Here is a 54,601-nt window from a genome sequence, read left to right as displayed (position 1 = left end):
CGCCGAGCCGGCCGCGCGGTCCTGCAGCCACGCTGATGACGAAGGGCCCGACCGCACCGGCCGGGCCCTTCGTCGTCACTCCTCAGGTCACGGGACCGGCCACTCCAGCACCGTGCTCGGGCCGGCGAAGGTCGGCGTCACCGGGTCGCCCGTGTCGTTGACGACGTGGTCGATGGTGCCCGCCGCGTTCAGCGAGACCGTCAGCACGTTGTGCAGCTTCACGCCCGGCGTGACCGGCACCTCGTACGCCCGGGTGGCGTGCAGGGTCGGGTTCACGTTGGTGTAGATGTACGCGCCCATGCCCCAGGCCTCGTGCACCTTGACCTTGTCGTTCACCTTGTACGCGGCCCAGCCGTTGACGCCGTCGTGCTGCCAGGACGCCTGGTCGGGCGCGTCGTACGGCAGCTCGTTCTGGAACATGATCGTGCGGCCGCGCTCGCCGTTCCAGATGACGTTGTACTTCTGGTAGTGCTCGGAGAACAGGCCCGTCGCGGTGACGTCGTTGCCGTTGACCAGCACGCCGGTCTCCGCCGTGTTCACGTCCCAGCCGACGCCGGTGCCGTGGTCGGCCCGCCACGCCCAGGTGTGGTCGATGATCGTCTGGTTCGTGTTGACCACGAGGCTCTGGGTGGCCTTGCCGACGGCCTCGCCGCCGATCCGGAAGAACACGTCCTGCACGGCCGTCGGGTTGTTCGCGCTGCTCAGCAGCGGCTTCTTCAGCTTGGCGTCGAGCGACGAGAGCTTGGTGCCCAGCTGGAGCAGCGCCGGGGAGTTGACCGTGCCGGCGTCGAACATGATCCCGGCGATGTCGATGCCGGGGACGTCGAGCGTCTGCATGGCCACGACCCCGTTGTCCGGGATGATCGTCGCCAGGCCGAGACCCAGCACCACCTGGTTGGGCCACAGCACGTTGAGCGTCCTGTTCACGTGGTAGACGCCCGGGGTGAGCAGCACGTGCTTGCCCAGGGCCAGCGCGGAGTTGATCTTCGCAGCGCTGTCACCGGGCTTGGCGACAAAGAACTTGCTCAGCGGGATCGCCTTGCCGGGCGTGCTGCCCGCGGCCCACGTGGCTCCCGCGGAGTCCTTCTGCGCCGACGGGACGAACACGTTGTACTTCCCCGCGTCGTCGAGGTAGAGGTACGGCTTCTCCTTGGAGACCGGCGTCGTGTCGAGGGTGGTGTACTTGGGCTCGCCGACCACGGGACTGAAGTCGGTGGCCGGAGCGCCCTGGACGCCCGCGAACACCTGGTTCCAGACGCTGTTGCTCCATCCGGCCACCGAGCCGTTGCGGACCAGGAACTGCTGCTGGCTGCCGCTGACCACGTAGGGCAGCGTCGAGTCGGCGATGAAGCCGCCGGACGCGTACTGCGGGCCCGCGGTGCAGTAGTCCATGAGGCTGACGTTGGCGCCCGTGACGTTCACGCGGCGCATGGGGGCGGCCTGCGAGACGGCCCAGAAGTTGGCGGAGCTGCGGCAGCCGTCGGCGTCGCCGGCCGCGTACTGGATGGTCAGGTTGGACAGCGAGCGCCAGAAGTTGACCAGCGCGAGGCAGTTCGCCGGCGCACCCTCGGGCACGGGCAGGCACTGGTTGTAGACCTCGATCGCGCCGTTGATGATCACGTCGCCCGGGTCCTGGCCCAGACCGGCGACCTCGGTGAAGTAGCCGACCTCGAACCGCAGCGGCTGCTCGGGCGTGCCGTACGTGCCGGGCTTGAACAGCAGCGCGTACCGGCCCTCCCCGAAGTGCGCGGGGACCTGCTGCGTGGCGATCGCGTCGACCGTGGCCTGGATCTCCTCGATCGGCTGGCTGGGGTCGAACACGATCGTGTTCGGGCCGAGGTCGACGGGCGCCGCCGCCTGCGCGGCGGGGGCCGCGACGAGGGGGACCAGCGCGACGGCGAGCGCGGTGGCCAGCACCGTCGCCGTCCGCCTGCGTCGGGGACGTGGGGGGCTCTGCCTACCAAGGTTCATGGGGGGACCTCTCTGCGCACAGGGCACGTCGCAAGACGGGTCCCCGCACGCGAGGAGGCACCGCCGTTGGCGCCGCGCACCGGACATTTGTTGCCGGCCAGGACAAAAGGTACCGGCTTGGTGTCACGTGTCAATAGTGACAACCCAGTAAGTGTTTTCCGGCTGCGCTCAGCCCTGCACGGGTCTCGTCAGGACGTCGACGCGGTCAGGCGCCCGACGAGCTCGTCGCCGCCAGCCGGGCGATCCACGCGGGCGTCGCACGCCCTCGGCCACGGTCCGCCACCACGCGCAGCTTCGCCGCGGACACCTCCGACCGGGTGACGGCCACCACCGGGCGCGCGTCCGACGGTCGGACGAACGCCTCGTCGTCGACCGGCACGAAGACCACGTCGTCGACGGCGCCGCGTTCCTGCACGTCCCGCAGCACCTCGAACGACAGCCCCGCGAGGAACGAGGCGTCCTCCGGACCTGCCAGCGGCGACGACGCCAGCAGCGCGAGGGCGTCGAAGCCGACCGACCGCTTGCTCTCCTCGGCCTCGAACGCCAGCCCGGTCGCCCACTGCACACGTGCCCACCACTGCGCCTGCGAGTCGGCAACGGTGCGCTGCCGCACGGTCTGGATCCCGACGATCAGCGCACCGATCGCCGCGAGCGCCGTGATCAGCGGCCCGAGGGTCGCGACGATCACGAGCCACCGTTCGTCGGACACGGTCACATCCAGCACGGTGGCGATCACGGTCAAGGCAGTCCTCCGGTCGGGGTTCCGTCGACGACGCTGGCGAGCGTATCGGGAGGAACCGACCGTGCCGGTGCCGACGGCGCACTGGTCCGTCGTGCCACCGCCCGCGACCCGGGTCGATACTGGCGGGACATCCGCTCGAGGGAGGCTCCGATGGCCGGCACCGGGACGAAGGACGACCCCTGGCAGCTCACGACGGCTCCGGGCTCGTCCGCGTACACGATGTACCGCGACGAGTCCGCGGACCCACCCGCCCTCGTGTGCCAGGTGGGATCGACGACGCTCACGTACCACCTGAGCGCGGTCGACGACCTGCACGCCTGGCTGCTGGCCCAGGGCGACTGGGTGCCGCTCGGCGCCGCGGACGAGCTGAAGCCCGCCGCCGTGGGGTCGGTGGAGGCGTGGGGTCGCGACGAGGCCAACCCCGTCAGCGGCTGGTACGGCCTGCGCAAGGGCTACCGCGGCCGGTTCGGGATGTACCTGCCGCCGCTGCTCGAGGCCCTCGGTCTGGTCGAGCTCACCCACGACGCCCGCAACAACCGGGTCCGGGCGCTGAGGACGGGCTGAGAGACCAGGGCGCGTTCCGCCCGTCGCGTCCTAGCGTGAAGGTCTCGACGACGGCAGGGGGAGCCATGGGCAGGGCATCCAGCTGGGGCGTGACGACGGCCGAGCAGGACCGCGCCTACCCGTGCGACGCGCTGATGCCCGGTCCGGCGGACCGGCTGCTGCGCGGCGTGGACGTCGCCGCTCCCGCCGACGTCGTCTACCGGTGGGTCTGCCAGTTCCGCGTCGCGCCGTACAGCTACGACTGGATCGACAACCGGGGCCGGCGCAGCCCTCGTCGGCCGTTGCCGTGGTGCTGGGACCTGGAGGTCGGCCAGACGTTCTCGAGGATCTTCACGCTCGAGTCGTTCGTCGTCGGGGAGCACCTGACGGTCCGCATGGCGCCGGGCACCGGCGCACGGGCATTCGGTGACCTCGCACTCACCTACGCGGTGGTCCCTGTCGGTCCCGAGCGGAGCAGGCTGCTGGCGGTGATCCGCGGGCCGAAGCCGACCAACCGCCTGGTCGCGCTGCGCAGCTGGCTGCTGGGCTGGGGTGACCTGCTCATGATGCGCAAGCAGCTGCTGACGTTCGCGGCGCTCGCCGCGAGGGAGCACGCCGAGCGGTCGCGCGCTCAGTCCAGCGTGTAGTCGAACCGCATCCGGTGCGTGCCGTCGGCGTCGACCACCAGGGCGCCGCTGCCCACGATCCCGGCGAGCGCCCCGGTGCCGCTCGACGGCACGATCAGGAAGTGCTCGTCGGACCGGCCGGTGCCGCTCGTCGAGGCGGCGTGCACGAAGTTGAACGTGCCGGTGCGCCCGTCGAGGCTGCCCTCGAACGACTCCATCGCGACGTAGGTGCCGACGCCGCGCTCGGGGTCGAACGCCGACGTGAACAGCGTGGTCGAGCGGCCCTCGACGCCGCCCACGTACGCCTTCTCCATCGTGGCGACGCCGACGCCCAGCGCGGTGGGGACCGGCCGCTCCTCCGCGATCGGGACGCCGGTGAACCCGCTGACGGTGAACGTTCCCTCGGTGATCATGCGCGGCACGCTAGCGACCACCACCGACATACCGGGCCACGAGCTCCGCGCCCAGCACCCCGAGCTCGTCCTGGACCGCCGCGGGCTCCAGCACCTCGACCGCCGCCCCGAACCCGGCGAGCTTCTCGGCCACCGAGCGCGCGGAGTGCGACGCGACCTCCAGGCGCACGCGGCCGTCGACCTCCGGACCGAGGACGGTGACGTGCCGCCCGAACTGGTCCCGGACCACGCGCACGAGGAACGGCGTGGTCAGGACCGTCGCCGTCACGCGCCCGCGGCGCTGCTCGACCTCGTCGACCACCGACTCCCAGATGCCGGCGACGTCGAGGTCGTCGGGCCGGGGCGCCGGGGTGTCGAGCACCGACAGGCCGACGATCCGGTCGAGGCGGAACGTGCGGCGTCCCGCAGGCGTGCCCGCGACGAGGTACCAGTGGTCGCCCTTGTCGACGAGCGCCCACGGGTCGACCGTCCGCTCGGTCTCGCCGTGTCGCCCGGAGTACACGAGAGTCACCTGCCGCCGACGGACGACCGCGCCCTGCAGCTCCTCGACCCACGGCTGCCGGGACCGGGCGGCGGACCCCCACCCGACCGGGTCCACCACCACCGCGCGACCGGCCGCCTCGGCCTCCGCGCGGAACGTCGCCGGCAGCGCGCGGACCAGCTTGCGCAGGGCGGAGGTCGCGTCGGCGGACCGGTCGGACGACGACCCCACCAGCAGGAACAGCGCCTGCGCCTCGGAGGACGTCAGGCCGGTGAGGTCGGTGCGGGCGCCGCCGACGAGCGACCAGCCGCCGCCCCGCCCAGGCTGCGGATAGACCGGGATGCCCGCCGTGGACAGCGCCTCGAGGTCCCGGCGGGCAGTCGCCACGGACACCTCGAGCTCGTCGGCCACCTCGGCGGCGGTCACCCGCCCGCGCGCCTGCATGAGCAGGAGGGTGGCCACCAATCGGTCCGCACGCATACCTGAAGAGTCGCAGACAAAGTGCTCAGAAGGTGATCACTTAACCGTGGAGAGTGGAGTCATGACAACAACGACGAGCACCTTCCGTGGCCTGGCCAACGTCTCCTTCTTCGCCGACGACCTCGACGCCGCCCGCACCTGGTACACCGAGCTGTTCGGCTTCGAGCCGTACTTCGTGCGCGACGGGTACATCGAGTTCCGGATCGGCGACCACCTCGACGAGCTCGGGATCATCGACCGTCGCTACGTCCCGGCCGGTGGCGGTGCCAGCGGCGCCGTCGTGTCCTGGCACGTCGACGACCTCGCCGGCACGTTCGAGCGCCTGCTCGCCCTGGGTGCCACGGAGCACGACGGCATCCGCGAGCGCGGCGAGGGCTTCACCACCGCCTCGGTGGTGGACCCGTTCGGCAACCTCCTGGGCATCATGACCAACCCGCACTGGCTGGAGATCACGACCGCGTGACGGATCCTGTCCTCTTCTTGAGACCCATGTAGTGGGCCCGGACGTCAGGTGCCAGCCGCTCCAGCGAGTACCGCAGCGCCGTCCGCGGCATCGTCACCGCGTGCTCGTCGAGGTACGCGAGAAGCCGGGCCTCGTCCTGCTTGCCGGCCTCGCGCAGCATCCAGCCGACCGCCTTGTGCATGAGGTCGTGCGGGTCGCCCTCCAGCAGCGCGGCCAGGGCGAACGTGTCGTCCAGGGACCCGGCACGGATTAGCCGGTAGGTCGCGACGATCGCGATCCGCCGCTCCCACAGCACGCCCGAGCCGGCCAGGCGGTAGAGCACCTCGTTCGGCAGGCCGGCGAGCACCGCACGCCCGAGGACGTCCGGCGCGCTCAGGTCCACCAGGTCCCAGTTGTTCACGCGGTCGGTCCGCCGCAGGTAGAGGTCGAGCAGCTCGCGACGACGCTCCGGCGAGGTCCGCGCGGCCGCGCACTGGAGCGCCATGATCTTCAGCGCGAGCAGCCGCACCTCGTGCCGCTCGTCGTCGAGCAGCTCCTCCAGCTCCCCGACGGACGACAGGAGGTGCTGCTTCGCAGCCGCCGTCACCTGCGGCACCGTCAGCCCGAGGAAGACGTCGCCCTCGCCGTACTGCCCGGGCCCCGTCTTGAAGAACGCCGCCATCCCCTCGGCCCGCTCCGGGTCGGCGAGGGCGACGAGCCGGTCGACGGGCTCACTCATGGGACCGCGTCCCGACGACGACCGTGGCTCCCGCGTCCTCGTCCACGACGACCCGCGCCGCGAGCCCCGCCGCGGTGAACGCGTCGACCGCCGCGGCCGCCTGCGCCTCGCTCGTCTCCACCAGCAGGTGCCCACCGGGCGCCAGCCACCGCGGCGCCACGGCCGCGACCCGGCGCAGCACGTCGAGCCCGTCGGCACCGCCGTCCAGCGTCACGCGCGGCTCGTGCTCGCGGGCCTCGGGTGGCATGAGGCCGATGTCGTCGGTCGGCACGTACGGCACGTTGGCGACGAGCAGGTCGACCCGACCCCGGAGCGACGCGGGCAGCGGCTCGTCGAGATCCCCCTCGAACACCTGACCACCTACGGCCGCGACGTTACGGCGCGCGCAGCGGACCGCGGCCGGCTCGACGTCCGCGGCGTAGAGCTCGACCTCCAGCACGTGCGCGAGTGCGACGCCGAGCGCCCCGGAGCCGCAGCACAGGTCCAGCACCACCGCGGGCCCGTCGGCCAGCCGAGCGGCCTCCCGCACCAGCACCTCGGTCCGCCGCCGCGGCACGAACACCCCCGGGTCGATCTCGATCCGCAGGCCGCAGAACTCCGCCCACCCGACGATCACCTCGAGCGGCTCCCCGGCGACCCGCCGCCCGACCAGCCTCGCCAGGTCGTCGCCCGCGGCCGCGTCGAGGAGCAGCGACGCCTCGTCCTCCGCGAACACGCAGCCGGCCGCACGCAGCGTCGCGGTGATCTCCGGGTGGGTCAGCGTCACGACGGGCACGCTACGCCGTCAGCCCGGCGTGATCCGCAGGATGACCCGGTTGTCGTCGCCCTTGCGGCCCAGCTTCTCGATCCCCATCATCACGCGGAACTCCAGGCCGTACTTCTCCTGCATGATCTCGTTGCACCGCTCCCGGGCGGCGTCGTCGTCGAGGACCTCCCCGACACCCGCCACGACCACCGCGTCGTCGTCGACGTTCCCCAGCCGGCTGCTCGGCGAGAGCTCGACCCGGGGATCCCGTCGGAGCCGCTTGACCTTGCCGCTGCCCCGCGGCGTCGTCACCAGCAGGGCGTCGCCGTCACGGCCCACCCACACGGTCGTCGGGACACCGACGCCGGACTTGCGGAACGTCGTGAGGGAGATGAACCCCTCGTCGGCCAAGGTCTCGATCGTCGTCATCGGGCGATGGTCACCCACGCACGAGACGGCCGCACCCCGTGGGGGTACGGCCGTCTCGGGAAGTGCTGGGTCAGGCGGTGGCGTAGCCGCCGAGCGGCTCGCCGCCGGTGGCGCCCTGGTAGGGCTTCGAGTCGTAGCCGAGGATGTACAGGAAGATGATGCTGAGGAAGATCAGGCCGACGGTGAAGCCGGCGCCGTGACCGAACGACGTCGACAGGCTGTGGTAGACGAGGACGATGATCACGATGTTCACGATCGGGATCAGGAGCAGGATGATCCACCAGATCGGCCGACCCGAGATCTTGATGAGGACGATGGTGTTCCAGATCGGGACGAAGGCCTGCCAGACGGGCTCGTCGGCCTTCTTGAAGACGCCCACCAGGGCGAACGCGACGAGCAGGTAGCCGATGAGGCCACCGACGACGGCGCCGGCGCCGCCGCCAGCAGCAGCGGTCGTGTTGGCCACCTCGGTGGCGAGAGTTGTGATCATGCGCGGACAGTAGCGACAAACATCGTCCACCGTGACGGTTTTGGCGTCCCGTCTCACGGGTGATTCCTGTGCGCCGCCTGTGCGACCGACCGGACGTCGCGATTGCGGCGAGTGGTCCAGATTGCCGCTCCCTCGCGCGCCTCTTACGGTGGCTGACGACACACGCCCTCCAGAGAGGCCCGCCCATGACGGTCCCGCAGGCGTCCCTGAGGGCACAGCTGTGGCGCAAGAAGCCGATCACCGCCATGACGGCGAAGTCGAGCGAGGGCCTCGAACGGTCCCTCGGCACGTTCACGCTGATGATGTTCGGCGTCGGCTCGACCGTCGGGACCGGGGTCTTCTTCGTCATGCACGAGGCGGTGCCCGACGCCGGCCCGGCGGTGATCATCTCGTTCGTGCTGGCCGGTCTCGCGGCAGGCCTGTCCGCGCTGTCCTACGCCGAGATGGCCTCCACGGTGCCCGTCTCCGGGTCGACGTACTCGTACGCCTACGCGACGCTCGGCGAGGTGGTCGCGATGGGTGTCGCGGCGTGCCTGCTGCTGGAGTACGGCGTCTCGACGGCGGCGGTGTCGGTCGGGTGGAGCGGCTACCTCAACCAGCTGCTGCACAACCTGTTCGGCTGGCAGATCCCGAACGCGCTGTCCGCTGCCCCCTGGGACACCGACCCGGGCTTCATCAACCTGCCGGCACTGATCCTTGTCGCGATGTGCGCGCTCCTGCTCATCCGCGGTGCGTCCGAGTCCGCCAAGGTCAACGCGACCATGGTCGTCATCAAGCTCGCGGTCCTGCTGATGTTCGTGGCCGTGGCGTTCACCGGCTTCCACGCGGACAACTTCGCGGACTTCGCCCCCAAGGGCATCGCCGGCATCACAGCCGCCGCCGGGACGATCTTCTTCACGTTCATCGGCCTCGACGCCATCTCGACCGCCGGCGACGAGGTGCGCAACCCGCAGAAGACGATGCCGCGCGCCATCCTCGGCGCCCTGGCGATCGTCACCACGATCTACGTCCTGGTCGCCGTCTCCGCCCTGGGCACGCAGCCGTGGGAGGAGTTCGGCGACGCCGCGCAGGGCGAGGCCGGTCTGGCCAAGATCCTGCAGGACGTGGTCGGGGCATCCTGGCCGGGCACGATCCTGTCCGCCGGCGCGGTCATCTCGATCTTCTCCGTGACGCTGGTGACGATGTACGGGCAGACCCGCATCCTGTTCGCCATCGGCCGCGACGGGCTCCTCCCGCGGGCGTTCGCGCGCGTCAACCCGCGCACCCGCACGCCCGTCAACAACACCGTCATCGTCGCGATCGTCGTCGGCCTGCTCGCCGCCTTCATCCCGCTCGACTACCTGTGGGACCTGGTGTCCATCGGCACGCTGATCGCGTTCATCGTCGTCTCGGTCGGCGTCGTCATCCTGCGCCGTACCCGGCCCGACCTCCCCCGCGGGTTCAAGGTCCCCGGCTACCCCGTCACCCCGGTGCTCGCCGTGCTGGCCTGCCTCTACATCCTGTCCGGCCTGCACTGGTACACCTACGCGTGGTTCCTGCTCTGGCTCAGCGTGGTGCTCGCGTTCTACTTCCTGTGGGGACGCAAGCACTCCCTGCTGCAACGCGCGATCGAGGCCGACCTGGTCCGCGACGGGGACCTGCGATGACGATCGTCGTCGGGGCCAACCCGTTCGGCGGCCTCCACGGCGCGGTCGACCTGGGCGTCACCCTCGCCCGCACGCTCCCCGAGGACACCGGCGCGTTCGTCCTGGTCGTCGCCACGGTCATCCCGCACGGGTGGACGGTGCCGTCGATGGCCCGGGTCGACGGCGAGATGCAGGAGTGGATCAAGGCCCGCGCCGACGAGGCCCAGGCCGCCGTGCGCGAGCTCCTCGCCGGTCACGCCGACGACCTGACCGTCGAGTTCGTCCGGCTGACGGACCGGTCGACGCCCCGCGCGCTGGCAGCCCTCGCGGAGCAGCGGGACGCCACCGCACTGGTGCTCGGCTCGTCGCCGGACGGACCCGAGGGCCGCGTCGTCGTCGGCTCCACCGCCGACTACCTGCTGCACTCCTCACCCGTCCCGCTGGCCATCGCACCGCGCGCGTACCGTGCGGCGAGCACCACCGACGCGACCGCCCGGCGGCTGACCTGCTCGTTCGGCGGGTCCGGCGTCGCCGTGTCGACCGTGCGCTGGGCTGCGCGGCTCACCCGCGAGATCGACGTGCAGCTGCGGGTCGCGTCCTTCGGGGTCCGCTCCGCGACGATGTACCCGCCCGAGGTCGGCACCGACATCGAGTCCGAGGTCACCGCCCAGTGGCGCGAGCAGATGGCTGAGGCGCAGGCGGCGCTCCGCCCCGGGCTGGACGAGGACACCGAGTTCGTCGTCGCGTCCGGGACCAGCTGGACCGAGGCGCTGAGCTCCGTCGACTGGATGCCCGACGAGCTGCTCATCCTCGGTTCCTCCAGCGCCGGTACGCTCCAGCGCGTGTTCCTCGGCACCAGCGCGACCAAGATCATCCGGCACTCCCCCGTGCCGGTCCTCGTCGTGCCGCGCGACGAGCTGTGACGGACCCGTGGGGCGTCGACCGCCTCGACCTCGACGCCTACCTGGCCAGGATCGGCGCCGGCCCGGGTGACCCGCTCGCCGCGATCCACCGGGCCCACCTCGCCGCGATCCCGTTCGAGAACCTCGACGTGCAGCTCGGGGTCGGGGTCAGCGTCGACCTGCCCGACGTCCAGGCCAAGCTCGTCGACGCCCGCCGCGGGGGCTACTGCTACGAGCACGGCATCCTGCTCGCCGCCGCGCTCGAACGGCTCGGCCACACCGTCGAGCGGCGACTGGCCCGCATCGGCGACCCCGCGGTGGTCGCCCGGCCGCGCTCGCACCTCGTCGTGGTGGTGGACGGTCGCTGGCTCGCCGACACCGGGTTCGGCTCGGGGCTCCTCGAACCCGTCCCGCTCGTCGACGGGTCCGTCTCGCACCAGGGCGCCTGGACGTTCCGGACCGTCCGCCTCGACGACGGCTCCTGGCAGCTGCACGAGCTCCACGACGGTGCCTGGCAGACCCACTACACGATCCCGCCCGAGACCACCTACCTGGCCGACGTCGAGGTCGCCAACTTCGCGACGTCGCACCGACCGACGTCCCGGTTCGTGCTGAACCTCGTGGTGATCCGCAAGGAGGAGGCGCGGGTGCGCAGCCTGATCGGGCGTCGGCTCACCGTCGAGACGCCCACCGGCAAGGTCGAGGACCGCGCGGTCGGCGACGCCGAGCTGGGCGACGTGCTCCGCGACCTCGGCCTGCCTCTGAGCGCCGACCAGGTGGCTGGGCTCGTCGACCGTTAGTCCTCCTCGGTGGAGCCCTCGGTCAGGTCCTCGGACGTGTCCGGCTGGTAGACGCAGACCCAGAGGGCGTCCGGGCGGACCGTGATGTCGAGGGTCGTCGACTCGTCGATGACGTCGCCGTCCAGCTGGCGCGGCTGCGGCCGGTCGCTGGTCACCGTGATCCGCGACCCCCGCAGCACCTCCATGTTCGGCACCTTGTGGCGCCCGGGCCGCAGCACGCCGAAGGCCGTCTGGATCCAGTGCCCGAGGTTGCGCGGGGCGAGGACCGCGACGTCCATCTGGCCGTTGTCGGGCTCCGCGTCGGGCAGCAGGTTGACCCCGCCCTGGAGGCGTCCGACGTTGCCGACGATCACCGTCCGGGCGCGGCGGCGCAGGACCGGGTAGTCGTCGACCTGCACCTCGACCTTCATCTCCGCGTCGTTGAGGTGCTTGAGCGCCGAGAACACGTAGGCGACCGGGCCCAGCACCGCCTTGAGCTTGGTGGGGGCGTCGTCGACCATCGCCGCATCGAGCCCCATGCCCGCCATGACGGCGAACGTCTTGCCCTCGACCTCGCCCAGGTCCACCACGCGCCGCCCGCGGTCCAGGGCCAGCTGCACGCCCTCGATCGTGTCGGTGGGGACGCCCAGGTTGGTCGCCAGCAGGTTGCCGGTGCCGCCCGGCAGGATCGCGAGCGCCGTCTGGGTGCCCGCCAGCCCGTCGATGCACGCGCGCACGGTCCCGTCGCCGCCCGCCACGAACACGACTGCAGCGCCGTCCTCGACCGCCTGCTCCGCCTGCCCGGTGCCCGGGTCCTCGGCCGTCGTCTCCAGCCACGCCGGCTCGGGCCAGCCCGCCTCGGCCAGCTGGTCCGTGATGCCGGCGCGGAGCTCGTCGAGGCCCTCCACGCGGTTCGGGTTGACGATCACCGCGGTCCGCAGAGGACCGCGGCCGTCACGCTGCTCGGCAGCCGGCTGGGTGGTCGCGTCCTGGGGGATCGTCACGGTGGCGAGTATGTCCCGGGGGCCGGGGACCGGCCACTCAGGGGCGTGTGATCCGGTACAGGACCGAGCGCCGCATCGGGTGCCCCTCGGGGATCGTCGGGTAGTCGAAGTCGCCGGCGAGGTCCCGGGTCATGCCGATCCGACGCATCACCGCCTGGGAGCGCTCGTTGGGCACCGCGGTGAACGAGACGATCTCCGCCAGACCCACATCGTCGAAGCCGACGGCCAGGGCCTCGCGCGCTGCCTCCGTCGCGTACCCGTGACCCCAGGCCCAGCGCGGCAGCCGCCAGCCCACCTCGACCATCGACCGGTCCCACGACGGCCGCGCCAGACCGGTGAACCCGGCGAACCGGCCGTCCACCTCGAGCGCCCACAGCCCCCAGCCGTCCTCCCGGAGCCGCGCCTGCGCACGGGCGGCGAGCGCGTCGCTGGCTGCCCGGGTCAGGATGCCCGGGAAGAACTCCATCACCTCGGGGTCGGCGTTCATCTCCGCGAACGGCTCGAGGTCCGCCTCCCGCCATGCGCGCATCACCAGGCGTTCGGTCCGGCGTTCGAGCGTCATCACGGCACCGTACGCTTCCGCGGTGATCTCCGACGTGCTCGACGAGTGGACGCCGCACGACCCCGCGCAGGCTGCTCTGCTGGAGGAGTACCGCGCGTTCGTCGCCGCCTCCGGAGCGGCTGCGGTCGACCGCTCGCTCGCCCCTGCGCACCTGACGGCCAGCTGCTTCGTCCTCACCCCGGACCTGTCACGCGTGCTGCTCTGCTTCCACCGCAAGGGTCAGTTCTGGGTGCAGCTGGGCGGGCACCTGGAGCCCGGCGACGTCTCGCTGGCCGATGCCGCGTACCGCGAGGCGCGGGAGGAGGGCGGGATCGCCTCGCTGGCCGCCGGAGGACGGCTCCCCGTCGACGTGCACCGCCACGAGCTGTCGTCCGCCTTCGGCCGCTGCCGCGTGCACTGGGACGTCGGGTTCGTGGCGTACGCGTCGCCCGACGCGGTGCCCGTCGTCAGCGACGAGAGCGAGCAGGTGGCGTGGTTCGACGTCGACGACCTACCCGCCGGGGCGCCCGACGACTTCGCCGTGCGGCTGCGGACGGTGCTCGACGAGGTCCTGGCCACCGGGTAGTCGGCGGGGCAGACTGCTGGCCATGTCCGTGGCCTTCCTGCTGACCACCCTGGTCATCGTCGCGACGCCCGGCACCGGCGTGATCTACACGCTGAGCGCCGGCCTCTCGCGCGGCACGCGCGCCAGCCTGGTCGCGGCCTTCGGCTGCACGCTCGGCATCGTGCCGCACGTCGTCGCCGCGATGACCGGGCTCGCCGCGGTGCTCAACGCCAGCGCGGTCGCGTTCCAGACGCTGAAGCTCCTGGGCGTCGCGTACCTGCTGTACATGGCGGTGCGGATGTGGCGGGACCGGTCGGAGATCGTCGTCAGCGGGCAGACCGAACCGCTCTCGGCCGGACGCGTCATCTGGTCCGCCGTGCTGCTCAACGTGCTCAACCCCAAGCTGACGATCTTCTTCTTCGCGTTCCTGCCACAGTTCGTGCACCCCGACGAGCCCGGCGCGCTCCTGCACATGACGGCCCTCAGCGGGGTGTTCATGTCGATGACGTTCGTCGTGTTCGCCGTCTACGGCGCGTTCGCGGCCGCCGTGCGGTCTCAGGTGGTCTCCCGCCCGCGCGTGGTCCTGTGGATGCGGCGGACGTTCGCGGGAGCGTTCGTCGCCCTCGGCGCCAAGCTCGCCCTGACCGACCGGTGACCGGCTAGGCGCCGATGCCGCTGCGTCTGGAGACCGAGCGGCGGTCCTCACGCCCGAGGTCGAGTCCGACGCTCCCTGGTTCGCGGAGCTGCTGACCACGCGCGGGATCGGGACCTTCACGGTCGACGACGCGCGCGAGCGGATCGCCGCCATGGCGATGGTCGTGGACACGCTCGGGATCGGCGCCCTGGTGCTGCGGCGTCGCGACGACGACGAGGCCCTCGGGTACTGCGCGATCATCGTGGGCCGCGGGACGGTCGACGAGGCGGGCGAGATCGTGTGGCTGCTCTCTAGCCGCTGACCGTGCCGTCCTCGACGACCCCGCCGGTCTGGCCCACCTCGATCGTCCCGCCCGTCATCGAGGCGGACAGGCAGTCGACGACGCGGCGGACGTCCGCCTCGGTCGCGCCCGGAGCCGACGGCGCCACGACCCGGGACACCGGGAGGTCCGACGACATCAGCGCCTCGGCCATCGCCGGGTCGTCGAGGCAGCTGCTCCAGTCGCCCTCGGGGTAGGAGAGCGCGATCGCCCACGGTCCCTCGTCGGGGATCCCGGTCGGCCGCGTGCCGAGCCCCGCGAGCGCCGACAGCGCCAGCGCCACCGCGAGCACGAGGGCCGCGACGACGCCGACCTTGCCTCTGATCGCTCGCACCCCCTGATCCTACGTTCCGTCATTGCACCAATCGGTTCAGTGTCGTATGGTGAACCACATGGTTCAGCATGACACCCTCGACCGGATCTACTCGGCCCTGGCCGACTCGACCCGGCGCGACATCCTCACCCGGCTCGGAGAGGGCCCCGCCAGCATCGGGGAGCTCGCCGAGCCGCACGGGATGACCCTCACCGGCATGACCAAGCACGTACGGGTCCTCGAGGACGCCGGCCTCGTCCGCACCGAGAAGGTCGGACGGTCCCGGCAGTGCCGCCTCGGCGAAGAACGGCTGGACGACGCCATGGCCTGGATCTCCTTCTACCAGCGGCTCTGGGAGCGTCGGCTCGACGGTCTCGAGGCCTACTTCACCCTGCAGAAAGGCACGGACCAATGACCACCGACACCACCCTCGAGCTGCGCACCCAGCGCGTCCTGCCCGCCACCCCGGAGCAGGTGTTCGACGCCTACACCGACGCCGAGAAGCAGAAGATCTGGTTCTCGATCCTCGACGAGGAGCCCGGCGTCGTCGAGATCGAGGTCGATCTGCGCGTCGGCGGCCAGCAGACCGCCGTCTGGGGGCCGAACCGCGACCAGCTCTTCCGGGAGACGCAGACGTTCCTGGTCATCGACCGCCCGCACCGCCTCGTCACCGAGTCCTCCGGCAGCAGCCCCGACGGCATGACGATGACCACGCACGTCGAGGTCACGTTCGAGGCGCAGGGCGACGCCACGCTCATGTCCGTCGTGCAGACCGGGTTCCCGTCGGTCGAGATGCGCGACTTCTTCGCCGAGCACGCCTGGAACGGCGCGTTCGACCGCATCGCGGCGTACCTGGTCCGGGCGTGACAGCCACCGCCACCGAGACGGCCGTCCGCACCCGGCCGGCGTGGGTCGTGGTCGGCGGCGCCGTGATCCTCGCGGTCGTCGTCAATCTCGCGACCTACGCGGTCGGGCGGGCCGCCGGCGCCACGTTCGACTTCACCGCGAGCACCGGCCCGGCGACCGTCTCCGCGATCACCGTGGCCGGGTTCACAGCGGTGCCGCTGCTCGTCGGGCTGACGCTCGTGGCACTCCTGCGCCGACGCATGAGCTGGGTGCTGCCCACCGCACTGGTCATCGCCCCGGTGCTCGCCGTCGCGACGATCTTCCTCATGACGATCCCGGCCGACCTCGACACCGCCAGCACGATCACGCTCGCCTGCTGCCACCTGGCCCTGGTCCCCGTCGTGGTGCTCGCGCTGCGCGCGCTGAGGGATTGACGTTGCCCGCCGCGGGGACGGCGCGCGAGGCTGACCCGATGGTCGACCTCGTGCACGTCCCCGCGGACCCGGACCACCCCGACGCCTGGACCGTGGAGGGGACGGTCCTCGTCGGCGACGCCGTCGACGTCGCGATCCACGGCTCGACCGACTTCTCGCTCGACGTCCCCACCACGCGCGCGACGCTCACCGAGCCCCACCGCACGGTGCACCGGCTCGTCGCCGTCCCTGCCGGGTCGCCACGCGTCCCCGGGTCCGTGGTCGGCCGGGCCATGGTCGGCCTGCCGCTGGTGGGCAACGCGCACCTGGCTGTCGTCTACGTCGGCGTGCACCCCGACTGGCGACGACGCGGCATCGGGTCGGCGCTCTGGGACGCCGGCATCGACCTCGCCCGGGCGGCCGGACGCCGCACCGTCATCTCCGACTCCTCCTACCGGACCGAGCCACCCCCCGGACCGGACGCCCTCGAGTCCCCCACCGGCAGCGGCCGGATCCCCGCGCACGACGACGCCACCCGGTTCGCGCTCTCCCGCGGGTTCACGCTCGAGCAGGTGGTCCGGCACTCGGTGCTCGACCTGCCGGTCACCGTCGACCACCTCCGGTCCGATCCCGGCAGCGACTACCGCGTCCACCTGATGAAGGACGAGTTCGCCACGCAGTGGCTCGACGGCCTCGCCGTCCTCAGGACGCGGATGAGCACCGACGCCCCGTCCGCCGGGCTCGAGCTCACCGAGGACCCCTGGGACGCCGAGCGTGTCCTCGCCGACGGCGCCGACATCCACCGCCGCGGGCACGGGTTCCTGGTGGCCGTCGTCGAGCACGTGCCCACCGGCACGTTGGCCGGCTTCTCGGAGGTCAGGTACCCGCTGGACAGGCCGGCCGTCGTGTACCAGGGCGACACCCTGGTGCTGCGTGAGCACCGTGGCCACGGGCTCGGGATGCTCGCGAAGATCGCGGTCCTCGACGAGCTCGCGACTGTTCGCCCGGACGCCGAGCGCATCCACACGTGGAACGCGCAGGAGAACGCGCACATGCTGGCCATCAACGTGGCGCTCGGCTTCCGGCAGGCCAGCGTCGACGCGGAGTGGCAGCGGCCTCTGTGAGGCTGTCCGAGGTGCGTGCGAGCATGCGCACGTGACCCGCACCGAGCAGACCACCTGGCGCCCGGGGACGGTCCGCGAGGCCGCCGGTGGGCTGGTCGCCCTCACGCTGGCGACGTTCGTCGCAATCACCACCGAGCTGGTCCCCGTCGGGCTGCTGCCGCAGATCAGCACCGACCTGGAGGTCACCGAGTCCGTCGCCGGGCTGCTGGTCACCGTGTACGCGTTCATGGTGGCGGCGCTCGCGATCCCCCTGACCCTGGGCACCCGGCGGCTGCCCCGCAAGGGACTGCTCCTGGTGACCCTGGTCGCCTACACGGTCAGCAATGCGCTTGTCGGGATCGCGCCGTCGTTCGGCCTCGTCGCCGCCGGGCGCGCCGTCGGTGGCATCGCGCACGCGCTCTTCTTCTCCCTGAGCATCGGCTACGCGTCCCGGCTGGTGCTCCCGCAGGTCACCGGCCGCGCGCTCGCCCTGGTCACCGCCGGGGCGTCCGCCGGGCTCGTGCTCGGCGTGCCGCTGTCCACTGCGCTGGGCATCGCCGTCGGCTGGCGCAACGGGTTCCTGGTGCTCGCCGCCGGGTGCGCGCTGGCCACGATCCTCGTCGCCACCCTGCTCCCACCGGTCTCCGGCGACGACGCGCCCCACGCCGACCACACCCGCACCGACCGTCGCCGACGGCTCGGCATCGTGTCGAGCGCCAACACGCTCACCTACCTGGCGCAGTACACGGTCTACACGTACGTGTCGGTCATCCTGCTCGCGACCGGCCTCGCCGAGACCGCCGTCGGTCCCGTCCTCCTCGGCCTCGGCGCCGTCGGCCTCGTCGGCACCGCGTACGCCGCCCTCTCGCTCGACCGCAACCCGCGTCGCGGCACCCTCGTCGTGCACGCCGTCATGGCCCTCGGCCTGCTGGCGCTCGGCGTCGCCTTCCCGTCGCGGGTCGGCGTCCTCGTCGCCGCCGCCGTGTGGTCCGGGGCGTTCGGCGCGATGGCGTCCGTGTTCCAGACCGCCGCCATCCGCACCCGCGGCGCCTCGCCCGACATCATCGGCGCGCTGGTCAACTCGACCGCGAACATCGGGATCGGCGGCGGCGCGGCGCTCGGCGGACTCGTGCTCGTCGGCCCCGGCCTCGGCGCCCTGCCGTACGTCGGCGCCGGGCTCCTGGCGGTGAGCCTGGTGGTCATCGTCGTGGCACGACGGTCGTTCCCGACCCTCGCTGACCCGGCCGAGGGGAATGACGCATGACCGTCCAGCAGGCCGTCCTCGGGTTCGCCGTCGTCGCCGGGCTGCTGACGATCATCCCGGGCATCGACACCGCGCTCGTCCTGCGGTCGGCGATCAGCCGAGGGCGCGGGTACGCCTTCGCCGCCGCGGCGGGCATCAATGCCGGCTGCTTCGTCTGGGGCATCGCGGCGGCGATCGGCGCCTCCGCCCTGCTCGCCGCGTCCGAGCTGGCCTACCGGATCCTGACGCTGGCCGGCGCCGCGTACATGGTGTGGCTCGGCATCCACCTGCTGCGGGCGAGCATGCGGCCGCGCGAGGCTGCACCGGCCGGGTCCGTCGACCCGCCCCGCGCCTCCGCCTGGCACGGGTTCGCGACCGGGCTCTGGACCAACCTGCTCAACCCGAAGATCGGTGTGTTCTACCTGGCGACGATCCCGCAGTTCGTCCCCGCGGACACCTCGCCCCTGCTCATGGGCGTCCTGCTCGCGGCCGTGCACAACGTCCTGGGCATGGCCTGGTTCACCGTGATCATCCTGGCCACCGGCTTCGCGGCCCGCTGGCTCGCCCGCGACTCCGTCGCGAAGATCACCGACCGGATCACCGGCACGGTCCTGGTCGCCTTCGGCGCCAAGCTGGCGCTCGACAGCCGCTAGGACGCCGACGGCCTCTCGACGGCGGCAGGCTCGGGATCGGGATCCGGCGAGGGGGCCGGCTTCGGCAGGTCCTCGCCCGACAGCCACGAGTACCAGGCGGTCTCCGGGCCGCCCTGCAGCAGCACCGCGCGGGTCAGCAGCGTCAGCGGCACCGCGAGGATCGCGCCGAGCGGTCCGATGACGAAGGTCCAGAAGATGACGGACACGAAGCTGAGCGTGAGCGTGATGTTCACGGCGTCGGCGACGAACTTCGGCTGCACCAGCACCTGCAGCACCACGTTCACGGCGCTGTAGACGGCGATCACCGCGAGCGCCAGAGGCCAGCCCCCGACGACGAGCGCCATGATCGTGGGCGGGATGACGCCGATGACGAACCCGATGTTCGGGATGAAGTTGGTGACGAAGGCGAGGATCGCCCACACCGCGGGGGCGGGAACGCCGAGTGCCCAGAGCGCGAGCCCGTCGATGACGGCGACCACGGCGCCGAACGACGCGCTGACCACGAAGTAGCGACGGACGCCGATGTTGAACGTGGTGGCCCGGCGCAGGACGCCGCCCTGCGTGGCGCCGAACTCCACGTGCGCCCCGTCGTACCGGGCGGCGTCCACCGACATGAAGATGACGTAGGTGACGACGACGAACAGCGTGCTGGCGACACCGACGACCGCCCCGCTGATGCTCGTCGCGACCCCGAGGAGCTGCGACGGCTGGAGCGCGTCCGTCGCGGAGCTCACGGCGTCCTGGTCGAGCCCGAGGGATGCGAGCCACGAGGTGGCGCCGCCGACCGCGTCCTGCAGGTCCTGCAGGTACTCCTGCACCAGCCCGGCGAACTGGACCCCGGCGAACACCAGCATGGCGATGAGGACCAGCAGGATCAGGTAGACGACGGCGATGACCACGGTCGTCGCGGCGGCCCGGTGCCAGCCTCGGGCCTCCAGCGGGTGCCTGATGGGGTGCACGATGATGACGAGCACCGCGGCGAGGAACAGCGGGGCGAGCACCTCCCGCGTGGCGTGGACGCCGGCGAGCACGATCACGGCCGCCGAGAGGAACAGCAGCGTCCGGGTGGAGGGCGCGAGGCCTTGGGGCGATGCCATGGGGCGCGCGTGCTCCTTCGACGATGTCCGCGGGTCGGGTGCACGCAAGATAGCGCGGCGCGTCAGACCGGGGCGGCACGCCACTCGCGCGGGGTCATGCCGTACTCGCGACGGAACACGCGGCCGAAGTGCGAGGCATCGACGAACCCCCAGCGGGCGCCGACGCCGGACACGGTCAGGTGCGCGAAGGCAGGGTCGCGCAGCGCCCGTCGGCACTCCTGCAGCCGCAAGGTCCGGATGGTGTCCTGGAGCCCGACGCCGGCGCGCTCGAGCTCCGCGTACAGGTGCCGGACGGACACGTGGTGCGCCGCGGCGATGGTGGTCGCGGACAGGTCCCGGTCCGACAGGTGCTTGCGCACGTGCTCCCGGACGCGGAGCACCAGCGAGCCCTGCAACGGCGCTGCGGCGGCCGGCTCGTCGGCCAGGTGCGTGGTGATGAGCGCCCGGAGCAGGTCGATGCTGGGTCCGGCGACGAGCGCACCGGCCGTCGGGTGGTCGAGGACGTCGGTGCTGCCGAGCGTGTCGAAGTACGGCGCGACGACGGCCGCGAGCGCGTTGTTGTCCGGTCCGATGCGCAGCCCGGCGATCGCGTCCATGGTCCCGTCCGGCAGGGCGAGCGCGCCGCGGGGCACCTGGAAGTAGTGCAGCTCGGTGCGGTTCGTGTTGAGCACGGTGTACGGGCGCGTGCTGTCGTAGACCGCCATGTCGCCGGCGCGCAGGACCGCCTGGTTGTCGCCCTGCGCGACCATCGTGGTGCCCGACACCTGCACGGCGAGGAACACCGTCGGCTCGTGGTCCTGCCGGGCCAGACCCGGGGTGCGGCGCAGCATCGTGGGGGTCGAACGGGCCGACGAGAAGTTGACGGGTCCTGCCTCGAAGACCCGGCAGAGCACCTCGATGTCGGCGGCTGGCCGGTCGTAGTCGATCTCGACCGGGAGGACCCCGGCCCAGATGGCGTCGCGGATGATCTCGATGCGGTCGTCGGGCGGCAGGTCGTCCGAGCGCAGGACAAGGCTCATGGATAAACCTCACATGTCGGACACGGCGAACGTTCCCACCGTATGCGCCGAGACCCCGCGTCCGACAGACCGGATCGTGCACGGACGGACCAGAACCGTGCACGTCACGGCCACCCGCCCGTCGCCCGCCCAGGCGGAAACTGGCGTCGACCGTCATCGTTCGAAGGGAACCGACCATGAGCCCCACCGTCGTCCTGATCCACGGAGCCTTTGCCGACGCCTCCGGCTGGGGCGGTGTGATCAGCCGCCTGACCGCCGCCGGGCACACCGCCTACGCACCCGCCAACCCGCTGCGCAGCGTGTCCGGCGACGCCGCGTACGTCCGGTCCTTCGTCTCGACGATCGAGGGTCCGGTCATCCTCGTCGGGCACTCCTACGGCGGCGCGGTCATCACGAACGCGGCCGTGGGTGCCGACAACGTCAAGGCGCTCGTCTACATCGCGGCCTTCGCGCTCGAGGAGGGCGAGGCGGCCGGCCCCGCGACCGCCCTCGGCAGCGAGGGTCCCCCGCCGGACCTCACGCAGGTGATCGTCGTGCGCCCGTTCCCGGACGCCGGCGAGGGGAACGCCGACGCCTATCTGGACCCGGCGATCTTCCCGCAGACCTTCTGCCAGGACCTGCCCCCGGAGACGGGCGCGATCATGGCGGTCTCGCAGCGGCCCGCCGCGCTGGCCACCCTCGGGGAGCCGTCCGGCCCACCCGCGTGGAGGACGCTGCCGTCCTGGTACCTGGTCGCGTCGCAGGACCGGGTGATCCCGCCGGCCGCCGAGCGCGCCATGGCCGCACGTGCCGGGTCGACGACCGTCGAGATCGACAGCTCGCACGTCGCGATGATCAGCCACCCCGACGAGGTTGCTGACCTGATCACGCAGGCGATCGCCGCGGTGGGCTGACCAGCGGCGCAGGGAACCGGGGCATGACCTGCGTGCCGTGCAGCCACGCGGTGAGCCGGTCGGCCTCGGTGTCCAGCGCCGCGCGCACGTCGGCGCCCACGTCCTCGAGCAGCACCAGGTCGGCGGCGCCGTCCTTCGTGGACCAGCCGCCGACGATCCGCCCGTCGACCCAGATGGTCGCGCCCCCGTTGCCGGCGGTGTCGAACACCTGAGCGCGGTGCGGTCCGAGGTACCAGTCGCGCTCGAACCAGGCCATCGTGGTCGGGTCGAGGGCGGGCAGGAGGGCGACCCAGGGTTCGACGGGGCCGACGGGGTCGGTGTCGTCGGGCAGCACCCAGCCCGACCCGCCGCCGTCCAGCGACACCTCGACCGCGCCGACGTCCCGCAGGGCCTGCCGGACCGCGGTCAGGGTCGAGCCGAGCCACCACTTCAGGTCCAGGGTGGTCCCCGGGCCGAACCGGCGCAGCCACCGCTCGACCAGCTGCGCCCGTGCGACGTCCTCCGGCATCGGCGGGATCGGCTCCCCCAGCCAGTCGGTGGCCAACGCCCAGGTGGGTCGCGACGAGGTCCACGAGCCGAGGTTCCCGGCGCGCACGATCGTCCCGGCAGCCTGCAGGCACGTCATCACGCGCGACACCACGGGGAACGACCCCGCCCACGACTTCCCGTGGCCGTACGCGATCGAGCCCTCCAGCACGGGCTCGCGCTCGCGGAGCTGGGCCGCGGTGAGCGGTCCGTCGGCCAGGCCGTCGACGGCGGCCGCCGTGACCTCGTCGAACCAGCGCTCGGCGTCCTCGACGAGGCCTGCCTCCCGCACCTCCTTCTCCAGCCGACGCCGCTCGACACCGGCGACCCGGTTGCTCGACGCGGCCTGCACGATGGGCAGCAGGTCGCGCGTGACCGCGAAGAGCGTCCGGCGCATGGCCAGGTGCTTGACGAGGGTGCGGTCGTCGAAGAACGCGCGATCGAGGTCCGGCACCGTGAAGCCGTCGACGCGCGCCCACGCGGACAGGTAGAGCCCGGCGGGGTCGGTGGCGTGCAGGCAGACCATCGCGTCGGCCGCGGCCTCGACCCCGGAGACCCGGAACGGCTCGGTCACGGCGTGCCGACGAGCCAGGCGCGCGCGGCGTTCGTCGTCGTCGAGGTGGATCACGCTGTGATCTTCTCAGCAGACCGTTCTCAGCCGACCGTGTGGTTGTAGAGCCAGTCGTTGCGGGTGTCGTCGGCGGCCCGGCGCAGGAACATCGGCATCATCGCGTCGCGGATGGCTACGCCGACACGGCTCTTGGTGACCCGCTTCTGCGCGTTGATCGCACGGGCGTACTTCACGACGGCGTCGGTGCGCGGCTGGCGCGCGGACTGGTAGGACGCGAACGCGTCGGAGAACGAGGACTGCTCGCGCAGCGCCCGAGCCAGGACGGCCGCGTCCTCCAGTGCGAGCGACGCCCCCTGCCCGGCGCTCGGGCTGGTGGCGTGCACGGCGTCCCCGACGGCGACGGCCCGCCCGCGGCTCCACTGCCGCACCCCGACGAGGTCGTCGATGGGGTACGGACGGAGCTCGTCGGAGGTCGCCGCGAGGATCTGCGGGACCGGGTACGGGTCGTCGGAGTGCAGCGCCCGCAGGTCGTCCAGCGTCACGGTCGCGTCCCGGTCGGGTGCCGTGACGTTGGCGAACCAGTAGGTGGTGCCGTCGGCGCGCACGAGGTAGCCGAAGAACGAGCGGGCGCCGAAGACGAAGTGCTGGGTCTCGGGCGTCGGCTCCAGGCCGGGCACCCGCGCGAACCCGCCGACCCCGACGAGACCGCTGTAGGTGGGCTCGGGGGCGTCCGGGTCGATGTGGCGCCGCGTCGGGGAGCCGATGCCGTCGGCGCCGACGAGGAGGTCACCCTCCGCGACCGCCCCGTCCGCGAACGTGGCGCGCACGCCGTGTTCGTCCTGGTCGATCGACACCAGCCGCGCGCCGTACGTCGTCGGGACCCCCGCCGCGTCGGACCCCTCGCGCAGCACCTGGTGCAGCCAGCTGCGGCGCACGATGACGCTGCCGCGCTCGGGCTCGCGCGCCGGGCCGTTGGGCACCGTGCCGAGCTCCTTGCCGGTCCGGCTCCACATCACCATGCGCCCGGCGCGGTGGCCGTCGGTGAGCAGCCGCTTGCGCAGACCGAGCGTCTCCAGGACGGCGAGGCCGTTCGTCGCGACGTTGAGGAACAGGCCGGCGTACGGGTCGGGCTCCGCGTGCGCCTCGTAGACGTGGGCGTCCCAGCCGTCCCGCGTGAGGAGCTGCGCGGCCGCGGGACCGGCGACCCCGCCGCCGATGATGAGTGCTCTGGGCATGACGCCCCCCTTTGCTACCGTGGAAGTACGAGACTCTCGTTTCTAGAGTCTCTCGTATTTCGAGAGAGTAGGTCGCCGATGGGATCCGTGTCAACGCGCGAGCAGTCCATCGCGCTCATGGCCGACGTCATGCGCGACTTCATGGCCAACGCCGTGCTGTTCCAAGACGCGGTCGCACGCACCGGCGGCCTCAACAGCACGGACCTGCAGGCGGTCAGCCTGCTGATGAGCCAGGGACCCGCCACCCCCGGTGAGCTGGCCGAACGCACCGGCCTGAGCGCCGGCGGCGCCATCACCGCGGTGATCGACCGCCTGGAGAAGGCCGGCTACGTCAGCCGCCAGCGCGACCAGGCCGACCGGCGGCGCGTCATCGTGACGGCCGACGTGAACAAGGTCCTGGAGCAGGTCGGCCCGATCTACGGCCGCGTCGGCGCCCGCTGGGCCGCCTACCTGGACACCCTCACCGACGAGCAGATCGAGCTGGCGAACGAGCTCTTCGCGCGCGCCAGCCAGATCAACCGCGAGGAGATCGAGCAGTTGAAGGAGAGCCGATGATCGAGGTCACGGCACCCGACGGCCGGACGCTGCGCGCGTACGACGTCCCCGTCGACGACCCCGTCCTGACCGTCGTGTGGCACCACGGCACGCCCAACGTCGGCACCCCGCCGGAGCCTCTGCTGCCCGCGAGCGCCGAGGGCGGCATCCGCTGGGTGTCCTACGACCGCCCCGGCTACGGCGGCTCGACACCCCACCCCGGTCGCGACGTCGCCTCCGCGGCCGGTGACGTCGAGGCCATCGCCGACGCCCTCGGGCTCGACCGGTTCGCGGTCCTCGGCCACTCCGGCGGCGGACCTCACGCGCTGGCCTGCGCCGCGCTCCTGGACGACCGGGTCGTCGCGACCGTCAGCGGGTCGAGCCTCGCGCCGTACCCCGCGGACGGCCTCGACTGGTTCGCGGGCATCAACCCCGCCGGCACCGCCGAGCTGCGCGCAGCCGTCGAGGGCCGCGCGGCGCTCGAGCGGGTGCTGACCGCCAGCGAGTACGACCCGGAGATGTTCACCGCGACCGACCACGTGGCGCTCGAGGGTGACTGGGGCTGGCTCGGCCGGATCGCGGGCGAGGCGCTGGAGGGCGGCATCGGCGGGATGGTCGACGACGACCTCGCCTACGTCGCCCCCTGGGGGTTCGACCCCGCGACCATCACCGCACCCGTGCTCCTCCTGCACGGCGAGGCCGACCGCGTGGTGCCCAGCAGCCACGGGCTCTGGCTCACGCACCGCATCCCGTCGGCGGAGCTCTGGCTGCGCCCCGGCGACGGCCACGTCTCGGTGCTGGCCGCGGCGACCGACGCCCTGGACTGGCTCCTCTCGAAAGTCGACGTCGCGGGCACGTGAATCGCTTCGGTACCTGGTCATCGTGCGGGCTGGTCGTGAGGGTGGACTGACGCCCCCGTCACCCGTCAGCGACCCCGTCGCCTGACAGTGGGCGCTCCCGGGGGGTCAACGTCGACGTCTTCGAGAAGGGGACCCACATGTCAGTCCGAGCACGACCTCGCGCGTTGGTCACGGCGCTCCTCGCCGTCGCCATGGCGCTGGTGGCCGCGATCGTCACCTCACAACCTGCCTCCGCGCACGGGTCGGTCACCGACCCCCCGACCCGCAACTACGGGTGCTGGGAACGGTGGGGCAGCAACCACCTCGACCCGACCATGGAGCAGAAGGACCCCATGTGCTGGCAGGCCTGGAAGGCCGACCCGAACGCCATGTGGAACTGGAACGGGCTGTACCACGAGGGCATCGGTGGACGGCATGAGGAGCTCATCCCGAGCGGCCAGCTCTGCTCCGGCGGACGCACGGAGGGCGGCCGGTACAACTCGCTGGACGCGGTCGGCCCCTGGGTGGCCAAGGGCGTCCCGACGTCCTTCACCCTCACGCTGACCGACTCGGCGAAGCACGGTGCCGACTACCTGCGCATCTACGTCACGAAGGCCGGCTTCGACCCGACCACCGAGGCGATCGGCTGGGACGACCTCGACCTGGTCAAGGTGACCGGCCGCTACCCCACGACGGGCCTCTACCAGACGGACGTGAACCTGTCCGGCCGCAGCGGTCGGGCGGTCCTGTACACGATCTGGCAGGCCAGCCACACGGACCAGCCGTACTACCTGTGCAGCGACATCAACATCGGTGGCGGCAACACGACGCCGACCCCCACCCCGACGCCGACGCCGACGGTGACCGCCACTCCGACGCCGACCCCGACGGTGACGCCGACCCCGACGCCCACCCCGACGGTCACCCCCACCCCGACCCCCACGCCGACCGGTGGCACCGGTTCCTGCACGGCGACGGTGAAGGTGGTCAACAGCTGGAACGGCGCGTTCGTCGGTGAGGTCACGGTCAAGGCCGGGTCCACCGCACTGACCGGCTGGCATGCCACAGTCGGCGGAGCGACGCTCACGCAGGCGTGGAACGGTTCCCTGTCCGGGGCCAACACCATCACCAGCGCCGCCTGGAACGGCTCCGTCCCCGCAGGTGGCACCGCGACCGCCGGCTTCATCGCCAACGGGACCGGCAGCGGCCTGACCGCGACCTGCGGCTCGCACTGACGCCGCGACGCACTGACGCCCGCCCGCCTCCGGTCCGGAGGCGGGCGGGCGTTCTCCTGCGGTCTACTGGCCGCATGGCAGCAGAGCCCGTCCCGACGGTCGAGCGGCACGCCACGTGGAAGGAGCTGTTCTTCGACCTGGTGGTCGTCGCCGGCATCGGCCAGCTGGCGCACCTGCTGCACGAGGACACCGAACCCACCACGCTCGGTCTGTACGCCGTCCTGTACCTGGCGTTCTGGATCTCGTGGGCCGGGTTCGCGGTCTACGGGAACATCGCGGGCGACGACGCCAAGACCCACGTACTCATCACCGCGATGCTCGGGCTCGCGGTGATGGCGGCCTCGGTGCCCGGGATCCACGGCTCGCGCGCCGCCGCGTTCGTCGTCGCCTACGTCGCGCTGCGCTGGTACGCGGGAGCGGTCGTGCAGCGCGGCAGGGTGCTGCTCGACTGGCCGTTGGCGCAGTACGGGCTCGGGGCGCTGCCCTGGCTGATCTCGCTGTGGGTCGACGCGCCGCAGCGGTACTGGCTGTGGGGTGTCGGGATCGTCATCGACCTGGTCGTCCTGCTCCTGACGTCCGGCGAGCGCGCCCTGCAGGAGGCCGAGGAGCGGCTCGAGCGTGTGAAGAGCTCGCGCCGACGCGGCGGGCCGGCGGCCGGCCTCATGAGCATCGAGGGGAGGCACACCGAGGAGGAGCACCTCTGGGAGCGGCTCGGGCTCTTCGTCATCATCGTGCTGGGCGAGGGACTCATCCAGATCATCGACGCCGCCGCCGACTCCGCGCAGTGGGACCGCGCGACCGTCGTCGTCGCCCTCGGTGCCTTCGCGCTTCTCGCGTCGGTCTGGGCCGCGGGCCTGCTGCACGGGACCGCGGGCATCCCCCAGCTGACGCCGCACGTGGTCGCGCCGCGCTTCGTGATGCTCCTGCACTCCCTGCTGACCGGCTCGCTCGCCGCCCTGGCCGCCGCGCTCGGGGTCGCCGTCGAGCACACGCACGAGGAGCTCCCGATGGAGTACCGGGCGCTCCTGTGCGGTGCGGTGGCCGCCTACTGCGCGCTCGGCGTGGTGACCGCCCTGCTGGTGGGCAAGGGACGCCGCTGGTTCTTCGGCCGTGGCGTGCCGAGCGTCCTGGTGCCGATCGCGGTGCTGTTCGTCTGGCCCGACCTGCACGTCGGTCTGCTCGTGTGGATCCTCGTCGCCGTCGTCGTCTGGCTGGTGCTGGAGAAGCCGGCGGATGGACGACCGCGCCGGGAGTCGCGCGGACGGGTGAGCCGGCCCCGTCAGACCCGCACGAACACGTAGACGGGGTGCACTCCTCTGCACGACGGGAGGTCAACTGACCCGTGCGTGGCGCCGTTCGACCGCGCGGAGCAGGAGCACGGTGCTCGTCCAGACGATCGCGGCACCCGCGACGACCAACGAGACCGCGACGACGGTGCGCGGGAAGTACGCCTGGAGCACGGAGCTGCAGTACTCGTCGGCGCTGACGTTCTGGGTGAGCTCGGCGTTGTGGAGGTCCTCGTGGCAGCTGCGGACGATCGCGAACCTGCCGGTCGCCAGCAGCAGCCCCCACGGGAGCAGGAGGACCACGAGCCAGCGCAGCTCCTCGACGAGCGACATCGACGGCTGAGCGTGCCGGCGCCGCCGCTCCTGGGCGCGCGACCGCAGCAGTCGCGCGCCGAGCCAGGTCCCGATGACGACCAGCGCCCCGACGACGGCCATGAACACCCCGTGCCCCCCTCCGTCGCGCTCGACAGTAGGCGGGTGCGAGCCGGAGCTCTCCCGATCAGGCCCGCGGTCACCCGGACGGGTCAGGGACGCGTGAGCGGCAGGCCGAACGCCTCGAAGTGCTCCGATCCGATGAAGGCCGTCAGCTCGGAGACCCGGTCGCCGCGAAGCGTCAGCACGTCGATCGACCAGGCGTGGTGCACGTCGTCGCCGGGCGCGCGCAGGTACGACGCCACCGCGGGCTGGCCGTTCGCGCTCGTCGGGACGTGCTGCCACGCGCCGCACGTGAACGCGATCGTCGTCGCGAACTCGGTGACGGCGGCGCGGCCGCGGTACCAGTGCGGCAGCGGCGGCATCGACCAGGTGACGTCCTCGGTCAGCAGGGAGAGCAGCAGGTCCACGTCGCCGCGCTCGAGCGCGGACGAGTACCCGGCGACGACCTCGCGCACGCGCGCGTCGGCGACCGGGTGGGCGTCGCGGGCCGGCACCTTCTCTGCGACCGTCGCCCGTGCGCGCTGCAGGGCGCTGTTCACCGAGGCGGTCGACGTGTCCATCCAGGTGGCGATCTCGGCGGCGGAGAAGCCCAGCACCTCGAACAGCAGGAGCGCAGCACGCTGGTTGCCGGGCAGGTGCTGCAGCGCGGCGACGAACGCGAGCTCGACGGACTCACGCTGCTCGTAGCGGGTGTCCGGGTACGGGCTGAGCCAGGCGACGTCGGTCAGCGGGGCATCCCCGACCACGGCGTGCTCGCTCGACGGTCCGAGGTCCACGGGCAGCGCGCGACGGCTACGCCGGGCGATCAGGTCGAGGCAGGAGTTGGTGGCGATGCGGTACAGCCACGACCGCAACGAGCTCCTGCCCTCGAAGTCGTCGATCGCGCGCCACGCCCGCAGGAGCGCGTCCTGCACGGCGTCGTCGGCGTCGTGCACCGAGCCGAGCATCCGGTAGCAGTGCGCGTGCAGCTCGCCGCGCAGGGGCGCGAGCTGCTCGGTGAAGGCATCGACCTCGGACAGGTCCGTCATGACCGATGATTCTCCCCCGCCGCGCAAGTCCTACTCCTGACACCATCACCCCAGGAGGACCGATGACCACCCTCACCACCGCCACCACGCTCGACGTCCCCGGTGCCCGGATCCACTACGAGCTCCGCGGCTCCGGCCCGCTGATCGCGCTCGTCGGCGCCCCGATGGACGCCACCGCGTTCGCCCCGCTGGCCGACCTGCTCGCCACCGACCACACCGTGCTGACCACGGATCCGCGCGGCATCAACCGCAGCTCGGTCGACCACCCGGACCGCGACTCGACGCCGGTCGAGCGCGCCGCCGACCTGGCCGCCCTGCTCCGGCACGTCGACGCGGGACGCGCGACCGTCCTGGGCTCGTCGGGCGGTGCCGTCACCGTCCTGGCCCTGGTGGAGAGCGCACCCGAGCTCGTGCACACCGCCATCCCGCACGAGCCGCCCCTCGACGAGCTGCTCCCCGACCACGCCGACCTGTACGACAAGACCGAGCAGATGATCGCCACCTACCTGACCGGCGACACCCGCTCGGCCTGGAAGCAGTTCATGGAGATCGGCAACCTGCAGATGCCCGACGAGGTGTTCGAGATGTTCTTCGGCTCGCCGCGCGAGGGGCAGGACGCGCTCGACGAGCACTTCCAGTTCGCGCACATGCTCCGGCACACCGTGCGGTTCCGGCCCGACATCGAGGCGTTGAAGGCCGCACCGACGAGGCTCGTCGTCGGCATCGGCGAGGAGTCGACAGGCGAGCTGTGCGACCGGACGTCGCGGGCGCTCGCGGACCTGCTCGGCATCGAGCCGACCCTGTTCCCCGGCGACCACATCGGGTTCGCCGAGCAGCCGGACGCGTTCGCGGTGCGGCTGCGCGAGATCCTGGGCGCATGACACTCGACGCCACCTTCACCGCGCCCATCAAGAAGGACGGGGCCTTCGCCACCTACCTCGAGCTCGACGGCTCCGCGGAGCTGCTGGGCACCCGCAAGGCGGTCAAGGTCACCGGCACGCTCGACGGCCACGAGTTCGCCGCGACCCTCATGCCGTCGGGCACCGGCCCGCACTGGCTCCCGCTGCGCAAGGCCCTGTGCACGACGATCGGCAAGAGCGCCGCGGGCGAGCTGGTGGAGGTCCGCCTCCTCGACCGGACGACCTGACAACGCCGAACCCGACCTGAGCGCGGTCGCTCAGGTCGGGTTCGGCGGTGGGTCAGCTCCCCGTGATGACGAACTGGCTGCCCGGCTGCGTGACCACGTTGCCGGTCGCGTTCCCGGAGAACGTGACGTTGGACAGGATCGCGTTGCCGCGGATCCCGCTCATCGCCAGGATTCCGGCACCGTTGCGGGAGTTGGTGATCCGCACGTTCGTGACCCGGACGTCCGGCACGACGCCGCCGCCGTTCTTGAACTGGATGCCGTCGTAGGTGGAGTCGTCGATGTCGGTGTCCCGGATGGTGACGCCGGTGATGTCCAGGGTGCTCGGGAAGATCGTGATCGCCCCGAACTCCTGGTCCTCGTTCCAGAACGCCCCGCCGGTCCGGTACAGACCGTTGTTAGCGATCAGCGTGGTCCCGCCGAACGGCAGGGGGCTGTGGTCGGTGGCCAGCATGATGCCCGGGTAGTTCATCGTGTCGTAGACGAGGTTGTTCTCGATCGACTGGTTGGAGCCGCCGTAGATGGCGATCCCGTTGGCGCGCCACGGCAGCTGGATCGTGTTGTTCACGAAGTGGTTGTCGTGGGCGTTGTCGGCGGTCCGGTCCTTCACGTACGGGTTGGCCCAGATGGCCAGCGCGTCGTCACCGGTGGTGCGGAACGAGGAGTTGAACACCCGCGAGTTCCGCGTGCCGTTGGAGAAGTTGATCCCGTCGGCGTAGGTGTTGCGGATCCGCATGCCGGTGAACTGCAGGCCGTCGGCGGGTCCCCAGAGCTCAGGGATGTTGTCGTAGTCCCGACCGACCCAGACGCCCACGTTGGCGTGCTCGATCCACACGTTGCTGATCGTGGTGCCCGTGCCGAACCGGCCGTTGAGCCCGACGCCGCCCTCGTCGTTCCCGTCGCCGCCACGGATCCGGCCGGAGCCGAAGATGGCGATGTCGGAGATCTGGACGCCCTTGTCGATGTCGAACCCGAAGTTGCCCTCGTGCGGGTGGTTGAGGGTGTTCGCGTCCTGCGGCTCGATCAGCGAGTACAGCTGCGAGCGCCACATGCCGGCCCCGCGGATGGTGACGTTCGAGATGCCCACCTGGTTGTACATCCCGCGGTTCAGCGGGTCGTCGGTGAGGATCTTCTTCTCCTGCCGCCACTGACCCTCGGGGATCCAGACGCAGCTGATCTGGCCGTTCTGGTCGGCCGTCACGGCTGCCTGGAGGGCTGCGGTGTCGTCCAGACCGTCGTTCGGCACGGCGCCGTACGCGGTGATCGACGTGCACTCCGCGGGCTTGGGGAGTGCGGGTGCCACCTGCTCCAGGTCGACCAGGTCGATGATGTAGAACGCCGCCGAGTCCCCGGTGTCGCGCTGCAGCCGGAACACCGTGCCCGCCGGGTAGGACTGGGCGAGCAGCGCGTGGGACTCGTCGAACAGCCGTCGGGCGTCGCCACCCGGGGTGTTGGACAGCCCCTCGGGCTGGTCGGTGGTCCCGTACAGCCAGCTGTGCCGGCTGGAGAGCGTCACCTTCTGCACGAACGTGCCGTTGGCGTACAGGCTGATGGTCGCGTCCTGGCCGCCGCCGCCCGCCGCGTCCGGGATCGAGTTCCGGATCACGATCGAGTTGGTGGCGTTGGTCGACGTGAACTGCACGTACTGCCCCTGGCTGGTGAGGCGCACCGACTTGCGACCCGAGGACTCGGTGCCGAAGTTGGTGTGCCCGAACGTCCGCAGCGCGTCGGCCTCGAGCAGGGTGCCCGTGTAGGTGCCGGCTTCCGCCTCGTAGGACGTGTACGGGACGGCCGCCCCGCGTCCGACGACGATCGACTGCGCGAGCGTGTTGTTGTTCTCGTTGGTCTCGGCGACGGTGTTCGTCGCGTCGGCCGTGGCCGTGAGCGTGGCCCCGCCCGAGGCGGCGGTCCAGGTGCCGGAGATCGCGACGGTGGCCGTCGCCCCCGCGACGAGGGCTCCCGTCGACCCGGTGAGGGTGGTGCTGCCGACGACGAGCCGCGTGGTCGATGCGGCCGCGGACTGCGACCCCCGGTTCTTCACGGTGACCGTGAAGGAGACCGACGAGCCGACGGCCGGGTTGGCCGGGTTCGACGCGATGGCGAGGACCTGCAGGTCCGGGCCGGGCGCCTCGGTCACGACGACCTTGGTGGGGTTGCTGTAGCCGTTGTTGGCCTCGTTCTGCTCGACGACGGTGTTGGCGGGGTCGACGACCGCGCCGATCGTGTACGAGCCGGCGGGCCGCGTGCCGATGGCCTTCGAGACCGTCGTGGACTGGCCGGCCGCGAGCGCGGGAACGGCGACCGCGTCGACGCGAGTCCCGTCGACCGTGAGGTCCACGGTGGTCGCGGCCGAGGCGAGGTTCCCGCCGTTGCGCACGGTCGCGGAGAGCGTGATCGCCGCGGTCTCGACGGGCGAGGCCGGGCTGGCCGTCACGGCGGTGACCGTGAGGTCCGGGTTGGGTGCCGGGAGGCCGATCACCTGGAGCACGGAGACCTGCCCGTTGCCGGCACCGGTGTTGCCGGTGAAGACGAGCCGGACGTCCGTGGCCGAGCCGCTGACCGGGATGGTCACCCTGTTGCCCGACCCCGGCGCGAACGCGTACGCGGCCGACGCCTTCAGCGACGTCCACGCCCCGGTGCCGACGCGGCCCTCGATCGAGAACGTCTGCGTCCGCGCACCCCAGGCGGCGACCGGCGGGACGCCGACGACCACCTGCTGGAGCGTCGACTGCGACGCCAGGTTCACGGCGAGCCAGCTCGGGTAGGCACCGCCGGCCCCCTCCCAGTACGTGTTCGGGTCGGCGTCGACCGCGTTGCCGGCGACGAAGGAGAACTCGGTCGACGACGCGGTCGCGGGGCGGCCGGCGGCGAGGTCCGAGCCGTCGCCGGTCGGCGGTGCCGTGACGACGAGGGACGCCGTGGCGGTGTTGTTGCTCTCGTTGGACTCGGCGACGGTGTTCGTCGGGTCCACGGAAGCGACCAGCGCGTAGGTGCCGGCGGCGCGGGTGCCGATGCTCACGGACACGTTCTGCTGCGCGCCCGCGGCGAGCGCGCCGACGTTCGCCGTGCCGACCGCCGTGCCGTTCAGGGTGAGCGCGACCGTCGTCGCGGCCGATCCGGCCGTGCCGGTGTTGCGTGCCGTGCCGGTGACGGTGACGGCGTCCGTGGGCGTCGGGCTCGCGGGCGAGGTGCCCGTGAGGCTGACCTGGAGATCCGCGGTGGTGGGCTCCGGACCCGACGAGACCACGACCGACCCGCTGGCCACGTTGTTGGTCTCGTTCGACTCGGCGACCGTGTTCGCCGGGTCGACCGTGACCGTGAGCGGGTAGGTGCCGGTGGCGCGGGTGCCCGCGTTGACGGTGATCGTGGTCTGCGCACCGGCCGCGAGCGCCGGGACGTTCGCGGTGCCGACGTTCGTGCCACCGATCGCGACGACGGCCGTCGTGGCCGCAGAGCCGGCGGTCCCGGAGTTCCGGACCGTGGCGCCGACGGAGATCGCCTGCGTCGGCGTCACCGCGATCGGGTTCGTCGTCAGAGCGACCTGGAGGTCAGGGCTCGTCGGCACGGGCGTGGTGCTGCCGAACACCTGCAGCTCGGCGACCTGGGCGTTGGAGGACCCGGTGTTCGCGGTGAACACGAGCCGGACGTCCGTCGCGGACCCGGTGACCGGGATGGTCACCGTGTTGCCGGACGACGGGCTGAACGCGTACGCGGCGGACGCCTTGAGGGCGCTCCAGGAACCGCTGCCCGTGCGGCCCTCGACGGTGAACGTCTGCGTCCGGTTGCCCCACGCCGCGTCGGGGTTGAGCAAGACGGCGACGCCGGTCAGCGTGGACGGCCCGGCCAGCGACACCGTGAGGTTCGACGGGTACGCGCCGGGGGCACCCTCCCAGTACGTGGCGGTGGAGCCGTCGACCGCGTTGCCGGCGACGTAGGTCTGCTGGACGGAGGTCGCGGTGATCGGGCGGCCCTGCGCGAGGTTGCTGCCCTCCGGCGGGTCCACGGGCGGTGTCGACGAGGTGCCGTAGACCTCGACCTCGGACAGTTGCGCAGCGGGCCAGCCGGTGTTGGCGCTGACGGCGGCGCGGACGTAGCGAGCGCTGGTGTCGGCCACGTCGACGGCGACGGTGTTGCTGCCGGTGAACGCGTAGGACGCCGACGCCTTGAGCGTCGTGAAGCTGGACCCGTCGGTCGAGCCCTGGAGCGTGACGGTCTCGTTCCGGGCGCCCCAGCCGCCGGGGATCTTCAGGGTGACGTCGGTGACGGTCGCGGCGGCGCCGAGGTCCACCTGGACCCACTGCGGGAACGCGTTGTTCGCGGACTCCCAGTAGCTGGCCTGGTTCCCGTCGGTGACGTTGCCGGTGACGTAGGTCTGGTTCGAGCTGCTGGCGGTGGCGGGCTTGCCCGCAGAGAGCAGCACGGGGGCGGCGGACGCCCCCTGCGCCACGAGCGCGACGCCCAGGGGCGCGACGAGCGCGATCGTGGCACCAGCCACGATCGCGTGCTTCAACCGAGTTCTCATGGACGTCCTCGTTCTCCCTGCGTCATTGCAGGGGTCGACCCCGTGAGGGGTGTGGAGAGCGGACGGCGAGATGAGTGCGGTTCATCGCGACCGGGATGCACGGCTTTGTGCATTCTGTTTGTCGAGTTCTTGCAGTAGTGAGGTGCGACATTACGAACATCTCGCGCATCCCGTCAAGGGCGTGTGTCATCGGGTCACGCTAGGTTTTCCAGGACGAGAGGAGACACCCATGTCGTTCCAGGCCTACCTGGACACCATCGAGGACAAGACCGGTCTCACGCCGCGGCAGCTGGTGGCGATCGCGCACGAGAAGGGCCTCGACGCCCCGGGCGCCAAGGCGGCCGGCGTGGTGACCTGGCTCGCGGAGGACTACGGCCTCGGGCGCGGGCACGCCATGGCGCTGTGGCACGTCATCTCCAAGGGGCCGACGATCAGCACCAAGCACGTCGGCACGGATGGCGTGCACCGCGACGAGTCCGAGACGCTGTGGCTCGACGGCAAGGCGACGAAGCCGAGCTGACATGAACGCCACCGACGACTACATCGCGACGTTCCCCGACGAGGTCCGCCCGATCCTGACCGACGTCGCCGAGGCGCTGCGCCGCGCGCTCCCCGGCGCCGAGGAGCGGATCCGCTACGGCATGCCCGCGTTCATGCTGAGCGACCGGTACGCCCTGCACTTCGCCGGCTGGAAGCACCACGTCGGGCTCTACCCGGTCTCGCCCCTGGAGGCGGACCTGGAGGCCGAGGTGGCGCCGTACCGGGCGGCGAAGGACACGGTGAAGCTCCTGTACCGCGACCCGGTGCCGACCGAGCTCGTCGAGCGCATCGCCGTCGCGTTGCGCGCCCGGCACCCCTAGAACGTCGCGGCGAGCTTGTCGAGCGACGACTCCAGACCCTGCCGAGACAGCTCGGCGGTCTGCGCGTCGGCGTACCCGCGCTCGACCACGGTCAGGAGCCCGTCGCGGACCGTGATCACGTGGGGGACCTCGCGCGGGATGCCGGCCGGGAAGCCGAGCTCCTGCGGGTCGTGGGAGCCGCCGTCCGCGTCGCTGAACCCGTTGACGAACTCCAGCCGCTCGCCGTCGACGATCCGCGTGTAGGTCCACGTGTTCCAGAGGTCGACCCCGTCGGGCGTCCGCATCGCGACCAGCGAGACCCCGCCGACCCGCACGTCCATCCGCGCGACCGGGCACGTGAACCCCTGGGGTCCCCACCACGCGCGGACGGCGTCGGACTCGGTCCAGGCGGCCCACAGGGCACTCGCCGGGGCGTCGAACGCCCGCTGCACCTCGAGGTCGGTCATGACGCCAGCACCTCGTCGAGCATGGCCATCGACGCGCGCGTCCCGGACTCCAGCCCGCCGGACGGCACCCAGCCGTCGCGGTCCTCGACCGACGCGAACAGCGACACCGACGTCAGCCGGCACCCGGTAGGCGTGGGCTCGAACGTCTCGACCACCAGCTGCAGCGCCCCCGGACCGCCGGGCTCGAACTCGTAGGTCGACACGAGCCGGTGCGGCGCGCTGACCTCGTGGAAGACCCCGCGCATCGGGTACTCGGTGCCGTCGGCGCGCGTCATCACCAGCCGCCACCGCCCGCCGACCCGCAGGTCGTGCTCGTCCACGACGACCGCGAACCGCTCCGACCCCTTCCAGCGCGGCATCAGCTCCGGGTCCGTGTAGGCGCGGAACGCCACCTCGGGCGGCGCCTCGAAGTCGTGCACGACGACGACGTCCTGCCGCCCCGGCTCGACGATCAGCTCAGTGGTTCCCATCGTGGTTCCCCTCGTCCGTGCGCAGCGCGGCGATCTCGCGGTCCAGGGCGTCGAAGCGCTGCCGGAACGCCGCCCGGTGGTGCTCGAGCCAGTCGGTGGCGTCGTCCAGCGCGTCCTCGCGGAGCCGGCTCGGCCGCCACTGCGCGCGCCTGCCCCGGGTGATCAGACCGGCCTCCTCGAGCACCCGGAGGTGCTTGGAGACGGCCTGCGTGGTCATGTCGAACGGCTCCGCCAGCTGGGTCACCGTCGCCTCGCCGTCGGCCAGCCGGGCGAGGATCGCCCGGCGGGTCGGATCGGCGAGAGCGGCGAACGTCGCACTGAGCGGATCCACCTGTGAAACCTCTCGGTTGTGCAACTTGTTGGTTGAAGAATGCTCCTCCGGCGCGCCGCTCGTCAAGCGCATACGCTCGCGAAGGCGGCGACGCCGCTGCACGGCTGCGAGACGAGGGGAGTGTCCATGAGCATCAACGATGACGACATCACCACCGAGCCGGCGCCCGCGGGGGAGGGCGTGGCCGACGGCGGCGCCAACCCGGGTGGTCACGACGGCGGCGCGGACGGCTCCGCAGGCGAGGGACCCGCCGACGGCGGCGCCAACCCCGGCGGGCACGACGGGGGTGCCGACGGCTCCGCAGGCGAGGGACCGGCCGACGGGGGCGCGAACCCCGGCGGGCACGACGGCGGGGCGGACGGCTCGGCGTAGTGCCCGAGAGCATCCTGAGGCGGCAGGAACGAGAGCGCGGACCGGTCCTGCGGTCCGCGCTCTCCCGCTGCATCAGCGTCCCCACCGAGCGGTTCGCCCAGGAGTTCTGGGGCCGCGCGGCCCTGCTCTCCCCCGCGAACGACGACTTCACGGACCTGTTCTCCGCCGCCGCGGTCGACGAGCTCGTCGGCCGACGCGCCCTGCGCACGCCCTTCGTCCGGCTGGCCCGCGAGGGCGACGTCCTACCCCCGGCCCGGTTCACCGCGTCGGGCGGGCTCGGCGCCGAGGTGTCCGACCAGGTGTCGAGCGACAAGGTGCTCGCCGAGCTCGCCGCGGGCGCGACGATCGTGCTCCAGGGGCTGCACCGGATGTGGCCGCCGCTGATCGACTTCACGCGGGAGCTCGTCGAGCAGCTGGGGCATCCCGCGCAGGTCAACGCCTACGTCACGCCGCCGTCGTCGCAGGGGTTCTCGCCGCACTACGACACCCACGACGTGTTCGTCCTGCAGGTGTCCGGCGAGAAGCACTGGGTCATCCACGCGCCCGTGCACCCGGACCCGCTCAAGGACCAGGTGTGGACCGACCACCGGGCCGCGGTCGCCGACGCCGGCCGTCGCACGCCCGTCATCGACCGGGTCCTGCGCCCCGGCGACGCCCTCTACCTGCCGCGCGGCTGGATCCACTCCGCGACCGCGCTCGGCGACACCTCCATCCACCTGACCGTCGGGCTGTCCGCGTACACCCGCGCGGACGTCGTCGACATGCTCCTGAGCCTGCTCGGCGACTCCCCGGCGCTGCGCGCGTCGCTGCCGCTGGGGATTGACGTCAGCGACCCGGACCAGCTGCGCCCGATCGTCGAGGAGACCCTGACCGACCTCGTCGCGGCCCTCACCGCGACAGACGACCCCGCACAGCGAGCCGCGAGCCGCCTCGGCGCCCGGTTCGGCCGCGACACCCGCCCGGAACCGGTCGCCCCGCTGGCTACCCTCGACGCGATCACCGGGCTGACCGAGGACACCCGCGTGCGGTGGCGCAGCGGCTACGGCGGCCGCATCGAGACGGCGGGCGACCGCGTGCGGCTGACCGCCCGGGGCACGGTGCTGACGTTGCCCGTCGAGGCCGCGTCGGCCCTCCACACGCTCCGCACCGGCGACCCGGTCACCGTCGGGTCGCTCCCCGGCCTCGACCTGGCCAGCGCGCTCGTCGTCGTCCGCCGCCTGCTGCGCGAGGGCGTGGTGGTGACGTCGCCGTGACCTCGTCGTGAGCGGAGAGTGGGTGCCCTGCAGCGACGGCGCCCGCGACCGCGGCGACCCCCTCGTCGGCACCGGCTCCCACGGCGACCGCTGGTTCCTGGTCGAGAACCAGGCTGCCTGGGGTCGGCACGCGCTGATCGACCCGCCGTTCGACCACGCCCTCGGCCGCGCGCTGGTGCACCGGATCGAGGGCGAGGGGATCCGCCCGCTCGCCATCCGGCGCCCGGGGCGACGTGCCGCGCAGGTCGGGACGCGGTGGGCGCTGGTCGACTCGCGCCCCGGCCGCGAGTCCGTGCTGTGGGGCCACGTCGACGAGCCCCGCGAGCTGCTCGACGTGCCGCTGGACGGCTCCGCAGGCGTGCCGTCGGACCGACCCGTCTTCGCCGTCTGTGCCCACGGCCGTCACGACCAGTGCTGCGCGGTCCGCGGGCGAGCGGTCGCCGCGCGGCTGGCCTCCGCGTACCCGGAGGAGACCTGGGAGTGCTCGCACCTGGGCGGCGACCGCTTCGCGGGCACGATGGTCCTGCTCCCGCACGGCCTGTACTACGGCTGGGTCGACGACGGCGACGCGGTCACGGTGGCCGACGCGTACCTCGCCGGGCGCGTGCACCCGCAGCTCCTGCGCGGCCGCAGCGCGTACTCGCACCCGGTCCAGGCCGCGCAGCACTTCGCCCGCGAACAGCTCGGCGACCACCGCCTCGACGCCTACCCGCCGCTGGGCGAGCAGCGCACGGCCGACGGCTGGTCGGTCCGGCTCGACTCGCCCGACGGTCCGGTGACCGTCGGGCTCGTCGAGGCGTCGTCGGCACCCCTGCTCTCCACCTGCGCCGCCACCCAGGCACTGCCGGTGCGGCAGTGGGCGCTCGCCGGGATCGAGCCCTAGGACGCCTGCGAGATCCGGATGTGGTTGCCCGACGGGTCCCGGAATGCGCAGTCGCGCGGCCCCCAGCCCTGGTCGGTCGGCTCCTGGACCACTTCGGCGCCGGCCGCCTTCACGGTCTCGAAGGTGGCGTCCACGTCGTCGGAGGCGAACACGAGCATCGGCAGGACGCCCTTGGCGAGCAGCTCCTGGATGACGTCGCCGTCGGCCTGCGACCGCCCGGCGTGGGGCTCGGACAGGACGATGCCCAGGCCGGGCTGGGCATCGCTGCCGAGAGTGACCCAGCGGTAGTCGCCGGCCGACACGTCCTGCTTGACGTCGAGGCCGAGGGCGTCCCGGTAGAACGCGAGCGCCTCGTCCACGTCGCTGACGGTGATGTTGGTGTACTGGAGTGAGATCGTCATGGAATCGACCCTAGGAGCGCGGCTACGGCCGCGCTTCTTCGTTCCTGACCGATCAGGGGACGATGTAGCCCGCCGTCCGGAACAGCTCGTACCACTCGGGCCGGGTCAGCGGGATGTCCGAACCCTGCGCCGCGCCGGTGACCCGGTCGGGGCTCGTCGTCCCCAGGATCACCTGCATCTGCGCGGGGTGACGGGTGATCCACGCGGTCGCGATCGCGATCGGCGGGACGTCGTACTTCCCCGCCAGCCGGTCGATCACCGCGTTGAGCTCCGGGTAGTCGGGCGAGCCGAGGAACACCCCGGTGAAGAACCCCGCCTGGAACGGGGACCACGCCTGGATGGTGATGTCGTTCAGGCGGCAGTAGTCGAGGATGCCGCCGTCGCGGTCGATCGACTGGTCCTCGGCCTGCATGTTGGCGGCGACCCCGCGGGCGATGATCGACGAGTGCGTGATCGACAGCTGCAGCTGGTTGGCCACGATCGGCTGGCGGACGGACTTCCTCAGCAGCGCGATCTGCCCCGGCGTCTGGTTGGAGACGCCGAACGCTCGCACCTTGCCGGCGGCCTCGAGCTGGTCGAACGCCCGCGCCACCTCGTCCGGCTCCACCAGGGCGTCCGGGCGGTGGAGCAGCAGGATGTCGAGGTAGTCGGTGCCGAGCGCGTCGAGCGAGCCGTCCACCGACTCGACGATGTGCTCGTAGGAGAAGTCGAAGCCGTCGGGCGGCACGATGCCGCACTTGGACTGGATGACGACCTCGGCGCGGTCGGCCGGGGTCAGCCGCAGCGCCTCGGCGTACCGCCGCTCGCACACGTGCATCGCGCCGCCGTAGATGTCGGCGTGGTCGATCATCGTGATCCCTGCGTCCCGCCCGGCGCCCACCAGGGTGCGGATCTCGTCGTCGGTCTTGTCCGCGATCCGCATGAGCCCGAGCACGACGTTCGGGACGACGATGTCGGTGCCGGGCAGGGTGAAGGTCTTCACAGCAGGTGTCCTCTCATGTTCGCGGCAGACGCAGCGTGACCAGCTGGAAGGGCCGCAGCGCGAGCTCGACGGCCTGGTCGGTCACCTCGACGCCGGGTGCGTCGACGTCCCGCTCGAGCAGGTCGACCGCTCGGGCACCCGACACCGGGAAACCTGGCACGAGCGTCGCACGCGCCTTCCCGCCCAGCGACTCGTACAGGCGGACGACCACGTCGCCGCTCCGGTCCTCCGCGAGCTTGACGGACTCGACCACGACGGCCGGGTTCGACACGGTGACCAACGGCTCGGCCGTGCGTGCACCGAGGACCACCCTCTCGGCCAGGTTGGTGCGGTAGCCGTCCTGGACGGCGTCGGCGATCGCGGCACCCGGGTGCAGGACCGTGGTCAGACGGTGGTGCCCCTGGTCCGCCTCGGGGTCCGGGAACAGCGGAGCCCGCAGGAGCGACAGTCGGACCGTCGTGCCGGAGCCACCCGGTCGACGGGTGATGTCGTGGCCGTAGGTGGAGTCGTTGGCGATCGCGACGCCGTAGCCGGTCTCGCCCACGTGCACCCAGCGGTGCGCACAGATCTCGAACCGGGCCGCGTCCCACGACGTGTTGGTGTGGGTCGGCCGGTAGACGTGCCCGAACTGGGTCTCGGCGGCCGACCGGTCCGCGAGCACGTCGAGCGGGAACGCGAGCTTGAGCAGCTTCTGCCGCTCGTGCCAGTCGACCTCGGTGACGATCTCGACGGCCGCGCTGCCGCGGCGCACGGTGATGTCCTGGACCAGTCGCGACGAGCCGAACGAGCGCGTGGTGCGCACGACGACGGCGTCCGCGGTCTCGGAGACCACCTCGCGGCTGTCGGCGTCGAGCAGGTCGGTGCCCACCCGGCGGTACTCCTTGTCGATGTCCCACGCGTCCCACTGCGCGGGGGCGTCGCGGTGCAGCTGGAGCAGGTTGGCGAGCGCGCCCGCCGGGATCACCTCGCGGTCGGCCAGCAGGTCCCGCAGCGAGTCGATCTGCCCGCCGGCGGTGAGGTGGACGTCGATGAGCCCGTTGTGGACGCGGACCGTGCCGTCCTCTCCCCGCACGAGAACGACGGCGTCGCCGTCGGAGGCCTCGACGGGTCCAGCACCCAGGGCGTCGACCCCGGACCGGGTGTGCGGCGCCGCGTTGAGCAGCACGGGCACGTCCCCGACGCCGACGACGTCCGCGGCCGCGGCGGCGATCAGACCCTCGAGCTCGGCCCCGATCGCCGCGTATGTCTCCTCCGCCTGGCGGTGCACCCAGCCGATCGAGCTGCCGGGCAGGATGTCGTGGAACTGGTGCAGCAGCGCGGTGCGCCAGATCCGCTCGAGCTCGTCGTAGGGGTACGCGGTGCCCTGCTGCACCGCGGCTGTCGACGCCCAGAGCTCGGCCTCCCGCAGCAGGTGCTCGGTGCGCCGGTTGCCCTGCTTGGTGCGCGCCTGGGACGTGTAGGTGCCGCGGTGGAACTCGAGGTACATCTCCCCGGTCCACACCGGCGGCTGCGCCAGCTCGGCCTCGACCCGCGCGAAGAACGTGTTCGGGCTGCCCAGCTCGACCGTCGGAGCGCCCTCGAGCGACGCGAACCGGCGCGCCGAGGCGACCATCTCCCGCGTCGGGCCACCGCCGCCGTCGCCCCAGCCGAACGGCACGATCGAGGAGCCCGCGACGCCCTTCTCCGCGAAGTTCCGCTCGGTGTGCAGCAGCTCCACGGCGGACAGGTCGGAGTTGTAGGTGTCGACCGGCGGGAAGTGCGTCAGCACGCGGGACCCGTCGATGCCCTCCCACGTGAACGTGTGGTGCGGCATCCGGTCGGTGTCGTTCCAGGACAGCTTCTGCGACAGGAACCAGCGCGAGCCCGCCGACCGCACGATCTGCGGGAGCGCCCCCGAATAGCCGAACGAGTCGGGCAGCCAGACGTCCTGCGTCTCCACGCCGAACTCGTCCAGGAAGAACCGCTTGCCCGCCACCATCTGCCGGGCCATCGCCTCGCCGCCGGGCATGTTGGTGTCGGACTCGACCCACATGCCACCGACGGGGACGAACTGGCCGGCCGCCACCTTCTCGCGGATGCGCGCGAACAGCTCGGGGTAGAACTCCTTCATCCAGGCGTACTGCTGGGCCGACGAGCACGCGAACACGAAGTCCGGGTCGGCGTCCATCAGCGCGATGACGTTGGAGAACGTGCGGGCGCACTTGCGCACGGTCTCGCGCACCGGCCACAGCCAGGCCGAGTCGATGTGGGCGTGCCCGACCGCGTAGGCGTGGTGCGCGCTGGCCGACGCGGGTGCGTCGAGGAGCGGGCGCAGCGACTTGCGTGCGGCGGCGGCGGACCCCGCGACGTCGTCGGGGTCGACCGTGTCCAGCAGGTCCTCGAGCCCGAACCGGATGCTCGCGCGCCGGGTCGAGTCCGCGGGCAGCGCCTTCATCAGCCCGATCAGCGCCGTCAGGTCCTGCAGCAGCTCCCACACCGCGACGTCGCGCAGGGCCACGTCGACGCACTGCAGCACGTACTGCGGCTCGCTGCCCGCGGTGGCCAGCTCGCCGTACGGCGTCGGGACGAACCCGAAGTTGCTGGCGATGTTCGGGTTGCCGGCCGCCTCGACGAACACGTCGATCCGGGCGTCCCCGGTCCACGGCACCGCCTGGTTCATCGGCGAGACGCCCTTGATGGTCGTGCCGTCCGGCCGCCAGACCAGCCCCTCGGCCTGGAACCCCGGGTTCATCCGGGAGAACCCCAGGTCGATCACCAGCTCGACCGCCGTGCCGTCGCCGGACCAGCCGTCGGGCACCTGGCCGGTCACGTGGAACCAGGTGGTGCTCCACGGCGCACCCCACGCGAGACCGGGCGCGACCGGCTCGAACTCCTGACCGACCGCGTCGCGGAACGGCACCGGCTCGCCGGGAGCCGACCACGCGGTCAGGTCGAGCGGGACGCGGCCGCGGTAGACGGCCGGGACGATCTGGTCGGCCACGAATCGGTCGATGCGCGCCTCGGCGAGCAGGGGGTTGCCGTGCATCGTGCTCCTTAGTCGAGAGAAGGGTCAGCCCTTGACGGCGCCGGCCATGGCGAACGAGCCGCCGGAGAACCGCTGGACCAGCAGGTACAGCACCAGGACGGGGGTGGCGTACAGGATCGAGAAGGCCGCGAGCTTGCCGTAGGCGACGGAGCCGTAGGTGCCGAAGAAGTCGAAGATCGCGACGGCGGCCGGCTGGTGCTCCGGGCTGTACAGCAGCACGAAGGGGACGAAGAAGTTCCCCCACGCCATCGTGAACACGAAGATGAACACGACCGCGAGGCCCGGTCGCATGAGCGGCAGGACGATCCGCAACAGCGCCTTCATCGCGCTCGCGCCGTCCACCCAGGCCGCCTCCTCGAGCGAGATCGGAACCGAGTCCATGAAGTTCTTCGTCATCCAGATCGCCATGGGCAGCGACGTGGCCGCCATGAAGAAGATGGTCCCGGGCACCGAGTCGAGCAGGTGCAGGTTCACGAAGAGCGCGTAGACCGGCACCATCATGGCCGTGATGGGCAGGCAGGTGGCGAAGAGGATCCCGTACAGGAACGACCTGCGGAAGCGCATCTGGTACCGGGACAACGGATACGCGGCGAGCACCGAGACGACGACGGTGATGACGGCCGTGCCCATCGAGATGACGGTGGAGTTCCACAGCGGCAACAGGGTCTGCTCCCAGGTGAACACCGACGAGAAGTTGTCGAACGTCGGGCTGTCCGGCCACGTGACGCCCACCGTCGCGGTGGGGTTGAGAGACGCCAGCACGATCCACGCCAGGGGGACGAGGAACGTCAGGCCGATGAGGCCGAGAATCACCGACGAGACCCACCGCGAGGTCCGGCCGCGCGGCGAGGCGAGCGCGGTGCGCTCCTTGCGGGTGGGCGGCACCACCGGGGTGGTGACGGGCAGGTCCACGACGGACATTCAGTCCACCTCCGGCTTCAGCGCCTTGATGTAGACGATCGAGAAGATCGCGCCGACGACCAGCGTCACGGTCGCGATCGCCGTTCCGTACCCGACCTGGGAGAACTTGAACGCCTGCTGGTACGCGAGCACGGGCAGCGTCGAGCTGGCCGTCCCGGGACCGCCGCCGGTCATCACCCAGATCAGCGTGAAGACGCCGAGGGTCTGCAGCGTGGTGAGCATGAGGTTCGTGGAGATGGACCGGCGGATCATCGGCAGCGTGATGCGGAAGAAGCGCTGGAACGTGCCGGCTCCGTCGATCTCCGCGGCCTCGGTGATCTCGGGCGGGACCTCGGACAGCGCCGCGTTGTAGACCATCATCGAGAAGGCCGTCCCGCGCCAGATGTTCGCCATGATGACCGCGAACATCGGGAACGTGATCAGCCACGTGGTCCCCTCGAGCCCGATCCAGCCCAGCATCGAGTTGAGCGTCCCGTCGGTGGAGAAGAACGCGTAGAGGGCGAAGGCCGCGACGACCTCCGGCAGCACCCACGCGGTGACGACCAGCCCGCCGACGATCGACCGCAGCGGCTTGACCGACGACCGCATGAGCAGCGCCAGCAGCATCCCCAGCACGTTCTGGCCGATGACGGCCGACGCGCCGACGAACAGCACGGTGAGCCAGACGGACTTCCAGAACTCGGGGCTGGAGAACAGGTTGGCGTAGTTGTCCAGGCCGACGAAGTCGGGGTTGGCCGCCTTGTAGCCCGTCAGGGCGGTGTTGGTCAGCGACCCGTACAGCGAGTAGACGATCGGTCCTGCGAGGAACAGCAGGAGCAGTGCGACGGCGGGGACGAGCGGTAGGACCCGGGTGAGTGCGACCCGGGTGGGCCGCGACCGGGGGGCGGAGGTCCCCCGGCCGCGACCCGCCGAGATGGCGAGATCCGCCATGGTCAGTCGGTCGTCGTGTTGTCGTCGCCGACGATCCCGATCACCGCGGCGTCGTACGCGGCCGCGGCGTCCTCCGGCGACTGCTGCTGCGTGGCCATCGCCTCGGCGGCCACCTGGATGTTCGACGAGATCTGCGAGTAGTCCGGGGTGGCCGGACGGAAGTGCGTCACGTCGACGAGCGCGGAGAAGAACGCGAAGGACGGGTTGTAGCCGATGTACTCCGGGTCCTCGGCCACGTCCTTGCGCACCGCGATCTGGCTGTTCTCGGTGTCGTACTTGAAGGTGTTCTCCTTGTTCAGCGCCGTGGTGATGAAGTCGAACGCCGCCTGCGGGTCCTCGGCGTGCGCGCCGACCGCGAGGGTCCAGCCGCCGGACATGGACGTGAAGCCGGGGCCGCCACCGTCCTGGGTCGGCATCTTCGCCATGCCCATCGTCTGCTCCCACTCGGGCCAGGCGTTCTCGCCGGAGATCCAGCCGCCCGGCATCCACGAGCCGTCGATCGCCATCGCGAGCTTGCCCTGGGGGAGCAGCTCGGTGCTCACCCGGTTGCCGACCGCGGCGTCGAGCGCGATGTCCAGGCTCGGTGCCAGACCCTCGCCGTAGACCGTGTCGAGGAACCCGAGCGAGTCGGTGAACCCCTGCGACCCCAGGACCCACTTGCTCGAGTCGGTGTCGTAGAGCGTGTCCTCGGTCCCGTACAGGAGCATCTCGAAGCCCTGCATCGTGGTGGCCTCACCGGCTGCCTTGCCCGAGTAGATGTTCAGCGGGGTGACGTCCGGGACCTTCTCCTTCACGGTCCGGGCGGCGTCGAGGATGTCGTCCCAGCTCTCCGGCTGCCAGTCCGTCGGCAGGCCGGCCTGCTCGAAGATCGTCTTGTTGAAGTAGATGCCGCGGGTGTCCGTGCCCATCGAGACGCCGTAGGTCTTGCCGTCGTCACCGAGCCCGGCCTGCTTCGCGTTCTCGTAGAACTGGTCCCAGTCCTCCCAGTCCGCCAGGTAGTCGTCGATGGGCAGCAGGTAGCCGGCGGCCGCGTCGGAGCGGATCTGGAACGTGTCCTCGTAGATGACGTCCGGCGCCGTCTCGGGGGAACCGTTCATCAGCGCGAGCTTGGTGAAGTACTGGTCCTGCTCCGCCTCGATGGGCTGCAGGTCGATCGTGATGTCCGGGTTCGCTTCCTCGAACTGGGTCTTGGCGACCTGAAGCATGTCGTCGAGCTGGTGGAACGCGGTGGTCTTCTGGTACGCCACCGTGACGGTGGAGTCGCCCGCCGCGTCGCCCTCGGCGCCGCCGTCATCACTGGAACAGGCGGTGAGTGCGGCCAGCGCCAGCACTCCGGTCACGGCCACTGCTGCCTTGCGACGCATGGATGCTCCCTTGCTCCCGTGCTTCCTCGCGTGCCGGCCTTCGTTGCCGCACGCCGGGAGTAATTATTAACGCGAAATGACGTATTAACAAGATCCCGGTTCGTCCGGATCTTCGATAGACCGCTCAGGCGTGCAGCAGGAGGTCCGACGGACGCGGGGTGAACGCCTGGCCGAGGACGAGCCGCCCCGCGCCCACCGCACCCACCAGCGAGCCGAGCGGCGAGCCCAGGACGGCGACCGCGTGCGAGCTGCTGGGCACCCGGTGGCTCGCCACCAGCTTCTCCAGCGCCGGCATCGCGTGCCGCTCCATCCGCGACCACAGCGGTCCGCCGACGATCACCGTGTCGAGGTCACCGAGGTCCGTCACCACCACGGCACCCATCCCGAGCCGACGGCCCGCTGTCTCCAGCACCTCGACAGCACGCGCGTCCCCGTCGTCGGCCGCCGCGCACAGCACCGTGAACGCCTGGTCCAGCTCGACCACGTCGCCGGCCTCCGGCAGTGGGACGCCCGCCGCTCGACCCTGCTGCACCAGGATCCCCTCGCCGAGCACCGCGCCGAGGCAGCCGCGCTTGCCGCACTCGCACAGCGGCCCCGCCGGGTCCACCACGAAGTGTCCCGCCTCGCCCGCGTTGCCCGACGCGCCCCGGACCACCTCGTCGCGGATCACCAGGGACATCGCGACGCCCGTCCCGAGGTAGAAGAAGACGAACTCGCTGGACCGGTGCACGCCCGGGTCCCAGAGGTGCGCCGACGCCGCCGCGATCGTGTCCTTGTCCAGCAGGACGGGCAGCTGCGTGCCTGCCTGCACCGCGTCCCGCAGCGGTACGCCGTCCCAGCCCGGCAGGTGCGGCGGGTCGAGCACGATGCCGCGCTCCACGTCGATCGGGCCAGGGCTGGCGATGCCGATGCCGAGCAGGAGGGCGCGGTCGATGCCGGCCGACGCCACCAGACCCTCGATCGCACCGACGATCCCCTCGACCACACGTTCCGGCTGGTCCGGACGCGGCACCGGCAGGTGCGACTCGGCCACCGGGTTCCCCGCGAGGTCGAGGATCACGAACGTCATGGTCGCCGGGTCCAGGTGGACGCCGATGGCGTACCGGCCGCGGGGGTCGAGGTGGACCAGCGTCCCCGGCCGGCCCGGGCCCAGGCGCGACCCCTCGCCTTCCTCGCGCACGAGCCCCTGCTCGAGCAGCCGCCGGGTCGCGTTGGTGACGGTCTGCGCGGACAGGCCGGTCCGCCGGGCCAGCTGCGCGCGCGTCAGACCCGAGTCGGCACGCCGGACCACGTCGAGGATCACCGTCTGGTTGAACCCCGCCATCCGCGGCAGGTTCGTCCCTCGACGCATGGTCCACCCCCTCCGTCGGTCGGCTCGGCCGGGCACATCATGTCACCGCGCTGTCCGGCTCCCGGGTCGACCCTGCGACGGTGCTCCGGCGTCGGCACGGTCCGGGACCGACGCGAGCAGGCTCGCCTGGGGCCGCCGCTCCCGGCCCACAGGCTCGCGGACCACGCGGGCGTCGACGACGAAGCCGGCGGACTCCAGGAGCGCTGCCACCGTGTCGGGCGAGTGCAGCCACGCGTCGCACTCCACGTCGTGCCCGTACGCGTGGGTCATCGACCGGTGCTCGTCGGCCCCCGCCTGGAAGCCGAGCAGCAGGTGCCCGCCGGGAGCGAGCACGCGGCGCAGCTCGGCGACGACCGCCGGCAGGCCCTCAGGGGACGTGTGGATGATCGAGTACCAGGCCAGCACTCCCGCGACGCTCGCATGGGGGAGGTCGAGGGCCGCCATGGCCCCGACGTCGAAGCGCAGCGCGGGGTAGGCGCGGCGGGCCACCGCGATCATGCCCGGCGAGAGGTCGATGCCGATCACGTCGAGGCCGAGGCCGGCCAGGTACGCGGTGAGGCGGCCCGTCCCGCAGCCGACGTCCGCGACCGGGCCGTCGACGCGGTCGGCGAAGTCGGCGAGCATCGCACGGTCGAGCGGCCCCTCGGCGTCGAGCCCGGTGACGATGCGCGCGTAGTCCTCCGCGACGGTGTCGTACGTCGCCCGGGTGGAGTCGAGGGTCACGGGTCAGTCCCGGACCACGAAGCCCGCCCGCAGCAGCACCTCGTCGCGCGACGACGGACCCACCAACAGCTCGAACTTCCCGGGCTCCACGATCCGGCGGCCGCTCGCGTCGACCAGCGTGCAGTCCGAGACGGGCAGCGTGAGGTCGACGACCACCCGCTCGCCGGGCGCGACGTCGACCTGCCGGTACGTCTTGAGCTCCTTGATCGCCCAGGTCACGGACGTGACGGTGTCGCGGACGTAGACCTGCACGGTCTCCCGCGAGGGCCGGTCCCCCGTGTTGTGCAGCGTGACGTGGGCGCGCACGGTGTCGTCGACCCCGAGCACCGGCTCGACCACCTGCAGGTCCGCGTACTCGACGGTGGTGTAGGACAGCCCCTCGCCGAACGCGAACGGCACGCGCTGCGTCAGGTCGGCGTACCGCGTCCCGTGCTGGCCGGGGAGCTGGTTGTAGAACACGGGCAGCTGGCCGACGTGCTGCGCGAACGAGATGGGCAGGCGGCCCGACGGCTCGATCCGGCCCAGGACCAGCTCGGCGAGCGCGGTCCCGCCGCGCATGCCCGGGTTGGCGGCCCAGATGATCGCGGCGGCGTTCATGGCGGACGGCGGGAGCACGTGCGGCTTGCTCGCGATGACGACGACGACCATCGGCGTGCCCGTCTCCGCCAGCGCGTCGAGCAGGGCGACCTGCCCGCCGACGAGCTCGAGCGTCGCGGTCGACCGCCCCTCGCCCACCAGCTCGATGCGGTCACCGACGACGGCCACGACGACGTCGGCGTCACGCGCAGCGGCCACCGCCTCGGCGATCAGCGCGGTGTCGGGGTCGGCCGGGAACACGACCTGCGGACGCGGCTGGCCGTCGGGGAAGAACTCGCCCTCCGGGTCCGCGCCGAGCGTGAGGATGTCCGCGCCGCGGGCGTGCGTGACGGTCCAGCCGTCCGGGACCTGGGCGCGCAGGCCGTCCAGCACCGTCTGCGTCATCTCGCGCGGGTGGCCGTCCGGCAGCCAGTCGGCCTGGCCCGAGGCACCCGCCCAGTCGCCGAGCTGGGTGTGCTGGTCGTCGGCGTTGGGACCGACGACGGCGATCGTCTTCGGCGCGGCCGACAGGGGCAGCGTGCCGTCGTTGGTCAGCAGGACGAGCGAACGCCGGGCGAGCTCGAGGTTGAGCTCGGCGTGCTCGGCCGACCCGATGACGGCCGTCTGGCGCTCCACCGACGGGTGCCGGGGGTCCTCGAAGAGCCCCAGCTCGAACTTCAGCGTGAGGATCCGGCCGACGGCCGCGTCGAGGGCGGCCTCGTCGAGAAGCCCCTCGTGCACGGCCTCCTGCGCGCCCTCGAAGAAGCCCGGCGTCGTCATGACCATGTCGTTGCCGGCCCGGACCGCCGCAGCCGACGCGTGCGTGTAGTCGGGCTGGATGTGCTGCTCCCAGACCATCCGGCCGACGTTGTCCCAGTCGGTGACCAGCGTGCCCTCGTAGCCCCACTCGCCGCGCAGGACCTCGCCCAGCAGCCAGTCGTTGATGGTGATCGGCACGCCGTCCATCGACTGGTAGCCGAGCATGAACGTCCGGCAGCCCTCGCGGGCCACGCGCTCGAACGGGGGCAGGAACCACGAGCGGAGCTTGCGGCGGGAGATGTCCGCCTCCGTGGCGTCGCGGCCACCCTGCGTCTCGGAGTAGCCGGCGAAGTGCTTGGCGGTGGCCAGGATCGCCGTCGGGTCGGACAGGCCGTCGCCCTGGTAGCCGCGGACCATCGCCGAGGACAGCTCCCCGATGAGGAACGGGTCCTCGCCGAACGTCTCGCTGACGCGGCCCCAGCGCAGGTCGCGGGCGATGCAGAGCACGGGGGAGAACGTCCAGTGGATGCCGGTCGCGGCGACCTCGACCGCCGTGGCTCGCGCGCCGCGCTCCAGCAGGTCCGCGTCCCAGGTGGCCGCCATGCCGAGCTGCGTCGGGAAGATCGTCGCGCCCTCCCAGAAGGAGTGCCCGTGGATGCAGTCCTCCGCGACCAGCAGCGGGATCTGCAGCCGCGTCTGCGCGGTCAGCTCGTGCGCCTGGCGCACCCTCTCCGGGGACGTGTGCAGGATCGACCCGACGTGCAGGTTGAGGACCAGGTCCTCGACACCGCCCTGGGCGTTCAGCTGCATCATCTGGCCGACCTTCTCCTCGAGCGTCATGCGCCCGACGAGGTCGGCGACGCGCTCGGCGACGGGGCGAGAAGAGTCCTGGTAGGGCGCGTTCATGGCGGTGTCCCGGTGTCGGATCGATTCGAGGATGATGTCTGCGGGACACCCTAGAGGAGCGTGCGATGACGGACGAGTACGAAGCGGTTCGGGCGAAGCTGAACGACGGATCGCTGTACGTGGACTACGGCCCCGGGCTGGAGGCGCTCGAGGCCGAGCGCGTCGCCGGCAAGGAGCTGACCTACGACTACAACCACTCCCGGCCCGGTGAGGCCGCGCTGCGGACGTCACTTCTGCGGCAGCTGCTCGGCTCCGTCGGTGCAGACGCCTGGGTCGAGCCGCCGTTCCACGTGTCGTACGGCTCGCACGTGCACGTCGGCAACGGGTTCTACGCGAACTTCAACCTCGTCCTCGTCGACGACGCCGACATCCACATCGGCGACCGCGTGATGATCGCGCCCAACGTCACCATCTCGACCGCCGGCCACCCGACCGTGCCCGAGGAGCGCGTGGGCGGGTGGCAGTTCTCCCTGCCGGTGCGCATCGAGGACGACGTGTGGATCGGCGCGAACGTCGTGATCCTGCCCGGCGTGACCATCGGCGCGGGCAGCGTCATCGGTGCAGGATCGGTCGTCACGCGCGACATCCCACCGCGGGTCGTCGCGGTCGGTTCGCCGTGCCGGGTGCTGCGGCCGGTCGACGAGAAGCCGGCACACACGGCGTCCGACTCGTGACCTGACCGCCGAACTCGTCGGTTGCAGCCGAACTCGTCGGTTGCAACCGACGAGTTCGGCCGGGAGTGACGAGTTCGGCGGCGTTGGGCAGTCGCTGTACCTTGTCGGCCATGGTCGGGACCGTGCGCATCGCCGTCCTGTCCGACGTGCACGGCAACCTGACCGCGTTCGACGCCGTGCTGGCCGACATCGACGCCCGCGGGATCACCACGATCCTCAACCTCGGTGATGTCGCCGGGAAGGGTCCGCGCGGCTCGGCGGCCGTCGCCCGGACGCGCGAGCGCTGCGCCCTGACGGTCCGGGGGAACTGGGACGACTTCCTGCCCGTGTCCGCCGACCACCACGACCCGGCGATCCGCTGGTGGCACGACGAGCTGACCGCCGACGACCGCGACTGGCTGACGAACCTCCCGCTCAGCCACGACCTGGAGATCGCCGGCCGGAACGTCCGCCTGTTCCACGCGTCGGCGACGAGCGTCTACACGCGCGTGCAGTTCCACCACACCGACGACGAGTTCGCCGCGATGTTCGCGTCCACCGAGCTCACCGGTGACGGACCGGAGCCGACCGTGGTCCTGTACGGCGACGTGCACGACGCCTACGTCGAGACCTACCGCGGCCGCACGCTGGTGAACGTGGGCAGCGTCGGCAACCCCTTGGACGAGACGACCGCGTCGTACGTGATCCTCGAGGGCGTCGGGGAGACGTTCAGCCTGCAGATCGTGCGCGTGCCGTACGACGTCGAGGCGGAGGTCGCCGTCGCGGAGGCCGTCCGGATGCCCGAGCTGGAGGCGTGGACGGTCGAGCTGCGGACCGGGATCTACCGCGGCCGGCACGCCGAGCTGGGGCTCAGCCGGCAGGAGTGACGCCCACCGCCGCCACCAGCCGCCGCACCACCTCGTCCGGGTCCGACTCCCACTCGGTGGCCAGCACCTGCACGACGCGCCAGCCGCCGGAGCGCAGCGCGGTCGGCTGGGTCACGCGGCGCTCGTCGAGCGAGTGCGCGGCGAGCCGTGCGGGCTGGTCGACGAGCACTCCGACGGCGTGCTCGTTGGTGCCGACGGGTCGCAGCGCCAGGTCGGCCCGGAAGGCGGACTGCCCGACACCGGCGACGACCTCGACGCCGGCCGCGCGGACCGCATCGGCGATCTGCTCGACGATCGGTGCGACCGGCGGGACCGCACCGCGACCGGCCCGCTCCCGCAGCCCCACCAGCACTCCCGCTGCCGCAGCCGCATCCCCGTTGGAGACCGCGTCGGCGTAGTGCAGGAAGCCGCGCAGGGTGTTGGCGCCGTCGTTGTAGGTGTTGGTGATCGCCGTGTGGTCGATGCTGCTGACCAGGACCATGTGCCGGCGGGCGCGGCTGAAGATGACGTTGAGCCGCTTCTCGCCGCCCGCGTTGTTGATGGGCCCGAAGTTCATGCGCATCCGGCCGTCGGGGCCGGCGGCGTAGCAGACGCTCATGAGGATGACGTCGCGCTCGTCGCCCTGGACGTTCTCGAGGTTCTTCACGAACAGCCCGACCACCTGGCCGTCCTCCTCGCGCGCTATCTCGGCGTCGTAGAGCCGCGCGAACTCGGCGTCCTCACGTCCCAGGCGCTCCAGCGCGCGCTCGATCTCGGACTGCTGCGCCTCGGAGAACGCGACGATCCCGAGCGTCTGACCCGTCCCCCGCGCCAGCAGCTCGCGGACGAGGTGCGCGATCCAGACGGCCTCCAGCGGGTTGGTGCGCTGGGTGTAGACGCCGTCGAGCACGCGCATCGCGCTGATGCTCCGCTCGAGCAGCCCGTCGACGGCGGCGACGACGTCCTCCCGGGAGAAGGATCCGGCCGTGACCTCCAGCGGCTGTGCGCGCACGTGGGTGAGGGTCCGGTCCGGGATCGTGGTCAGCCGGCCCTCGTAGAACGCCGAGTTGCTGAACTGGATGAGCGCCTCGTACTGGCTGCGGT

At 71.8% G+C, this 54,601-nt stretch carries 61 protein-coding genes (2 of these 61 running past the window's edge); 30 read left to right on the top strand and 31 right to left on the bottom strand.

The features are described from left to right. Positions 1–36, top strand: the end of a protein-coding gene (locus tag J2X26_RS05585) for a TetR/AcrR family transcriptional regulator (RefSeq protein WP_307490492.1). 582 nt of this gene lie to the left of the window's left edge; only the last 36 of its 618 coding nucleotides appear in the window; its start codon lies off the left edge, out of view; its stop codon occupies positions 34–36. Between the two features lie 51 nt (positions 37–87). On the opposite strand, the gene J2X26_RS05580 is transcribed toward J2X26_RS05585, so the two are convergent. Next, positions 88–1,917, bottom strand: coding sequence for an adenylyl cyclase (locus J2X26_RS05580; protein ID WP_439897815.1), 1,830 nt, complete (start codon positions 1,915–1,917; stop codon positions 88–90). A 259-nt stretch (positions 1,918–2,176) separates the two neighbouring features. Continuing rightward, positions 2,177–2,713: a hypothetical protein gene (locus J2X26_RS05575; RefSeq protein WP_307490488.1), complete on the bottom strand. Its 537-nt coding sequence runs from the start codon at positions 2,711–2,713 to the stop codon at positions 2,177–2,179. A 150-nt stretch (positions 2,714–2,863) separates the two neighbouring features. On the opposite strand from J2X26_RS05575, the gene J2X26_RS05570 reads away from it, so the two are divergent. Together J2X26_RS05570 and J2X26_RS05565 are read left to right on the top strand one after the other, a co-directional pair. Further along, positions 2,864–3,277 (top strand): DUF6855 family protein, encoded by a 414-nt coding sequence (locus J2X26_RS05570; RefSeq protein WP_307490486.1) that lies wholly within the window; start codon positions 2,864–2,866, stop codon positions 3,275–3,277. Positions 3,278–3,312: 35 nt separating this feature from the next. Next, positions 3,313–3,903: an SRPBCC family protein gene (locus J2X26_RS05565; protein WP_307490484.1), complete on the top strand. Its 591-nt coding sequence runs from the start codon at positions 3,313–3,315 to the stop codon at positions 3,901–3,903. Here J2X26_RS05565 and J2X26_RS05560 read toward each other — a convergent pair. Together J2X26_RS05560 and J2X26_RS05555 are read right to left on the bottom strand one after the other, a co-directional pair. After that, positions 3,888–4,295 carry a DUF3224 domain-containing protein gene (locus tag J2X26_RS05560; RefSeq protein WP_307490482.1) on the bottom strand — a complete coding sequence of 136 codons (408 nt, stop codon included), beginning with the start codon at positions 4,293–4,295 and terminating at the stop codon, positions 3,888–3,890. The two genes, J2X26_RS05565 and J2X26_RS05560, sit on opposite strands and share 16 nt — an antisense overlap. A gap of 10 nt (positions 4,296–4,305) precedes the next feature. After that, entirely contained in the window at positions 4,306–5,238 is a 933-nt protein-coding gene (locus J2X26_RS05555) for a helix-turn-helix transcriptional regulator (RefSeq protein ID WP_307490481.1), read from the bottom strand. Positions 5,239–5,317: 79 nt separating this feature from the next. Here J2X26_RS05555 and J2X26_RS05550 point away from each other — a divergent pair, with 79 nt between their 5' ends. Continuing rightward, the gene (locus J2X26_RS05550) at positions 5,318–5,719 is read left to right on the top strand and encodes a VOC family protein (RefSeq protein ID WP_307490479.1); all 402 of its coding nucleotides are present in this window, start codon (positions 5,318–5,320) and stop codon (positions 5,717–5,719) included. On the opposite strand, the gene J2X26_RS05545 is transcribed toward J2X26_RS05550, so the two are convergent. The 4 genes from J2X26_RS05545 to J2X26_RS05530 form a co-directional block, all read right to left on the bottom strand. After that, a complete protein-coding gene (locus J2X26_RS05545) occupies positions 5,706–6,437 on the bottom strand; it encodes a DNA alkylation repair protein (RefSeq protein ID WP_307490478.1) in 732 nt (243 codons plus the stop codon). The two genes, J2X26_RS05550 and J2X26_RS05545, sit on opposite strands and share 14 nt — an antisense overlap. Then, complete coding sequence (locus J2X26_RS05540) at positions 6,430–7,203, bottom strand: putative protein N(5)-glutamine methyltransferase (protein WP_307490476.1); 774 nt, start codon at positions 7,201–7,203, stop codon at positions 6,430–6,432. Before J2X26_RS05540 ends, J2X26_RS05545 begins: the two co-directional genes overlap by 8 nt. 18 nt (positions 7,204–7,221) lie before the next feature. Beyond that, positions 7,222–7,611 carry a PPOX class F420-dependent oxidoreductase gene (locus tag J2X26_RS05535; RefSeq protein WP_307490474.1) on the bottom strand — a complete coding sequence of 130 codons (390 nt, stop codon included), beginning with the start codon at positions 7,609–7,611 and terminating at the stop codon, positions 7,222–7,224. Between the two features lie 70 nt (positions 7,612–7,681). After that, positions 7,682–8,101, bottom strand: a complete 420-nt coding sequence (locus J2X26_RS05530) for a DUF5684 domain-containing protein (RefSeq protein ID WP_307490472.1) — start codon at positions 8,099–8,101, stop codon at positions 7,682–7,684. Positions 8,102–8,286: 185 nt separating this feature from the next. Between J2X26_RS05530 and J2X26_RS05525 the strand changes: the two genes are divergently transcribed. Genes J2X26_RS05525 through J2X26_RS05515 form a run of 3 tightly spaced genes read left to right on the top strand, consistent with a single transcriptional unit; the run spans position 8,287 to position 11,428 of the window. Further along, positions 8,287–9,747, top strand: a complete 1,461-nt coding sequence (locus tag J2X26_RS05525; protein WP_307490471.1) for an APC family permease — start codon at positions 8,287–8,289, stop codon at positions 9,745–9,747. Further along, positions 9,744–10,649, top strand: coding sequence for a universal stress protein (locus J2X26_RS05520; RefSeq protein ID WP_307490469.1), 906 nt, complete (start codon positions 9,744–9,746; stop codon positions 10,647–10,649). The genes J2X26_RS05525 and J2X26_RS05520 overlap by 4 nt, the downstream gene beginning before the upstream one ends. Beyond that, positions 10,646–11,428, top strand: a complete 783-nt coding sequence (locus tag J2X26_RS05515) for an arylamine N-acetyltransferase family protein (RefSeq protein ID WP_307490467.1) — start codon at positions 10,646–10,648, stop codon at positions 11,426–11,428. Before J2X26_RS05520 ends, J2X26_RS05515 begins: the two co-directional genes overlap by 4 nt. Here J2X26_RS05515 and J2X26_RS05510 read toward each other — a convergent pair. Together J2X26_RS05510 and J2X26_RS05505 are read right to left on the bottom strand one after the other, a co-directional pair. After that, positions 11,425–12,411 carry a diacylglycerol/lipid kinase family protein gene (locus tag J2X26_RS05510; protein ID WP_307490465.1) on the bottom strand — a complete coding sequence of 329 codons (987 nt, stop codon included), beginning with the start codon at positions 12,409–12,411 and terminating at the stop codon, positions 11,425–11,427. The genes J2X26_RS05515 and J2X26_RS05510 overlap by 4 nt on opposite strands. 37 nt (positions 12,412–12,448) lie before the next feature. Continuing rightward, on the bottom strand, positions 12,449–12,973 hold the full coding sequence (locus tag J2X26_RS05505) for a GNAT family N-acetyltransferase (protein ID WP_307490464.1): 525 nt from the start codon (positions 12,971–12,973) through the stop codon (positions 12,449–12,451). A 22-nt stretch (positions 12,974–12,995) separates the two neighbouring features. On the opposite strand from J2X26_RS05505, the gene J2X26_RS05500 reads away from it, so the two are divergent. The 3 genes from J2X26_RS05500 to J2X26_RS05490 all read left to right on the top strand — a co-directional run bounded on the left by J2X26_RS05500 (position 12,996) and on the right by J2X26_RS05490 (position 14,473). Beyond that, positions 12,996–13,538, top strand: a complete 543-nt coding sequence (locus J2X26_RS05500) for an NUDIX hydrolase (protein ID WP_307490462.1) — start codon at positions 12,996–12,998, stop codon at positions 13,536–13,538. Between the two features lie 22 nt (positions 13,539–13,560). Beyond that, complete coding sequence (locus J2X26_RS05495) at positions 13,561–14,172, top strand: LysE family translocator (RefSeq protein ID WP_307490460.1); 612 nt, start codon at positions 13,561–13,563, stop codon at positions 14,170–14,172. 151 nt (positions 14,173–14,323) lie between these two features. Then, the gene (locus J2X26_RS05490; protein ID WP_307490458.1) at positions 14,324–14,473 is read left to right on the top strand and encodes a hypothetical protein; all 150 of its coding nucleotides are present in this window, start codon (positions 14,324–14,326) and stop codon (positions 14,471–14,473) included. Here the strand turns inward: J2X26_RS05490 and J2X26_RS05485 are convergent. Beyond that, positions 14,463–14,825, bottom strand: coding sequence for a hypothetical protein (locus tag J2X26_RS05485; protein ID WP_307490457.1), 363 nt, complete (start codon positions 14,823–14,825; stop codon positions 14,463–14,465). The genes J2X26_RS05490 and J2X26_RS05485 overlap by 11 nt on opposite strands. A 58-nt stretch (positions 14,826–14,883) precedes the next feature. Here J2X26_RS05485 and J2X26_RS05480 point away from each other — a divergent pair, with 58 nt between their 5' ends. The 6 genes from J2X26_RS05480 to J2X26_RS05455 are packed head-to-tail and all read left to right on the top strand — an operon-like array spanning position 14,884 to position 19,062. After that, complete coding sequence (locus J2X26_RS05480) at positions 14,884–15,219, top strand: ArsR/SmtB family transcription factor (RefSeq protein ID WP_307490456.1); 336 nt, start codon at positions 14,884–14,886, stop codon at positions 15,217–15,219. Further along, a complete protein-coding gene (locus tag J2X26_RS05475) occupies positions 15,216–15,671 on the top strand; it encodes an SRPBCC family protein (RefSeq protein WP_307490454.1) in 456 nt (151 codons plus the stop codon). The genes J2X26_RS05480 and J2X26_RS05475 overlap by 4 nt, the downstream gene beginning before the upstream one ends. Further along, positions 15,668–16,084 (top strand): DUF6069 family protein, encoded by a 417-nt coding sequence (locus J2X26_RS05470; RefSeq protein ID WP_307490452.1) that lies wholly within the window; start codon positions 15,668–15,670, stop codon positions 16,082–16,084. The genes J2X26_RS05475 and J2X26_RS05470 overlap by 4 nt, the downstream gene beginning before the upstream one ends. A gap of 38 nt (positions 16,085–16,122) precedes the next feature. Beyond that, complete coding sequence (locus J2X26_RS05465; RefSeq protein ID WP_307490450.1) at positions 16,123–17,187, top strand: GNAT family N-acetyltransferase; 1,065 nt, start codon at positions 16,123–16,125, stop codon at positions 17,185–17,187. A 31-nt stretch (positions 17,188–17,218) separates the two neighbouring features. Then, positions 17,219–18,430 carry an MFS transporter gene (locus J2X26_RS05460; RefSeq protein ID WP_307490448.1) on the top strand — a complete coding sequence of 404 codons (1,212 nt, stop codon included), beginning with the start codon at positions 17,219–17,221 and terminating at the stop codon, positions 18,428–18,430. Next, on the top strand, positions 18,427–19,062 hold the full coding sequence (locus J2X26_RS05455; protein WP_307490446.1) for a LysE family translocator: 636 nt from the start codon (positions 18,427–18,429) through the stop codon (positions 19,060–19,062). Before J2X26_RS05460 ends, J2X26_RS05455 begins: the two co-directional genes overlap by 4 nt. On the opposite strand, the gene J2X26_RS05450 is transcribed toward J2X26_RS05455, so the two are convergent. Both J2X26_RS05450 and J2X26_RS05445 read right to left on the bottom strand, forming a co-directional pair. Beyond that, positions 19,059–20,159, bottom strand: a complete 1,101-nt coding sequence (locus J2X26_RS05450) for an AI-2E family transporter (protein WP_307490444.1) — start codon at positions 20,157–20,159, stop codon at positions 19,059–19,061. The genes J2X26_RS05455 and J2X26_RS05450 overlap by 4 nt on opposite strands. Positions 20,160–20,221: 62 nt before the next feature. Next, complete coding sequence (locus tag J2X26_RS05445) at positions 20,222–21,178, bottom strand: helix-turn-helix domain-containing protein (RefSeq protein WP_307490443.1); 957 nt, start codon at positions 21,176–21,178, stop codon at positions 20,222–20,224. Positions 21,179–21,354: 176 nt separating this feature from the next. Here J2X26_RS05445 and J2X26_RS05440 point away from each other — a divergent pair, with 176 nt between their 5' ends. Further along, complete coding sequence (locus J2X26_RS05440) at positions 21,355–22,071, top strand: alpha/beta fold hydrolase (RefSeq protein ID WP_307490441.1); 717 nt, start codon at positions 21,355–21,357, stop codon at positions 22,069–22,071. Here the strand turns inward: J2X26_RS05440 and J2X26_RS05435 are convergent. Beyond that, the gene (locus J2X26_RS05435; RefSeq protein ID WP_307490439.1) at positions 22,043–23,224 is read right to left on the bottom strand and encodes a winged helix DNA-binding domain-containing protein; all 1,182 of its coding nucleotides are present in this window, start codon (positions 23,222–23,224) and stop codon (positions 22,043–22,045) included. The genes J2X26_RS05440 and J2X26_RS05435 overlap by 29 nt on opposite strands. A gap of 26 nt (positions 23,225–23,250) precedes the next feature. Continuing rightward, positions 23,251–24,402 (bottom strand): FAD-dependent monooxygenase, encoded by a 1,152-nt coding sequence (locus J2X26_RS05430; RefSeq protein WP_307490437.1) that lies wholly within the window; start codon positions 24,400–24,402, stop codon positions 23,251–23,253. 78 nt (positions 24,403–24,480) lie between these two features. Here J2X26_RS05430 and J2X26_RS05425 point away from each other — a divergent pair, with 78 nt between their 5' ends. The 4 genes from J2X26_RS05425 to J2X26_RS05410 all read left to right on the top strand — a co-directional run bounded on the left by J2X26_RS05425 (position 24,481) and on the right by J2X26_RS05410 (position 28,311). Then, on the top strand, positions 24,481–24,957 hold the full coding sequence (locus J2X26_RS05425) for a MarR family winged helix-turn-helix transcriptional regulator (RefSeq protein ID WP_307490436.1): 477 nt from the start codon (positions 24,481–24,483) through the stop codon (positions 24,955–24,957). Continuing rightward, on the top strand, positions 24,954–25,796 hold the full coding sequence (locus J2X26_RS05420; protein WP_307490434.1) for an alpha/beta fold hydrolase: 843 nt from the start codon (positions 24,954–24,956) through the stop codon (positions 25,794–25,796). Before J2X26_RS05425 ends, J2X26_RS05420 begins: the two co-directional genes overlap by 4 nt. Positions 25,797–25,933: 137 nt before the next feature. Continuing rightward, positions 25,934–27,010: a lytic polysaccharide monooxygenase gene (locus J2X26_RS05415; protein ID WP_307490432.1), complete on the top strand. Its 1,077-nt coding sequence runs from the start codon at positions 25,934–25,936 to the stop codon at positions 27,008–27,010. 74 nt (positions 27,011–27,084) lie between these two features. Next, positions 27,085–28,311 (top strand): low temperature requirement protein A, encoded by a 1,227-nt coding sequence (locus J2X26_RS05410; protein WP_307490430.1) that lies wholly within the window; start codon positions 27,085–27,087, stop codon positions 28,309–28,311. A 30-nt stretch (positions 28,312–28,341) separates the two neighbouring features. On the opposite strand, the gene J2X26_RS05405 is transcribed toward J2X26_RS05410, so the two are convergent. After that, positions 28,342–28,731 carry a hypothetical protein gene (locus J2X26_RS05405; RefSeq protein ID WP_307490428.1) on the bottom strand — a complete coding sequence of 130 codons (390 nt, stop codon included), beginning with the start codon at positions 28,729–28,731 and terminating at the stop codon, positions 28,342–28,344. Between the two features lie 89 nt (positions 28,732–28,820). Beyond that, positions 28,821–29,759, bottom strand: a complete 939-nt coding sequence (locus J2X26_RS05400) for a sigma-70 family RNA polymerase sigma factor (protein WP_307490426.1) — start codon at positions 29,757–29,759, stop codon at positions 28,821–28,823. A 62-nt stretch (positions 29,760–29,821) separates the two neighbouring features. Between J2X26_RS05400 and J2X26_RS05395 the strand changes: the two genes are divergently transcribed. Both J2X26_RS05395 and J2X26_RS05390 read left to right on the top strand, forming a co-directional pair. Further along, positions 29,822–30,640 carry an alpha/beta fold hydrolase gene (locus tag J2X26_RS05395; RefSeq protein WP_307490424.1) on the top strand — a complete coding sequence of 273 codons (819 nt, stop codon included), beginning with the start codon at positions 29,822–29,824 and terminating at the stop codon, positions 30,638–30,640. Continuing rightward, the gene (locus J2X26_RS05390) at positions 30,637–30,906 is read left to right on the top strand and encodes a DUF1905 domain-containing protein (RefSeq protein WP_307490423.1); all 270 of its coding nucleotides are present in this window, start codon (positions 30,637–30,639) and stop codon (positions 30,904–30,906) included. Before J2X26_RS05395 ends, J2X26_RS05390 begins: the two co-directional genes overlap by 4 nt. 52 nt (positions 30,907–30,958) lie before the next feature. On the opposite strand, the gene J2X26_RS05385 is transcribed toward J2X26_RS05390, so the two are convergent. Continuing rightward, a complete protein-coding gene (locus J2X26_RS05385; RefSeq protein WP_307490421.1) occupies positions 30,959–35,425 on the bottom strand; it encodes a CARDB domain-containing protein in 4,467 nt (1,488 codons plus the stop codon). 229 nt (positions 35,426–35,654) lie between these two features. Here J2X26_RS05385 and J2X26_RS05380 point away from each other — a divergent pair, with 229 nt between their 5' ends. Then, positions 35,655–35,945 (top strand): DUF4287 domain-containing protein, encoded by a 291-nt coding sequence (locus J2X26_RS05380; RefSeq protein ID WP_307490419.1) that lies wholly within the window; start codon positions 35,655–35,657, stop codon positions 35,943–35,945. 1 nt (position 35,946) lies between these two features. After that, positions 35,947–36,285: an iron chaperone gene (locus tag J2X26_RS05375; protein ID WP_307490417.1), complete on the top strand. Its 339-nt coding sequence runs from the start codon at positions 35,947–35,949 to the stop codon at positions 36,283–36,285. Here J2X26_RS05375 and J2X26_RS05370 read toward each other — a convergent pair. The 3 genes from J2X26_RS05370 to J2X26_RS05360 are packed head-to-tail and all read right to left on the bottom strand — an operon-like array spanning position 36,282 to position 37,532. Further along, positions 36,282–36,731: an SRPBCC family protein gene (locus tag J2X26_RS05370; RefSeq protein WP_307490416.1), complete on the bottom strand. Its 450-nt coding sequence runs from the start codon at positions 36,729–36,731 to the stop codon at positions 36,282–36,284. The two genes, J2X26_RS05375 and J2X26_RS05370, sit on opposite strands and share 4 nt — an antisense overlap. After that, positions 36,728–37,201: an SRPBCC domain-containing protein gene (locus J2X26_RS05365; protein ID WP_307490414.1), complete on the bottom strand. Its 474-nt coding sequence runs from the start codon at positions 37,199–37,201 to the stop codon at positions 36,728–36,730. The genes J2X26_RS05370 and J2X26_RS05365 overlap by 4 nt, the downstream gene beginning before the upstream one ends. Continuing rightward, the gene (locus tag J2X26_RS05360) at positions 37,188–37,532 is read right to left on the bottom strand and encodes an ArsR/SmtB family transcription factor (protein WP_307490413.1); all 345 of its coding nucleotides are present in this window, start codon (positions 37,530–37,532) and stop codon (positions 37,188–37,190) included. Before J2X26_RS05360 ends, J2X26_RS05365 begins: the two co-directional genes overlap by 14 nt. A gap of 126 nt (positions 37,533–37,658) precedes the next feature. Here J2X26_RS05360 and J2X26_RS05355 point away from each other — a divergent pair, with 126 nt between their 5' ends. From J2X26_RS05355 to J2X26_RS05345, 3 genes are read left to right on the top strand one after another with little or no spacing between them, the layout of a single operon-like run. After that, positions 37,659–37,904 carry a BatC protein gene (locus J2X26_RS05355; RefSeq protein WP_307490412.1) on the top strand — a complete coding sequence of 82 codons (246 nt, stop codon included), beginning with the start codon at positions 37,659–37,661 and terminating at the stop codon, positions 37,902–37,904. Next, positions 37,904–39,157 carry a cupin domain-containing protein gene (locus J2X26_RS05350; protein ID WP_307490411.1) on the top strand — a complete coding sequence of 418 codons (1,254 nt, stop codon included), beginning with the start codon at positions 37,904–37,906 and terminating at the stop codon, positions 39,155–39,157. Before J2X26_RS05355 ends, J2X26_RS05350 begins: the two co-directional genes overlap by 1 nt. 22 nt (positions 39,158–39,179) lie before the next feature. Further along, positions 39,180–40,040: a sucrase ferredoxin gene (locus J2X26_RS05345; RefSeq protein ID WP_307490410.1), complete on the top strand. Its 861-nt coding sequence runs from the start codon at positions 39,180–39,182 to the stop codon at positions 40,038–40,040. Here the strand turns inward: J2X26_RS05345 and J2X26_RS05340 are convergent. The 9 genes from J2X26_RS05340 to J2X26_RS05300 form a co-directional block, all read right to left on the bottom strand. Next, positions 40,037–40,441 (bottom strand): VOC family protein, encoded by a 405-nt coding sequence (locus J2X26_RS05340; RefSeq protein WP_307490408.1) that lies wholly within the window; start codon positions 40,439–40,441, stop codon positions 40,037–40,039. The genes J2X26_RS05345 and J2X26_RS05340 overlap by 4 nt on opposite strands. Positions 40,442–40,493: 52 nt before the next feature. Next, entirely contained in the window at positions 40,494–41,423 is a 930-nt protein-coding gene (locus tag J2X26_RS05335) for an aldo/keto reductase (protein WP_307490407.1), read from the bottom strand. Between the two features lie 13 nt (positions 41,424–41,436). Next, the gene (locus J2X26_RS05330; protein ID WP_307490406.1) at positions 41,437–44,448 is read right to left on the bottom strand and encodes an alpha-mannosidase; all 3,012 of its coding nucleotides are present in this window, start codon (positions 44,446–44,448) and stop codon (positions 41,437–41,439) included. A gap of 24 nt (positions 44,449–44,472) precedes the next feature. Beyond that, positions 44,473–45,369: a carbohydrate ABC transporter permease gene (locus J2X26_RS05325; protein ID WP_307490404.1), complete on the bottom strand. Its 897-nt coding sequence runs from the start codon at positions 45,367–45,369 to the stop codon at positions 44,473–44,475. Next, positions 45,370–46,299 (bottom strand): carbohydrate ABC transporter permease, encoded by a 930-nt coding sequence (locus J2X26_RS05320; protein ID WP_307490402.1) that lies wholly within the window; start codon positions 46,297–46,299, stop codon positions 45,370–45,372. A 2-nt stretch (positions 46,300–46,301) separates the two neighbouring features. Beyond that, positions 46,302–47,663 carry an extracellular solute-binding protein gene (locus tag J2X26_RS05315; protein ID WP_307490400.1) on the bottom strand — a complete coding sequence of 454 codons (1,362 nt, stop codon included), beginning with the start codon at positions 47,661–47,663 and terminating at the stop codon, positions 46,302–46,304. A 124-nt stretch (positions 47,664–47,787) separates the two neighbouring features. After that, a complete protein-coding gene (locus tag J2X26_RS05310) occupies positions 47,788–49,014 on the bottom strand; it encodes an ROK family transcriptional regulator (RefSeq protein WP_307490399.1) in 1,227 nt (408 codons plus the stop codon). Positions 49,015–49,056: 42 nt separating this feature from the next. Then, positions 49,057–49,737, bottom strand: coding sequence for a class I SAM-dependent DNA methyltransferase (locus J2X26_RS05305; RefSeq protein WP_307490398.1), 681 nt, complete (start codon positions 49,735–49,737; stop codon positions 49,057–49,059). 3 nt (positions 49,738–49,740) lie between these two features. Then, a complete protein-coding gene (locus tag J2X26_RS05300) occupies positions 49,741–51,978 on the bottom strand; it encodes a glycoside hydrolase family 3 N-terminal domain-containing protein (RefSeq protein ID WP_307490396.1) in 2,238 nt (745 codons plus the stop codon). A 65-nt stretch (positions 51,979–52,043) separates the two neighbouring features. Between J2X26_RS05300 and J2X26_RS05295 the strand changes: the two genes are divergently transcribed. Both J2X26_RS05295 and J2X26_RS05290 read left to right on the top strand, forming a co-directional pair. Continuing rightward, positions 52,044–52,652: a sugar O-acetyltransferase gene (locus J2X26_RS05295; protein WP_307490395.1), complete on the top strand. Its 609-nt coding sequence runs from the start codon at positions 52,044–52,046 to the stop codon at positions 52,650–52,652. Between the two features lie 110 nt (positions 52,653–52,762). Then, positions 52,763–53,518 carry a metallophosphoesterase family protein gene (locus J2X26_RS05290; RefSeq protein ID WP_307490394.1) on the top strand — a complete coding sequence of 252 codons (756 nt, stop codon included), beginning with the start codon at positions 52,763–52,765 and terminating at the stop codon, positions 53,516–53,518. On the opposite strand, the gene J2X26_RS05285 is transcribed toward J2X26_RS05290, so the two are convergent. Further along, on the bottom strand, positions 53,502–54,601 hold the final stretch of the coding sequence (locus J2X26_RS05285; protein WP_307490393.1) for an AAA domain-containing protein. 3,874 nt of this gene lie beyond the right edge of the window; the window shows 1,100 of its 4,974 coding nt (coding positions 3,875–4,974); its start codon lies off the right edge, out of view — the gene reads right to left on this strand; its stop codon occupies positions 53,502–53,504. The genes J2X26_RS05290 and J2X26_RS05285 overlap by 17 nt on opposite strands.

Source organism: Cellulomonas humilata, assembly GCF_030814415.1.
In the GTDB taxonomy this organism is placed as follows: domain Bacteria; phylum Actinomycetota; class Actinomycetes; order Actinomycetales; family Cellulomonadaceae; genus Cellulomonas; species Cellulomonas humilata_A.
Note: the sequence above shows the minus strand (reverse complement) of the source record. Positions and strands in the feature narration are given on the sequence as shown.

Coding starts and splice junctions, on each gene's coding strand:
- J2X26_RS05570 (WP_307490486.1), top strand. CDS start 2,864: ATGGCCGGCACCGGGACGAAGGACGACCCCTGGCAGCTCACGACGGCT.
- J2X26_RS05495 (WP_307490460.1), top strand. CDS start 13,561: ATGTCCGTGGCCTTCCTGCTGACCACCCTGGTCATCGTCGCGACGCCC.
- J2X26_RS05545 (WP_307490478.1), bottom strand. CDS start 6,437: ATGAGTGAGCCCGTCGACCGGCTCGTCGCCCTCGCCGACCCGGAGCGG.
- J2X26_RS05530 (WP_307490472.1), bottom strand. CDS start 8,101: ATGATCACAACTCTCGCCACCGAGGTGGCCAACACGACCGCTGCTGCT.
- J2X26_RS05325 (WP_307490404.1), bottom strand. CDS start 45,369: ATGTCCGTCGTGGACCTGCCCGTCACCACCCCGGTGGTGCCGCCCACC.
- J2X26_RS05480 (WP_307490456.1), top strand. CDS start 14,884: ATGGTTCAGCATGACACCCTCGACCGGATCTACTCGGCCCTGGCCGAC.
- J2X26_RS05395 (WP_307490424.1), top strand. CDS start 29,822: ATGACCACCCTCACCACCGCCACCACGCTCGACGTCCCCGGTGCCCGG.
- J2X26_RS05370 (WP_307490416.1), bottom strand. CDS start 36,731: ATGACCGACCTCGAGGTGCAGCGGGCGTTCGACGCCCCGGCGAGTGCC.
- J2X26_RS05355 (WP_307490412.1), top strand. CDS start 37,659: ATGAGCATCAACGATGACGACATCACCACCGAGCCGGCGCCCGCGGGG.
- J2X26_RS05385 (WP_307490421.1), bottom strand. CDS start 35,425: ATGAGAACTCGGTTGAAGCACGCGATCGTGGCTGGTGCCACGATCGCG.
- J2X26_RS05330 (WP_307490406.1), bottom strand. CDS start 44,448: ATGCACGGCAACCCCCTGCTCGCCGAGGCGCGCATCGACCGATTCGTG.
- J2X26_RS05455 (WP_307490446.1), top strand. CDS start 18,427: ATGACCGTCCAGCAGGCCGTCCTCGGGTTCGCCGTCGTCGCCGGGCTG.
- J2X26_RS05450 (WP_307490444.1), bottom strand. CDS start 20,159: ATGGCATCGCCCCAAGGCCTCGCGCCCTCCACCCGGACGCTGCTGTTC.
- J2X26_RS05420 (WP_307490434.1), top strand. CDS start 24,954: ATGATCGAGGTCACGGCACCCGACGGCCGGACGCTGCGCGCGTACGAC.
- J2X26_RS05425 (WP_307490436.1), top strand. CDS start 24,481: ATGGGATCCGTGTCAACGCGCGAGCAGTCCATCGCGCTCATGGCCGAC.
- J2X26_RS05445 (WP_307490443.1), bottom strand. CDS start 21,178: ATGAGCCTTGTCCTGCGCTCGGACGACCTGCCGCCCGACGACCGCATC.
- J2X26_RS05400 (WP_307490426.1), bottom strand. CDS start 29,759: ATGACGGACCTGTCCGAGGTCGATGCCTTCACCGAGCAGCTCGCGCCC.
- J2X26_RS05410 (WP_307490430.1), top strand. CDS start 27,085: ATGGCAGCAGAGCCCGTCCCGACGGTCGAGCGGCACGCCACGTGGAAG.
- J2X26_RS05550 (WP_307490479.1), top strand. CDS start 5,318: ATGACAACAACGACGAGCACCTTCCGTGGCCTGGCCAACGTCTCCTTC.
- J2X26_RS05405 (WP_307490428.1), bottom strand. CDS start 28,731: ATGGCCGTCGTCGGGGCGCTGGTCGTCATCGGGACCTGGCTCGGCGCG.
- J2X26_RS05290 (WP_307490394.1), top strand. CDS start 52,763: ATGGTCGGGACCGTGCGCATCGCCGTCCTGTCCGACGTGCACGGCAAC.
- J2X26_RS05475 (WP_307490454.1), top strand. CDS start 15,216: ATGACCACCGACACCACCCTCGAGCTGCGCACCCAGCGCGTCCTGCCC.
- J2X26_RS05295 (WP_307490395.1), top strand. CDS start 52,044: ATGACGGACGAGTACGAAGCGGTTCGGGCGAAGCTGAACGACGGATCG.
- J2X26_RS05310 (WP_307490399.1), bottom strand. CDS start 49,014: ATGCGTCGAGGGACGAACCTGCCGCGGATGGCGGGGTTCAACCAGACG.
- J2X26_RS05340 (WP_307490408.1), bottom strand. CDS start 40,441: ATGACGATCTCACTCCAGTACACCAACATCACCGTCAGCGACGTGGAC.
- J2X26_RS05440 (WP_307490441.1), top strand. CDS start 21,355: ATGAGCCCCACCGTCGTCCTGATCCACGGAGCCTTTGCCGACGCCTCC.
- J2X26_RS05320 (WP_307490402.1), bottom strand. CDS start 46,299: ATGGCGGATCTCGCCATCTCGGCGGGTCGCGGCCGGGGGACCTCCGCC.
- J2X26_RS05365 (WP_307490414.1), bottom strand. CDS start 37,201: ATGGGAACCACTGAGCTGATCGTCGAGCCGGGGCGGCAGGACGTCGTC.
- J2X26_RS05490 (WP_307490458.1), top strand. CDS start 14,324: ATGGCGATGGTCGTGGACACGCTCGGGATCGGCGCCCTGGTGCTGCGG.
- J2X26_RS05560 (WP_307490482.1), bottom strand. CDS start 4,295: ATGATCACCGAGGGAACGTTCACCGTCAGCGGGTTCACCGGCGTCCCG.
- J2X26_RS05415 (WP_307490432.1), top strand. CDS start 25,934: ATGTCAGTCCGAGCACGACCTCGCGCGTTGGTCACGGCGCTCCTCGCC.
- J2X26_RS05315 (WP_307490400.1), bottom strand. CDS start 47,663: ATGCGTCGCAAGGCAGCAGTGGCCGTGACCGGAGTGCTGGCGCTGGCC.
- J2X26_RS05375 (WP_307490417.1), top strand. CDS start 35,947: ATGAACGCCACCGACGACTACATCGCGACGTTCCCCGACGAGGTCCGC.
- J2X26_RS05300 (WP_307490396.1), bottom strand. CDS start 51,978: ATGAACGCGCCCTACCAGGACTCTTCTCGCCCCGTCGCCGAGCGCGTC.
- J2X26_RS05390 (WP_307490423.1), top strand. CDS start 30,637: ATGACACTCGACGCCACCTTCACCGCGCCCATCAAGAAGGACGGGGCC.
- J2X26_RS05505 (WP_307490464.1), bottom strand. CDS start 12,973: ATGACGCTCGAACGCCGGACCGAACGCCTGGTGATGCGCGCATGGCGG.
- J2X26_RS05465 (WP_307490450.1), top strand. CDS start 16,123: ATGGTCGACCTCGTGCACGTCCCCGCGGACCCGGACCACCCCGACGCC.
- J2X26_RS05535 (WP_307490474.1), bottom strand. CDS start 7,611: ATGACGACGATCGAGACCTTGGCCGACGAGGGGTTCATCTCCCTCACG.
- J2X26_RS05430 (WP_307490437.1), bottom strand. CDS start 24,402: ATGCCCAGAGCACTCATCATCGGCGGCGGGGTCGCCGGTCCCGCGGCC.
- J2X26_RS05520 (WP_307490469.1), top strand. CDS start 9,744: ATGACGATCGTCGTCGGGGCCAACCCGTTCGGCGGCCTCCACGGCGCG.
- J2X26_RS05525 (WP_307490471.1), top strand. CDS start 8,287: ATGACGGTCCCGCAGGCGTCCCTGAGGGCACAGCTGTGGCGCAAGAAG.
- J2X26_RS05380 (WP_307490419.1), top strand. CDS start 35,655: ATGTCGTTCCAGGCCTACCTGGACACCATCGAGGACAAGACCGGTCTC.